Here is a 57,671-nt window from a genome sequence, read left to right as displayed (position 1 = left end):
TGTAGAAATGAACAAGAAACACATTGGAATGAAGCGTATTCTGGCAGGTTTCTTTGGCCTAATCCTTATTATTGGAATGATTCCTGCAATGTCCGCTACTGTAAGCGCTACCACTTCCGGAACGGCAAGTGAACTGACCGTCAACGGTACACCACCTGCGGGTCCCTATACAAGTGTTCCGGTTGGTGCGGCGTGGAATGACACTGCCGGAAATTCTATTCAGGCCCACGGCGGAGGCTTCGTGCAGCAGGGCGGCTGGTATTATTGGGTCGGAGAGAATAAATCCAGCAATTCCCACAATACTACAGGCATTAATCTGTACAGATCGAAGGATCTTCTTAACTGGGAATTTGTGTCTACGATCCTGTCCAATACGACAAACCCTGGATATACCACAGCTACAACACCCGGGCTCATTAGCCCCCAGACCCAGCAGTTCAATATGGAGCGTCCGAAGCTGATTTATGATCAGGCCAGCGGGAAGTTCGTTCTGTTCGCCCACTGGGAAAACGGGACCAGCTATGGGAATTCCCATATTCTGATTGCTTCCGCAGGTTCAGTGGACGGACATTACACCGTACTTCATAATTTCCGTCCGGGTGTTGGCTATGTAGGGGACCCTAATGAAAAAGACGAGTCCTATACGGGAACGGACGGCAAATGGGGTTATGGCTCCCGCGATTTCACCGTCTATCAGGATCCTGGCACCGGCGAAGCTTACCTGATCAGCACTCAGGATTGGCAGAACATGCGCGTGTACAAGCTTACGGAGAACAGCACGAATGTTGACTGGCAAAACTCCTATCTGCTGTTTAGCGGCGGAAGAAGGGAAGCGCCTGCCATGATCAAGGCTAATGGCGTCTACTATATCATTACCTCCAGTCAGTCAGGCTGGTATCCGAATCAGGCCATGTATTCCTTCACCACCGATATCAGTAATTCAAGCGGATGGTCGGCTCTCCAGCCCGTGGGCAACAACACCACCTTCTACAGCCAGCCCACCAACATTATGGAGATTGCTGCGGCAGATGGCAGCAGGCAATATGTATACATGGGCGACCGCTGGAATCCCGAAGCTCTAGGCACTTCCGCTTATGTGTGGCTGCCCTTGAACATCGACAGTGCCACACACACCATGACCATGAGCTATACACCGGGGTGGTCCCTCGACCCTGTGACCGGAGCATTTCATTTCCCGGATGTATCCAATGTTTCGCAAGGCAAACCGGTAGAAGGTGAAGACAATGTCGTTTCCGGCAAATTGCTGAAGTACATCAACGATGGTTCCTACGATGAGGCAGATACATGGTCGGCAGGTACACTATACTATCAGCAAAATAAGGTCCCATACGCAGTAACGATTGATTTGCAGGAGATATTTGATCTTTCCCGCGCGGATATCAGCTTCAAGCAATTCAATGGTTCCGAAGCCTATTACGACTATACGGTACAAGGCAGCAATGACAACAAGAACTGGACAGTCCTGGCGGATGAGACCCAAAATAAAATGACGGGCTTCAAAAGCAATACACTGGGGGGGAAATACCGGTATGTGCGGCTCTATGTTACCTCCGTCATTAATGCACACAATGGCAATTCCACAGCCAGTTGGGAGAACGGCATGCTTGAGGTCCAGGTGTATGCGAACAACCTCACGAGGCCGCTTGCCCCGCTGCCGGCAGCAAGTGAAGAGGGCGGCAGGTACACTTCAGATCAGACCCTAACACTTTCTAGTAAGGCCGACGGAGCCAAGATCTATTACACGACTGATGGTACAGAACCTACAAATCACAGTACGCTCTATACCACTCCGGTCACTTTGACGCTGGGCCACACGATTCTCAAGGCGGTCGCCTACGCAGAGGGCATGGAATCAAGCGGTGTGATGACCCAAGACTTCAATATCATCGACCCGAACATCATTGTCTCCGTGAGTAGTCCTACGGAATATGCGGTGACCACGGGGGAAGGGGCCTCTGGCCTTCCGGCAACACTTCAGGCGGTGAATGCTGCAGGGAATACGGTTACGGTGCCGGTCATCTGGAATACGGCCGGTGTGACCTTTAGTCCTTATACATCTGTGAAGATTACGGGCACATTGCCCGGATATCAAGTGAGTGCCACGGTCGATGTGGTAAATGCGGGACTAACCTACTTCATCAGCGGAGGTTCCCAGGGCAATTCCGCTTTTTATAACGCAGCTAAGGCTAAACTGGGTGGACAGCTGGTAAACGCAGTGTCTGATCAGGCATACAACGGACAATGGGGCTACACTGGTAAAATCGGTACTGACATTGGGTATCACACCAGTACCAGCAGCATTTATGAGAGCGGCTGGTGGGCCTACGCTAATAAGAGCATCAATTACACCGTTCATTTGGACCCTGGAACCTACACATTGATTTCCGGCTATAAGGAATGGTGGGGAGCCACCCGCGGCATGACCTTCTCAGCCAAGGATGCCAACGGCAGCATACTTGCTTCTAAGAGTTTTACCATCAACAAAGCAACCCTAGCCGATCAGGAGAAGATAGAATTTACGCTGGCTAAAGCCCAGAATATACAAATCAGCGTAAGCAAGGTCAGCGGCAGTGATCCTGTACTGGCGTGGCTGGCTGTGGAAAAGAAAACACCGGTCACGACGGCTTCATTCTCACCGGCATTACCGGATGGGGAGCAGGGCTGGTATATTAGCCCGGTATCGTTGACTCTTACTGCCGCTGAAGCAGGAGGAACTGTAACCGGCGCAGTGTACAGCGTTGATAACGGAACGTCGTGGAGCAACTACACCGGTCCGGTTACATTTCATGAGGATGGGCAATATTCCGTAGCCTATTATTCAACGGATGCGGCCGGAGGAGCCGAATATCCAAAGACCCGGACGTTTAAGCTGGATCATACCGCGCCGGTCACCACAGCCAGCTTGGACTCCGCGAGTCCTTTAGAATCCGGATGGTATACATCGGAGGTTAATGTAAGTTTAGCTGCAAGCGACAATGTATCCGGTGTAGCGAAAACGGAGTACCAGATCAATAACGGGGAATGGACCCCGTATACCGGATCTATTCCCGCCTTTGGTGAAGGAATTTATACCGTAGGCTATCGCAGCACGGATCAGGCAGGCAATGTCGAACCCATCAAAACTCTTGAATTGAAGATAGACAAGACGGCGCCAGCGCTAACCGTCCAATTGGATACAACAACCCTATGGCCGGCCAATCATAAAATGGTGACGATTCACGCTGCATTGAATCCGGGTGATGCTACATCTGGGGTTGAATCGGTAATATTAACCTCTATTACGATCAATGAACCGGACAGTGGTCAAGGTGATATTCAAGCCAGTGTAGGAACAGCAGCTACATCCTTTAGTTTACGCGCTGAAAAAGGGAAGGATAAGGCAGTGGGCCGTATCTACACAATTACGTATACAATAACCGACAAGGCAGGGAATAAAGAGACTTCTTCCGTAACCGTCAGAGTACCTCATGATCAATCTGTAAAAAATAACAATCAGCAAGCTGAATAACCAATAAGAAATTCTGCATCCGGTTCAATGTGGAAAAAGCAGGTCTGTCCGTGACCTATGTAAGGTGAAATCTCGTTCTACACAAAAAGGCCGCCGGGAGCTCCCGGCGGCCTGTACAGTCTTCAACTTTTACTTCATGGTCCACTGATGGTCGCCTGACAGATACTTCTCTGTAAGTACGGACAGCAGCTGGATGCCTACTTCATTCTGCCCGCCTTCGGGGATGATCAGGTCGGCGTATTTCTTGGACGGCTCGATAAAGGCTTCGTGCATCGGTTTGACCGTGGTCAGATACTGGGAATGAATGGAACGGATTGTCCGTCCGCGTTCTTCGATATCCCGCAGCACACGGCGGAGGATGCGCACATCCGGGTCGGTATCGACAAAAACCTTAATATTCAGCTGCCCGCGGAGCTTCTCATCGGAGAGCACATGCAGACCCTCTACGATAACGATGTTGTTCGGCAGCAGTTCAACGGTCTTGTCGGTAGAGCGGGCGTGAATCGTAAAATCATACACCGGGGCATAAGCAGCCTGTCCGGATTGGAGGCATTCCAAATGCTCAATCAGCAGCTCGGTATCAAAAGCAAGGGGGTGATCATAATTGATCGCACCGCGTTCCTCGAAGCTGAGGTAAGAATGGTCTTTATAGTAGTTATCCTGAGATATGAACGTCACTTTGTCTGTTCCCAAACGGTCAATGACGGAGCGTGCTACCGTCGTTTTGCCGGAGCCGGTCCCGCCGGCGATACCAATAATGAGCATGGTGTTGTAATAAACCTCCCTAAGCGATTGCCTTTGCAATTCCAATATTGTAGCACAGCGATGCAGTAATTTCACCTGAACAGCGGGGAACAAACCGTGAACTTTTGAAAAAAAGGGGGTTTCCGGCGGGAAATGGTATAATTTTGTCGGATGGGCTAGACCCAAGCAGGCGGAGAGGAGAGTTAGGAGTATGGATATTAGCAAAACCATGAGCGATAACAGCCAAACCTTATTGGAAGCATTTAATGCGGCTCCATTACAGCTGGCAGGCCACGGCAAACGGGAGGTCCGGGTGCTGAAGGAAGCTTTTGCCGGGGTAGAGGATAGTGTGGTCAGTGACATGTACGGTACAGGTGAGCTGATCGAGGGGTTTCAGGCGGAAATGGCAGAGGTGCTGGGTAAGGAAGCGGCTGTATTTTTCCCGAGCGGTACGATGGCACAGCAGATTGCACTTCGGATCTGGAGCGACCGTAAGGGTAGCAAGTCTGTAGCGTACCACCCGCTCTGCCACTTGGAGATACATGAGCAGGATGGGCTAAAAGAGCTGCATCATCTGGAGCCGCTGCTGCTCGCTGACAAGGACCGCCTGATTACACTTGAAGATGTGAAGAACAGGGGTCAGGGAGTAGCCTGTCTCCTGCTGGAGCTGCCGCAGCGCGAGATTGGCGGACAGCTTCCGGAGTATGCAGAGCTTGAAGTCCGCCTATTGCCGTGAGCAGGGGATTATGCTGCATCTGGACGGGGCGCGATTGTTTGAGGTGCTTCCGTATTACGGCAAAACCGCCGCTGAAGTCTGCAGCCTGTTCGACAGCGTATATATCTCCTTTTATAAAGGCATTGGCGGAATTGCCGGGGCCATTCTTGCGGGAAGTGCGGACTTTACCGAAGAATCGAAAATTTGGAAACGGCGGCATGGCGGCGATCTGATCAGCCTGTACCCCTACATTATCCCCTCACGGCATTATTACCGGCAGAGAGTGGACAAGATGGCTCAATATTATGCGGAGGCCAAGGAGCTTGCGGCTCTGTTCAACGGCTGTCATAACGTAAGTACTCTGCCGGAAGTACCGGTGTCGAACATGTTCCATGTGCATTTTGCCCTGTCCAAGGTGAAGGTAGAGCGGATTCTGACCCGGGTCAGCGAAGCAACCGGTGTGGGGTTTACTCCGCGTTTGAGGGAGAGCGACGAGTCGTCGTGTTTTTATGAATTGAGCATTGGAGATATGTACAGCGGCATTCCCAAGGCGAACCTGGAAGCGGCATTCGGGCTGCTGGATCGGCTGCTGGCGGAGGCTTAAGGATCACACTGATCAGGGCTGCCCAACCCCAAAAGGATGGTAGTCTGTGCCCATGCACACTATCATCCTTTTTTATCATCATCGCAGGAAAGTCTACCGGTTCAGCAAAGCCCGGACAAACGACACGCGCAGCAGCTGCTTTTTCATGAGCTTGGTGCGGAACTGGCGCTTTAATTGGCTGTAGGCCTTGGGACAATGTTCGCTGGCCCAGCTGTACATTGACTTGAAATCGGTGTGGCTTTTGGCGGAATTCATCAGGTAATACGAGATGGTGTCATACACATTATGGTTGAACCATTCGTTCATTTCCGTCTTGCTGTAGCCGTAGCGTTCGATGGCCATATTGCGGATCAGCCGTTTTTCCTCCAAATTCTCGATCAGAAAGGACTGGCTGAGGTTAAAAGTAATATTGTTGCCATGAATCCGGTACACTCCGGCAAGGGTGTCGATAAACCCGGCATCCCCGATCAGCAGGGCACGCAGGTAAATCGAAGCGTCGTTGACCATGTTCATGTTCAGAATATCCATTTTCATCAGCGTTTCCCGCTTGAAGACCGCTGTCAAGGTTGAGGCTGGTTTGGGGTACCCCTTTTGTTCGAAATTCTTGAAGTAGGCTTCCTTCGGGGTAATCCGGTTTAGCTGCAAGCTGGAAGGCTTCAGCTGTTCGGTCTTGGAATACTCCAGGAACACATTTGCAGCCACAAAAGCAATCTCCGGTTGCTCCTGATGGAAATGGACAGCGCGGCTGAAATAGCTCCGGTCAATCAGATAGTCGTCGTCATCCAGGAACAGAATATACTCACCGTCACCATGAGCGGCAAGCGCTTTGCGCCGGTTATTCCCCGGGCCTTGATTGGTCTCATTCTGCATGAAGATTACACGCGGATCATCGCCATAATTCCGGCCCATGAGTTCTGCCGTACCGTCGCTGGAGCAGTCGTCAATCACCGTAATCTCCTTATGGGGGTAATCCTGACGCAGGATGCTCTGAATGGCCTGATGCAGGAAGTCTTTTCTATTATAAGTAGTAATAATTACACTGACTTTGGGAAGGGTGTAGGGGTCAGCAGATGAAGGAAAAAGGATCTCCGGCTCTCCGCCGTCCGCTCTTAACCCGGCAAGACCTTTCATCCATTCCAGGATATTCACGGCTTGAATGTTGAATTGCTGGGACAAGTAAAAATCCAGTGCATCCGCTGAGGCGCGCTGCGACAGATAGGCCTCGATCACCCCGGCCAGATTCTCAAGATTCCCCCGTATGCCCGCGTCGGCTTCGCTGCCAATGCTGTCTCTGCATCTTCGTATAAGCTCTTCGCTGGACAGCGCCCCGGCAGGCAGATGCTGTCTAGCTTCGTTGAGCTGGTTTAGCAGGCGGTATCCGGCCTGGTGCAATTCCTCGCTGTGAGCCATAGTTGGACCTCCTCAAAAGTTTTTGAATAATATCCCCCGATTCAGCTGCGAAAAAAACGGCCTCGGAAGCCTATCTTCAAAAGTTTGTTAGCCTCTGCTTCGTTTTGTGGAGCTAGGCCCCCCAAAATTGCTGCTTCAGGCAGCTATGCCGTGGACAAACGCTAATTCAGGTGAGCCATCCGTCAGCCCCGTATATATTTAGTGGGAATTTCTACACTTATTTCCATCGGGCGAAAGTTTCCGGTAGCGGTAGTGGGAAAAAGTAGACTTAAATCAGCGTAAATAAGCGAAATTCGGCCGAATGAGGAGGATTAGGTTTACTTTTTCCACTTAAATGCTCAAAACAAGCCAAATCGAACGAATTAGGTTACTTTTTTCCACTTAGCGCAGGGTCGGGACGGTGCCGGTTCAATGCCGGGATAGCGAGTGAGCTCTGTAGGGGAATGCAGCCCCGGTGCCGCTCTTACGCCGCCTGAATCCACGCAATGCAGCCCCGGTACCGCTCTTACGCCGCCTGAATGCCACGCAATGCAGCCCCGGTGCCGCTCTTACGCCGCCTGAATCCACGCAATGCAGCCCGCGCAGTATTTCCGCCAACACAGCTGAAGAGCTGCCGCCTTACGTCTGGCTGACCGTGACCTTGCTGCGCTTCAGCTTGATCTTGGTTCTGAAGCGTCTGGCGTAGCCCCAGGCGTAGAGGAACACCTCGCGTTCCATCAGGGAACCGGCGATGTAGTAGATGGGCAGGATGACCAGACCGAGTACTACGCCCCATAGGATTACGCTGGTATAGGAGGTCATGCTAAGGTCGAGCTTGGTGGTGATGAAGACAATAGCCACGAACACGCCAACATTGATCAGCCATCTGCGGAAGGTGATCCAAGGGCTGCGCTCCAGCAGTACCCGGTTGGCGTACACTACGATATCGATAGAACGGTACAGCAGTGCGGCGATGGTTCCCATCAGCACACCGTAGATCCCGAAGAACAGGACGCAGATGATCGAAGCGCCCAGGTTGATGGCCGACTCCATAATCGAACGGAACTGGGTGTTGCGGAAATGTCCGGCGATTGTGATCAGATTGTTGGATGAGGTGCGGGCATTGGTCAACAGCTTGATCACCACGAACAGGACCGGCAGCCAGAAGTTGATATAGTTCACATCGTTGACACCAGCCGTATAGAGCCGCATGAACGGCAGAATGAGAATATATACGACGGTCAGGATCGAGAAGATCAGGCCCATGAAGTAGACCTCATACGCATCATAGAATTTGACAAAAGCCTCTTTGCCCTCATGATAGCTCTGTCCCAGCGCTGACTTCACACTTCCGTTGACGGTCTGGACGATGTTGTCGACAATCGTGAAGATCATATTGTACATGACGTAGATGCTGACTACCTTCAGGTTAGTGAAAATCGTCAGGATCAGCACATCGGTGTTGCGGAAGATCATATAGGAAATCTCATGCACCATCACTGAATTTTTCTGCCCGATGGCTTCAAAGTCCGGCTTCTGTCCAAGATCAATCCACTTGTAATAACGCTTGGAATAGATATAGAAGGCAATCATCTGCAGAACGGTCAGCGCGAAGAAGGACGCCTGCACGGCGATAATGTCCACGCCCTGCAGCAGCAGGATGATCCGCACCACGTTGTTCAGAATGTTCGCAATCGTGACGATGGAGGTTTCAATATAGCTTTTGCCCTCGGCGATCAGCAGAACTCTGAATTTCCCCTGGTAGTAATAATTGATTGCTCCGCCCAGTCCCGAGAACAGGATAATCGCCATAATGCTCAGCTTGCTGATCTCCGAATGGATCACCAGCGGGTAGATGACCGCCAGCAGCACGACCGAGATGAAATAATAAATCCCGGTTTTTTTGTAGTAGCTGGAGGTGGCGGCGAGAATGGAATTAATATGGTTGTAGTCATTTTTGGCAACGGGTTTATATAGCGCCTGCAGCGAAGCTGCGCCGACACCGGCTTCGAGCAGGGCGAAATAGCTGATGATCTGCACGATGGACGCGATCAGACCGTTGGCTTCCGATCCATAATTGACCATGATCAGCCGGGGGATGAAGAAGCCGAGAATAATGGTGATGACCTGGCTCGTGAGCCCGAAGCCGAGGTTCAGCATGCTGCGTTTAGCTTTCATAACTTCTTCTCCCTTCCACAAGCGGTGCCGGTGAGAGGTAAGCGTCGAGCTGCTCGAAATGCTTCTCTGCCTGGTTCGCCTGGAGCGTCACATTCAGACTGTTCACAGCCATGCTCTCGAATACCTGCTGCGGAGTCACCTCGGCCAGATGCGCGAAATCCGTGTACAGCCCGCCGAAATGAGCGTCATTCATGACATTGATCATTTTGCCGCTGTACGCTATTGGATACACCGGTTTGCCGAATACCCAGCCGAGAATCATCGCGTGGAAGCGGGAAGCAACGATGAAGCTGGCACCCGCCAGCGCCGCGAGAATCTCATCCATATCCGTTTTGTAAAAGTGAACCTGTGTCTCACGCTGCAGTTCTGCGGGAATGAGGCCCAAAATCTGTCCGATCGCTTCCTGGTCGCCTTCATGCTGGCAGAACGACAGAAAATGCACGGCATAGCCCTGCTGAATGAAATGGATTGCAACATCTTTCATTTTTTCATAATAGAGGTTGTCAAAACCGCTCAGGGCTTTGGAGGAAGGCTTAATCACCGAAATGGCGATATACTGCCCTTCCGGGGCTTTTCCTGCAGCCTGATCATACTGGAGCTGAAAAATAATATCCGGTGCCATTCTGACATTGCCCAAATCCTTGAACAAATCATAGGAGTACTGTTCTCTGAATGAGACGTCGGCATATTCCTGGAAGATCCGCCGGTGCTCCGCATAATAGGCGTTATCGGTAAAAGGACCAAAGTTGGCGCCCATCAGATAATACGGTTTGTTTTTATTGCGGAGGCTCTCGTTATTCGCCACGTATTCGGTCCAGTGTTCGCCCTGCATGAAAATAGACCCGCCGATATGGACTGTGCCATCCCCCTGATCCACCAGCATCTTCTGCATGAAGTTGGGATGCAGCTTCAGCTTGCGGAAGAAGTAGTTGATTCCCCGAAACAGGACAGAGTCCGATGCATAGACCTTGAGATTGTTCAGATCCTTGAACACCACTTTGTACAGCCGCGGGGCAATAAGCATGAACTGGGTGTCGGGATAGCGTTCGCACAGCACCTTGATAAACAGATCATCGCCGAGATTGAATTCCGTGTATGCGTAGATCATCATTTTCTTCTTCATATCTTAATGTCCTTTCTGCTAATCACGGCTTTGAGCTTCTGTTTGAACTGCAGCCAGCTGCGGTCCAGATGAACCAACCGCCCGTACAGGGACGGGGAAATTAAGAAGACCTTGATTTGAAAAGCTAGCTTACGGTCATCCCCCTGATATTTGCGCATGATCGCAAGCATCTCCTGATTCACACCGGGGTAGGCGAGGTCAATATCATGAAGCAGCTTGCGGGTGCTGATGCCGCTTGTGCCGTTCAGGCAGGTCTTGAGATTGTAGAAGTAATTCTCGGTCATCTCGCGGTTCAGCAAGAGGCCGGATATCGTGTGGACCTCACTAAAAGGATGATCGCTGAAATATTCATCCACCCGTTTGAAGGCGGCGACCACATCGAATTTGTTCACATTATACGTCCCCGTGATCGAAGATGTCCGCTGCAGATAATAGGACAGCACGTCGGGGATCGAGATGACCCGTGAGGCCCTGGACAACGCTTTATAGATGAACTCCTGATCCTCTCCGTTCACACAGCGCTCGGTATACGAGATGCCGTTCTCCAGCAGAAAGCTGCGTTTGAAGGCGATGCTGCCGGTCCAGATTCTCAAGGATTTATGCACAAAAATATTCTTCAGCGCTTCGCTTCCCGTAGTGTCCCCAGCGTCTGAAGTGAAGCTCACGATCGTTGACCTGTCCTCGCGGACCAGGTTATAGCCCCAGCAGAGAATATCCGTCTTCCCGTCCGCCGTGCAGGACTCTACACGCTGTACCAGACTGCTGTCCGCATAATCATCGCCGTCCAGGAACAGCACATAGTCTCCGCTTGCTGCGGCCAGCCCTGTATTTCTGGCGGCACTGACCCCGCCATTAGGCGTGCGGATCAGCTTAGCCTGCAGAATGGGATGGCTTGCGAGCATCTCCTGGGCAACCTGAGCCGTACGGTCCCTGGAGCCGTCATCCACCAAAATCAGTTCGAACCGCTTCTCGCTCTGATCCAGGAGTGAGTTCAGCAGGGGCTCAACATAATGTTCTAAATTGTACATGGGAACTACAATGCTTAGGCTCATGCGGCCACTCCCTTCCTGAAGCAGTGATTTTACCTCGCGGTCTGCCTGGAGAAGATTTCCTTCAGCCCTTTTTTGTAGCCGTTAATGGCGGCGACATTCTTCTTAGGTTGCTCCCGGAGAATGAGGTAGAGCGTGGTCCAGACGAGAGCGAGATATCCGACAGGACCTGATTTCTTATCCTTCAGCAGATACACATGGTTCAGTACCCGGGTATAGGCCACATCTTCGAGGTTATCTCTGGAGGCTGGTGACTCATGATGCAGGAGCTTCAGTTCGGGATTGATATATAGGGGGCCGGATTTGCGGGCGATGCGTGACATGAGAATGTCCTCGCCGACGCTGTAGCTTTTGAGCCAGGGCACAGGTCCCAGATCCTTGATGGCCTCCTTCTTGAACGACATGTTGCAGCCATGCTGGAATTCGGTCTTGAAGATCTTCCTCGCCTTATGCCAATTGTACATGGAGCCTGCCTGGCCGCTTAGGGAGAGCTTGCCGCTGGATAAAGATTGCTGAAAAGACAGCAGGCAACGGATCGTGCCAAGGAAGCTGTTGTGCATCCCGATGGCAATGCCGCCAACCCCTGAGCAGTTGGGATAGTCGAGGTAGGTTTGGTTCAGCGTGGACAAGTAATGAGCGGGGATTTCGACGTCATCATCAAGGAACAGGATTTTATCCATAGTGGACAGCTCCACTGCCTTGATCCGGGACAGCCATAGCCCCCGGTCCGTCTTGCTGTGATAGATAAAGGGATAACCGCACGCGGTAAGTAATGTTTCGAACTCGCCCAGGACTTTTTCAGGTATGGCACCGTCATCTATAACGATAACCTCTATGGGGCAGGTCCGGCCTATGTCCTGATTAGTTATAGAATGAATGCACCGTGTCAGGTCCTGTACCCGATTCCTCGTGCAGATAACCACTGACAATCCTTGCATATACTCCACTCCCTTATCCAATTCTCCCATTCTATGTTTGATAATATAACTTGGGATTATAAGCTAACTTAAGCTTACTATTGGCAGAGAAAGGTTGTATATACTACTTTAGTTTACTTATTGAATATCACGGAGCAGGGAATGAAGGGCAAAAAAATGCCCTGATTTCATGTGGTGGTGCTGAATATTTTTGTCAGAGTAATTAGCAAAAATGGACCAGACGCGATGCATAATGAAGGCGGAGAAACGCTTAGTCAATAAAATCATATCAACAGAAAAAGGCCGTAGCACCTGAAAGGTGACCTACGGCCTTTTTTTGGCTTTTTTAATTGATTTCGATCGTTAATGAGCTGGCGAAAGTTGCTCCTGGTTCCAGGGCGATTACGCCTTCTTTGTCCTGCAGTTCGCCGTCGAACGTATCGCGGTCCGCAAATCCCTGCCAAGGTTCGATGCAGAGAAAAGGTGCATTCAGCTTCTGCCAGATGCCGAGATCCGGGAAGCCTTCAAAGGAGACGGCCACGCTTTTTGCGGTAAGCTTGCTCTTCAGCGTGATCTGCCGGGAGGCTACATTCTGGAAGACCAGCGCGTCGTCCTTGAACATCTCATGGGTTAATGGAAGGATGCGCCCGCCCTTCAGCACTGGCTCCGATTGGCCGCTGATCCGCAGGCCCGCACTATTCAGAAATTCCCGCTCCAGCGTCTCGGTCTCGGAGAACTCAAGTACATAGTCGCTGAAGCTTCCATTCTCATCCAGCGGGCAATTGAAAGCAGGGTGGGTGCCAAGCTGGAAGAAGATATCCTGCTGATCAATGTTCTCTACCCGGTAGTCCAGCTTAAGCGTGTTTTCATTCAGCGTGTATGTAATATACAGGTTGAATTGGAACGGATAGCTGGCGAGGGTATGCTCGCTGCTGGTGAGCCGGAATACCGCGCGGGACTCACTTGCTTCAACAACTGTGAACTCGCTGCGTCTGGCGAAGCCGTGATTGGCAAGCTTGTACGCCTGTCCTTGTACCTTGATCTCTCCGCTGCGGACGGCGCCGATGATGGGGAACAGGACCGGAGAACGGCCTGTCCAATAGGCGGCATCCCCGCTCCAGATATATTCGGTGCCTGTGTCCTTTCGGGTGAAGCTGACAAGCTCCGCCCCCAGGGTACTGATCTCAGCCTGTGCTGAGCTGCTGCGCAAAATGGTGTTCAAATGATTACGCCCCTTTCACAATGGTTGGCCAGCCCTGTCTGCTGCTGACTGCTGTTCATATTCTATCAAACTTCTGCCGAACCGATGTAACACATCGTGAACAATTCCAAAAAATAATTATTACAGTGTGTAAAATGACAATCAGGCGGAATGGTATAACATATATAGAAAGCAAAGATTCTGTATAAAACGGCCTTAAAAACGACAAGGTGAAAGTTACGGAGGGGAAGTTTGGAACTGGAGGAGCGGTAGCGTCCGCCTTTGTCTACGGATTTCCACCGCTAATAGCGGTATAAATCAAGAAATCTGTAGACAACAGCGGCCGGAAGTCCAAACATTCACCGTAGTGACGAATAACACCGATCGAACATCTTAAGCTCGTTTTATATAACTAAGCGTTCGAAGCGGAGGGATAGGGCCATGCAGCTGAAGCAAATATTCGTGAACGGTGAGAGATTGAAGAATACGATTGAGGCCTTTGCCGATTATGGGCGTACGGAGAATAATGGAGTGACCCGGCTGTCGCTGTCGGAGCAGGATGTGAAGGTGCGGAATTACTTCGCTGCGTGTTGTGAAGAACTGGGAATGACGGTCAAAGTAGATGATATGGGAACGATGTACGCGACGCTTGAAGGGACGGAAGCAGGTCCGCCCGTAGTGATCGGCTCCCATCTGGATACTGTAAAGAAAGGCGGCAGATTCGACGGGGTGCTCGGTGTTATCGCCGGACTTGAGGTGGTAAGAACCTTGGTTGATCATGGCATTACGCCACGCCTTCCGGTGACGGTCATGAATTTCACCAATGAGGAGGGTGCGCGCTTCGAGCCTTCGATGATGGCTTCCGGCGTGCTCTCCGGCAAGTTCGATAAGGCAGAGATGCTGAAGAAAAAGGACCCGGAAGGGACGACCTTTGAGGAAGCGCTGCTGGCGAGCGGATATGCGGGGGATGCCGCGAACCGGATCAAGGAAGCAACTGCTTATCTGGAGCTGCATATCGAACAAGGACCTGTGCTAGAAAAAGAAAACCTCACCATCGGCCTGGTTGACTGCGTCGTCGGTATGGCCTGTTATGAGATTGAAGTGACGGGCGAATCCGACCATGCCGGGACCACACCGATGGATATGCGCAGGGATGCGCTGTTCGCTGCCACCGACCTGATTACCGAGCTGCGCCGTAAGCTGGGGGTGCTCGATTCCGGGTTGGTCTTCACCATGGGCCGGATGAATGTGCTGCCTAATATCCATACGGTGATCCCGAACCAGGTGATCTTCACCGTTGAAGCCAGACACAAGGACATGGACATTGTCCGCACGGTAGAGGATATCATTGACGGCCTGCCTGAAGTGCTGCTGGGTTGTACGGTCTCGAAGACCAAGCTGTGGGGCCGTGATACCGTGTGGTTCGACCCTGAAATCTGCGCTTTGGTGGAGCAGGCGGCATCGACCCTAGGCTACTCCAGCAAAAAAATGGCCAGTGGTGCAGGGCATGATGCCCAATTCGTGGCCGGTTTCCTTCCGTCAGCCATGATCTTTGTGCCGAGCGTAAACGGAAAAAGTCACTGTGAGGAAGAACTCACCTCCTATGAGGAGTGCGAGCAAGGTGTAAATGTCGTACTGGAAACGGTGCTTTCTGTATTGGCTAAGTAATGAATGTGATGAAACATGACGCGGATATGAAGACGGAATGGAAACCTTATGTGAATAGCGGCACCTGGTTTCTTACCTGCTATATTTAGTTCAGTTCCAAAAGACACCGGCGACGGTGTCTTTTGTTGTCTGTTTGATGATGGTTTTGTCAGTTATACCAATGGTTACGGTGTTCAGGTATAGGGTTTTTACCCCCTGCATTGTGTTAAAACACAATCATGGCAGATAATGTTTTTCTTTTTACCCAAATTACAAAAAGAATTACTATGTTATCATTCTTTACATAAGAGGAATCACAACAGACGGGAGCGATGAACAATGATTATTGGAGTGCCTAAGGAAATTAAAAATAACGAAAATCGTGTCGCTATTACCCCTGCAGGAGTCGTAAGTCTGGTAGGTGACGGGCATCAAGTGCTGGTGGAGGCCGGAGCCGGATTAGGCAGCGGATTCCCGAATGAAGAGTATGCCGCAGCCGGTGCTGAACTGATCGCTGAAGCTGCTGCGGTATGGGCGGCTGCGGAAATGGTCATGAAGGTTAAAGAGCCGCTGGAAAGCGAATATGGCTACTTCCGTCCGGGACTCATCCTCTTCACCTACTTGCACCTGGCTCCAGAGCCGGCTCTGGCTACCGCCCTGAAGGACAAAGGCGTGTTCGCTATCGGATACGAAACGGTTGTCGACGGACGCACATTGCCGCTGCTGACGCCGATGAGTGAGGTAGCCGGGCGGATGTCCGTGCAGCTCGGCGCACAGTTCCTGCAGAAGAACTACGGCGGACAAGGCATTCTGCTCTCCGGGGTTCCCGGTGTCAGCAGAGGCAAGGTCAGTATTATCGGCGGGGGTGTAGTGGGTACCAACGCAGCCAAGATGGCCATCGGCCTCGGCGCCGAAGTGACGATAGTTGACCTCAGCGCAGACAGACTGCGCCAGCTGGATGACATTTTTGGCGCACAGATTCATACGCTGATCTCTAATCCTTACAACATTGCCAAGGCTGTAGCCGAAGCGGACCTGCTGGTAGGTGCAGTGCTGATCCCGGGTGCGAAAGCGCCGAAGCTGGTTACTGAAGAAATGGTCAAGGCGATGAAGCCCGGCTCTGTCATTGTAGACGTAGCGATTGACCAGGGCGGGATCGTAGAAACGATTGACAGGGTAACTACTCATGATAACCCGGTATTTGAGAAATACGGCGTACTACACTACTCGGTAGCCAATATGCCGGGCGCTGTAGCCAAAACTTCGACCATGGCTTTAACCAATGTTACGGTTCCTTATGCGCTGCAAATTGCTAATAAAGGTGTGTTCAAGGCGATTGAAGACAATGCAGGCTTGAAGAGCGGCGTCAATGTAGCCAATGGCAAAATCACCTGCCAGGCCGTCGCAGAGGCTCTTGGGGAAGAGTACTACACGGTAGAGAAAGCAGTAGAGCAAGAGTTCACTCTGATCTAAAGCAAGAGAAGTAGCTATAGACAGAAATCGAGGGGTAACAACCATTCAGCAGTCCGGTGAGCAATCGCCGGGCTTTTTTTTGTTCTTTTATTCACGGGCCAGAAGACGCTTGGGGACCACCTCCCCAAAGCGTTTTTAATTTTGACCCTATTTTCAATATGCTATAATAGCTTCTGTTATTCGAGTTTATTTGTGGGAGGAAAAAGGATGTTAAAGTATGACTGTTTAATCGTTGATGATGAAGAAGCGCTATCAAAAAGCACCTGCAAATACTTTAATATGCTTGGCGTGAAAACCTTCTGGGTAGCTGATGAACAGGCATGCTTTGAGTTTTTTACGCAAAATAAAGCTGATTTGATCCTGCTGGATATTAATTTAGGGCAACAATCATCCGGATTTGAAATATGTAAAAAACTGAGAAGTACTACCAATATCCCGATATTGTTTATAAGTGCACGAACAAGTGATGACGATGTGCTGCTTGCACTGAATATCGGTGGTGACGACTATATCCAAAAACCGTATGCACTCAGTATTATTTTGGCCAAGGTAAAAACGGTATTAAAAAGGTACAGGGGCGATGTTGATGTTTTAAGCTTTGGGAGTTTTACAATGGATCTAATCACGGAAAAGCTTATGAATGATGGTTGCGAAATTAAATTAAAGGCCATGGAATATAAGCTGCTAGCCTATTTAATCCAAAACAAAAATCGCCCGCTTGCTAAAGAAGAATTGTTCTCAAACGTTTGGAACGATGCGTTTACGAGTGACGGAACTTTAAATGTCCACATTCGCAAACTGCGTGAAAAAATTGAAAAGAACCCTAATGAGCCGCATTACATCAAGACGATATGGGGGACCGGCTATGCATTTGAAGCCGACTAGGGGTGGAAGATGAGCATCAAAAAGGTAACGTTTTTGGCTGTAGCCATTCTATTCATGGGCATTGGTGTCATTCTTTTTATTTTTCGCAGCTTAAATGAAGCAGGAATCGATGTTGTTGCTGTGAATGATATTACACAATCGCTTGCTGAACATTGGGGTAGTCAGGAGCAGTCAGAATTACCAAGCCGGCAATACGGACTGGAATATACTGTACTGGATAGCCGCGGCGATCTGGTTGGGGCCACAAGGCGTGGATTAAGTGAGGATATTGACTCTGCAATTCATAACCGGGATACGATTGTGGATATTACGCGAAATGGCACGGTTTTGGGGAAAGTAATTATTTTTAATAATACAAGCGAGCTATGGGAGAAATACAGGAACAACCTGCTTGTTTTTTTTGGAGTGATGATCATGTTTATCACTTTATTTTGTTTGATCTATGCAGTATATATCGACAGATCGATTTTTCGTCCGTTTCGTAAACTGCAGGCCTTTGCGCGTCATGTGGCAGAGGGCAAGCTGGACATGCCGCTCGAAATGGAAGAGGGCAATGGGTTCGGTGCATTCGCAGAAAGCTTTGACCTGATGAGAGAGGAACTTGCGAAAGCGCGTGAGAATGAAAGAATGGCGAATCAGAGCAAAAAGGAGCTGGTAGCGTCACTTAGCCATGATATAAAAACACCAGTCGCCTCGATTAAGGCTGTCTCCGAGGTTATGATTCTGAATTCGGTTATTGAGGATGACATCAATCAGCTGGAAGTGATTAATTCAAAAGCTGACCAGATCAATACACTGATCACGAATTTGTTCAATGCTACATTAGAAGAGTTACAGGAGCTGAATGTTACAGTAACGGAGGAGTCGAGTACAGTACTGGGGGATTTGATCCAAAATGTTGATTATTATAACAGAGCTGTTGTATCGTCTATCCCTGAATGCATTGTGCTTGTAGATCTGCTTCGTCTTCTGCAGGTCGTTGACAATGTGATAAGCAACTCCTATAAATACGCGGGTACATCCATAAGTGTATCGGCAAGCATCAAAGGACAATATCTGGAGATCGAGTTCAAAGACTATGGCCATGGGGTCTCCCCGGAGGAAATCCCACTTTTATTAAATAAATTCTATCGCGCCAAAAATGCGGTGGGCAAAAGCGGAACAGGGCTTGGCTTGTACATTGCAAAATACCTGATGAACAAAATGTCCGGAGATATCAATTGCAGGAATATGGATGGCGGTTTTGTGGTGATCTTAAGATTACATATCGCGTAAAAAGATTTTAGAATTGGTTAAGAACTGTCTAAAGACCCGTTAAGAATTTATACGCTAAGATAAGACTGTAAATAAAACTTTAACTGCTCCACATGCAGTAAGTTTTAACAGTCTTATTTTTATTAGGGGGCCAAATAATGAGTCAAGTAATGATCGCGACCGACAAGCTTAGCAAATCGTTCTCCAGCGGAGGCGTGCAGCAGCATGTTCTTAAAAATCTTGATTTGGAGATACTATCCGGGGATTTCACTGTCATCATGGGTTCATCCGGCGCGGGAAAATCCACGCTCATGTATGCCTTATCAGGTATGGATAAGCCGACGCTCGGCTCCATCACATACTTTGATCAGGAGATCGCAAAGCTGTCCAATGATAAGCTGGCGGTGTTTCGCAGATTAAATTGCGGATTTGTGTTTCAGCAAATGTTCCTGCTCGATAATATGAGTATATTGGATAATATTCTTGCCGCAGGACTGCTTGTCAGTAATGACAGAAAGGCCATTACAGCAAGGGCAAAAGAACTGCTTGCACAGGTTGGATTAACAGAATTGATTTGGAGTAAATTTCCTACCCAATTGTCCGGCGGAGAAGCGCAGCGTGCTGCGATTGTGCGTGCATTAATCAACCAGCCAAAGGTTGTTTTTGCCGATGAACCCACAGGCGCCCTTAATTCCGCGTCTGGTAAGGCAGTACTTGATGTGCTGACCGATCTTAACAGCAGGGGGCAAAGCATTATCATGGTTACCCATGATTTGAAGTCCGCAAGAAGAGGAAACCGGATTTTATATATGCGTGACGGTGTTATTCATGGCATTTGCAACTTAGGCAAATACGTAAGCGGCGACAGGGAGCGGCACGGCAAGCTCCAGGCCTTCCTCACTGAAATGGGGTGGTAACGTTGCGAAAATTAGCTATGCTCAGCTTTGCGAATATACGAAAAACCAAAGGACACACGGTTTCACTATTGCTAATGTTCCTCATTGCCGGATTGCTGTTAAATGCGGGCTCGCTCGTGTTTGTGAATTTTGGCAGTTTTTTTGAAAAAGTCACCAAAGAGCTTAAGACCACTGATGTGTACTATATCATGCCAAGTCATTTATATAACGGAGAGGTAGATAAGTACATCAGAAATAATAAAAATGTATCAAACATGCAAAAAGAGGAAGTAATATGGGCTCAGGCATCCATCCCTTATAATGATGATACACGCGAGATTAGTTTTATTCTAAATGATGCAGATAAAGAACGTGATTTCTCTAAATGGAAATTTGTTGGCGAGCATTTACCACCTGATTCAATGTCGATTTATGTGCCGTATCTATTGAATATTGACGGTGGATACAAGCTGAATGACAAAGTTAAAATGAAATTTGATGATGCAGCCCTTACATTTACAATAAAAGGATTTACAGAAGATGCCTTCTTCAGTTCACTTGATACTATAAATTTAGGAACTTATTTGCCCCATGAAACCTATGAAAAAGTTGTACAAAAGCTGGGTGACAAATATAGTGCAACCCTTATTTTTGCTGATCTTGATAAAGTAAATAATGAAGTTGAAACAGGAATAAGAGAATTAGTACAACCAGATCAAAAGGCTACTCTTTCTATGGTGGAAGATACCAGAACATTGTCCAGCTCGGATATAGAACTGTTGAGAACGTCCCGTACTTTTATGTCAAGTATGGCGTCGGTAATGGCGATGGCTTTCGCTTTTATTATCGCAATCGTATGCCTTATTGTGGTCCGGTTCAGAATTGGGAACAGCATAGAGGAAGATATGAGCAAAATCGGGTCTCTAAGGGCGATCGGGTATACCAGCAGACAAATTATATTGTCAATTGTAATGCAGTACATGCTTATTGCCTTGGTTGGCAGTATAGCAGGCATATCGTTATCCTATTTAACAACGCCAATACTTTCTGATATTTTTGCACATCAATCCGGGCTCATGTGGGTGCAAGGCTTCGATGGAGCAATCAGCAGCATTATTCTAAGTGCAATTTTATTCGTTGTTATCATTGTCTCTTTCATTTCTTCGGGACGAATTCGTAAGCTTAATCCGATTGTAGCCTTAAGAGGCGGAATCACAACCCATAACTTTAGAAAAAATTATTTGCCGCTTCATAAGTCAATAGGCAGTCTGCCGGTTGTTCTCGGGTTTAAATCCATGCTGCAAAGCAGGAAGCACAGCTTCATGATTGGAGTTATCCTTGCTGCTGTATCTTTTGCCAGTACATTTGGTGCTGTGATGTTTTATAACACCGTCATTGATACACAGGCGTTTGCAAAGACTCCCGGAATCGAACTTTCAAATGCGGTGGCTATTTTGAATTCGGATGCGGAACAACCAAAGCTTGTGGATAACATTAAAAACATGAAGAATGTAAGAAAAGTCCAGTATATAGATGAGTCCAAAGTTAAAATAGAGAACTATGATGTAACTGCTTATGTAATGGAGGATTTTTCTACAAAAGAAACGAATACCGTCTTTAAGGGCAGATATCCGCTCCACAGCAATGAAGTTGTACTTGCCGGTATCTTAGCGGATAAGATGGACAAAAAGATCGGTGACCGTGTAATGATAAAAGTCGGCGCTAAGCAGGCCGAATATATGATCACAGGCTTATCTCAAGGTGCAAATATGGGCGGAATGAATGCGTCTATAAGATGGGACGGCATCCTTAAGGTGAACCCGGACTTTAAACAGCAGAGCCTGCAAATCTATTTGAACAAAAATAGTAAAGCTGATGAATTTGTAAACAAGCTTGAAAGCGACTATGGAGATTCAATCGTAACATCAGTAGATATGGATAAAATTATGGACGATGGCATGGGCATGTACATATCGATTGTCTCGAAGCTTGGTATGGGTATGATGGTTATAACCATAGTTGTTGTAATTCTTGTTCTGTATTTTGTTATTATTTCATCGGTTATTCGTAAGAAACGTGAACTGGGTATACAAAAAGCGATTGGTTTTACAACCTTCCAGCTAATGAATCAGCTCTCACTTGGGTTTTTGCCGCCTATCATTATAGGCGTATTGTTCGGAAGCGCAGTTGGAATTACCCTAACCAACCCACTCATGTCAGTGGCGATGCGTGCTATGGGGATTATGAAGGCACAATTTGTTATCGCGACGTCGTGGATTAGTTTGTTTGGAGTGGCACTTGTCGTTGTCTCTTACTGTACTTCGATGCTGATTACTTACCGTATTCGTAAAATATCCGCGTATGCTCTGGTAAGTGAGTAAGATACCCCTGAATATAGCAGTTTGATGAAATAGACGAGAAATACAAAGTTGGAAATACGATTTATGCCAGAAACGGGTGCCGTCCTTTAACGACGGTACCCGTTTCTACTTGACCACCAGGCAACCATCCCCTATAGTCAGCCGCAAAGCTGCGGGATATAATGAAATCACTTATCGTACAAGATTTCGGCTATTCTTCAGGTTGGGGTGGGGACATTGACAGATTCAGAGCCATCATTTGATCGTTTTTTTGACAGTATGGAATCCCTGGCGGATACCCTCAGCGAATCGCTTCAGTCGCAGGTGACGATTGAGGACAGCAATCATCACGTGATCGGATACAGCTCCCACCAGTTCGAGAGCGATCCCGCGCGCATCTCCACTATTATCGGTAAGCGTGTGCCGAATACGGTCATCATCGGCTTGCGCAAAAAAGGCGTGATGCATCAGCTTGAACACACCGCGCATCCGATCCGCATTCCGGCAGTCATGGAGGTAGGGCTTGGGCCAAGGCTGGCGATGTGCATCCGGCATCAACAGGAGATTCTCGGCTATATCTGGGTGGTGGACAGAGGCAATCTGGCCGAGGGGCATGCGGAACGCATTGTGGAGAAAGCTGCCGGGATTGCCGGGCGTTATCTGCTGAAGCAGCGCGGCTGGAAGACTAGGCAGGAGAAGGCGCATGAGGATTTCTTCTGGAAGCTGCTGACCTCGCATTACGAAACGGAATCGCGTATCCGCCAGGAGGCTGAAGGTTCTTCAATCCTGTTGCCGGAGAGCTATTATATCGGGGTGCTGGAGAGTGACAAGACGATCGACGACCGCTTTGTTCAGCGTTTCCGCCAACGGATGGAGGCGGGTGCCAATCAGCGCCTGCTGTTTCTGACTGCCGAGCATAACCGGCTAATTATTCTGTTTTCCTTTCTGTTTCCGGTAGAAGGAACAGAACTGTTATCTTCGTTCGTGCAGCACCTGCTGCAGGAGCTGAGCCGCAGCGAAAGCTGCGTTCTGACAGCAGGCTGCAGTCCGGGCTACCGGGAATATACTTCGGCTGCGGCTGCATACCGGGAAGCACTCACCATCCTGGAGATCAAAAAACTGCTGCCTTATCATGCCCACCACCTGCTGCTGTATGAAGATCTCGGCTTCTGGGCGTATATTCCGGCCATTCTGGAGCAGAAGCGCAGCCGGACGCGCAAGAGCTCGCTGCTCTCGCCACTAAAGGCGCATGACCGTGAGCACAAAAGTGATTTGGTCAAAACCATTGCCGTCTATTTGACGCTGAACGGGAATCTTAAGGAATCTGCATCCTTTCTGCATATCCACACCAACACCCTGATGTACCGGCTGAACCGGATTGCTGAAATTACAGGCCGAAGCCTCAAGGAAACGGATTACCGCACTTCAATCTATCTGGATCTTCTGACGGAGGAGACCGCTCAGGTTAACGCCTGGTTTCAGGAGAGTTAAACTGCCGTGCACCAACCAAAGGCCCGACACGTACAATAACCTATCTATTGTGACAGGAAAGGGGAAATGGATAGTGGCCTTTGGTTATGATAATCCAGGTTCGGGATTCGAACAGAAGATGAGGGAACGCATTATTGAAACAGCCATAGAGATGAATACCGGCGGCACAGACTTTTCCACATTTAAGAATTCCCGCTGCAACCCAAAATATTGGATACGTACGGAGAATGGAGGATTCCAGCTTCGCAGCGATGTCACCCCGTCGGCGGCAATCCAGGATATTTTTAGTAACGGACAGTTGTACGCTTTCGAATGTGCCATGGCGATGGTTATGATTCTCTACAAGGCAACCATTGATATGATCGGGGAAAATGCGTTTAATCAGCATTTTACGGACCTGTTCCTGTGGGATTGGAACTATGACAGCAATCTGCGGATGATCACTACCTTTGATCCGTCAGAAATGCAGCCGGGGGATGTCGTGTATTTCAAGAACCCGGACCATGACCCGGATAAGCCGGAATGGCAGGGGGAAAATACAGTGCTGCTCGGTAATGACAGCTACTATGGACACGGGCTGGGGATTAAAAGTGCGGAAGGCATCATTAGGTCCCTGAACCGCGAAAGAGTCCCGGGCAGCCGGACCTCGGCTTATCTCACGGATGAAGGACTTCACCCGGATTTTGCTTATCTGCAGACCTTGTCCAGCCGGTCGGTGCGGGGTCCGAAGGGCAGCGGCGATGCGCATCACAGGATTTTCTCCAGAATTGGGGTCAAATCGTACATCACTAAATAGAAAGGGACGGGGCATCTGCCCCGCCTCAAAGGTATTTGCAACAGGCAGGCGGGCAGCAGCACCGGTGGCTATGCAATGAACATAACCAGCTTAGTCCCATGAAGGATTACTTGTTCTGCTGCTCCGTATTCGCCAGCTGTTCCTGGGCAAGACGGATCATTTCCCGAACCATGGACCCGCCAATTTTGCCGCCGATCTGACCGGCCGATTCTGTAGTCAGTGCTCCGTTGTTACCGTGCTGCAGAGGGACGCCCAGCTCTTTAGCCACTTCGTACTTCACGTCATCCGGCCGGTCCGGATTCACGGTATAGCCTTCCTGCTTCATCACATTGGCTTTCAAAGTCTGCATTCCCTGTTCCACTCCGGGCACTGCATATCTTCTGTTCCTTCTTGCCATCCTGACTCACTCCCCTGATGTCTTTGCCCTTAATTTGCCCGGAAGGACAACCGTTCATTCTGGCTACTTGTCGGAGCGGTATTTAAGCGGATGTTTTCCGACAATCTTTTTGAATACTGTACTAAAATAATGGGGATTCTCGTAGCCGACCCGTTCAGCAATTTCCATGACCTTGAGATCTGTGGAATGCAGCAGCTCCTTGGCCTTATCGATTCGGATTCTGGTGATGTAGTCCGTAAGGGTCTCGCCGGTTTCTTTTTTGAAGATCAGGCTGATGTAGTTGGGGGTCAGGTAGACCTCCTCGGCAATTCGTGCAATGGACAGCTCATGAGCGTACCCCTCCTGAACAATGGCTCTGATCCGGTTGATGGTTTTGCTGTTTCTGGAGGTGTTTTTCCCTGCCACATAAGTGCTGAGATCATAAAATAGCGAGAGCATATAGGCTTTTAGCCCGGATATATTCTTCTGCTTGTAGAGTGTGTCCATGATGGTCAGCCGGTCCTGCAGCACCTGCTCGATGTCCTCATCCAGCTCATAAAGGGCGCTTGCAGACGTAAAAATCATCTCGGCGCAGATGCTCTGCACATAATCGATTTGCAGCTTGGGGGCGGCCACCCGGTCGAAGAGCTTCTCCAGCAGTTCCATGACTTCTTCGGTATGGCCCGCCTTCAGCTCATTCATCAGCCTCGCATGGAATTTATAAAAAAAGGTACTCTGCAAAGTCTCCGTAGCGGACTGAATATCCTTGATATCCAGAATGGAACCATGGCCAGTATAAAAGGTATGCACCAGCGCGGCCATCGCATCCTTATAGGAGTCCTCAAGCTCACTTGCGGTGGGGCAAGCCCGGCCTATGCCTATGGACGCGTCCAGCCGCAGATATTGCTGAATGCTGCCCATGATTTTTTCACAGAGGCTTGCGATGCCGCCAGTGTGGGAAGAAGTAGACGTATCCGGGCAGAAGATGATGATGAATTCATTTTCGCTGGCGACAAAAGAGATTCCGCCGGGCGGACTCTCCAGACATTCGGTGATGATGTTCTGGATCGCAAAATACAGCAGCTGCTTATTTTCCTCCGAGAATTTGCCGACCGCGGTCTCATAATCATCCAGCTGGAGCACGCCTGCCGTCAGGACATCCCCCTGTTCAAAGGGAAGCCGGAAATCACTGATCTTCTCCCAGAGCTCCCGTTCATCCCGGTATAGTCCCCCCACCCAGTTCCGGAGGAATTTCTCGCGGATCAGCGGCATGTGGTTCTCTACTTGCTTCTTCAACTGCTCGACATTCATCTGGTGGTCTTTCTCCTGACGCAGCCGGTTGACGACTTCATGAAAGACCTCCCGCAGCTCGGGCAATTTGACTGGCTTCAGAATATACCCCTCGGCATTGACCTTCAGGGCAGTTTGGGCATAGGAGAAATCCTGGGCGCCGCTGATAATAATGATTCGGGTCCGGCAATTCCCGGCCTTCAGCTTCTCTGCCACCTCCAGGCCCCCCAGCATGGGCATCATAATATCCGTGAATAAAATATCAGGCTGAAGCTCCATACATAACTCATAAGCCTCCTGCCCGTCTGAGGCCTCACCGATGATCTCGATGCCGAACTCCTCCTGCCAGTTGAATACATGGATCAGACTTCTGCGGATAAAGGGCTCATCATCCGCTACGATCATCGTCAACATCTTCCATCACCTCGTTCCATGTAGTCACAACCGGAAACCGGACTAGAGCCAGGAGGCCGCTCTGGTCTTCGGTATTGGCATAATACCGGATGCCGTAAGATTCGCCGAAAAACTGCTGGATTCGGGTATGCACATTACGGATGCCGTAGGATTGATTCCCCGGATGCTGATCCGTCAGCAGCTGATTCAGCCGCTCTGGATCTGCACCTGCCCCATCGTCAAAGACGGACACACAGAGAAGGTCCCCGGACCGCTCCACCCGGATGCGGATTTTGCCTTTTCCCCGCCGCTTCTGGATTCCATGGATAATGGAGTTCTCTACGAGCGGCTGAAGACTGAGCTTGACTACCAGACATTCCTCCAGCACCCGGGGGTCGGTCTCCTCCAGCTCATACTCCAGCTTATCCTGGAAGCGGAACTGCTGAATCTGCAGGTAGCTGTCCACCTGCCGCAGCTCATCGCGCAGCGGGATAATATTCCGGCCTTTGCTCAGGCTGTAGCGGAAGAAGTCGGACAGCGAGGTTACCATATTGCTGATCTCGGGAATGCCATGATTGATGGCAATCCAGTTGATTGAATCCAGCGTGTTATATAGGAAATGCGGATTGATCTGAGCCTGAAGGGTTTTAAGCTCGGCTTCTTTTTTACGTAATTCGGTCACATAGAGCTTATCGATCAGCGCTTTGATCTGCTGCAGCAGCTTATTGTAGCGGTTGAACAAATAGGAAAATTCGTCTTTGCGCCGGTAGCGGATAATGATATTGAAGTTGCCGCTCTCGGCATGGGACATGGACTGAATGAATTTGCGGATGGGAGCGGAGATATTCTCCGACAACAGCAGAGCCATCATGAGTGAGATCAGCATACAGATACCGATGACGATGTACATGACACGCTGAAAGGAGGCTAGCTCTCCATTAAGCTCGCTCACGGGTGAGAAGGAAAGGATCGTCCAGCCGGTTTCCGGGATTTGGGTATAGGAGACCAGCATCTTCTCCCCCTGGATTACCTGACGGAAGGAATGGAAGGTGCCGCTGCTGCCTTCAGGGAACTTCATGTAGCGGTAATAGTCTTGGGTACTGATGTTCTGTCCAAGGAGTGACGTGTCCGGGCTGACTGCAATTGTTCCGGTCTGGTCGGCGATGTAAATCCGGCTGCCTGCCGTAGGTTTGTAGTGTTCCAGCAGATTATCGAATTCTGTCACGGGAATATCAATGGTAAGGAGGCCTACATAGGGCAGTTGGGCATGCCGGATGCCAAACAGGCGCTTTGCAAATTTAAGGGTGAACTTGGAATCCAGGGAGCTGAGCCCAACCACCGTGAAGTCGGATTTGGCCGGAATGCCCAAATACCACGGCTTCAGTGAAATCTGGTCGATATTAAACACCCGTCTTGAGAAATTATACTGCGTATATTCCGGACGGTTCAGCATATATAGCATAGGGACGAAGCTGCTTCCGGAGGTTCCGCTGCCGGGAAAGCTCTCCAGGATTCTGCTCAGCGCAGCCAGCTCATTAATAATTCCTGTGCTGTCTGTCGGTCGGTTGGCGGAGATCAGGTCGGCGAACTCCGTATTGAGGTATAGAGAAATCATGGATTGATCCGCAGCGGCGAAACGCTGAGCGAGATTATCCTGAACCAGATTCAGGTTGTTTTCGATCGATGTATTGACATTGCGGGTGATAATATCCGCTGATTTGTTATATACCGTAACGGAGATAATGGTGGTCGGTAGAAGGACGAGAAAGAGGAAGTAGAGGATAAGTCTGCTGCGGATGCTGAAGTTGTATAAGAAGAGGGTTTTGGACAGAGTATCGAATAATTTCTTCATCTGAGCCCCCTTCACACTGCGGATAATCTTCGCTTGCCATTTAACGGGTATTAATGGAAAATACCATTCAATAGATGGTATACATTGTAAAACGGGCGCGTTACGCTGTCAACGCAGGAGGTGAGGGATGAAACGGCTGTTATTCTATATCTTCGGCCTGTTGCTATGCGGGCTTATCGTATATGCCATCGCCTATGACCGTCCGCTGCTGGTGGAGTTTAATTCAGAGCCGGTACCTGAGGCGGCTCCCCCGGTTCAAGTACGGATTGCGCTGTACGACTGGACAGAGAATCTGGAGGTGAAGAATGCGATCCGGAAATTTAATCAGAGCAATCCGGACCATATTGAAATTGTAATGATGAATCTGTCCACGGATGCCTACGATGACACGCTCAACATGCTGATGACTTCGGGTCAGGGGCCGGATGTGTTCAGCGTGGATAACAGCTGGCTGGCTACCTATGTGAACAAGGGGTATCTGGCCAACCTGAACTCTTATCTGGACCCTGCGGATCTGAACAGATTTCCAAAGTGGGCTAGAGATTACGCACGCAGCTCTCTGTTTAAGGGAGGGATCTATTTCCTGCCCTCCAGTATTGAGACCGTGCGCCTGATCTATAATAAGCAGCTATTCCAGAGCGCCGGACTGGATGCGGAGCATCCGCCTGTCACTTTCGCTGAAGTGAAGCAGGCTGCGGCCAGGATTAGCCGCGCCGGGGTCGGCGTGAACAAATACGGCTTCGCGCTGGCCGCCGGAGACAGCCAGGACAGTCTGCAGACGGGGCTGGAAATGTCCAATACCTACAGCGGGGTGTATCTCTATAATTACCGGACCGGACGTTATGATCTGAGTGTATATGCTCCCTGGCTGCAAATGCTGCTGGATATGAAAGCAGAGGGCAGCCTCTATCCCGGAGAGACTCTGCTGAAGCGGAACGGTGCGCTCAGGCAGTTCGCCGACGGCAACATCGGCATGATGTATGCAACCAGCAAAGATTATGTGAAATTGCAGGAATATATGCCTAAGGATGATTGGGGGGTGGCTCTGCCGCCTGTAATGACTTCGGCGAAGAAGGGCAGCGGCGCGCTTATGATGATTCCGCATTCGCCGCTGGCGGTAAACAGCAGCGCACCTGACTTGGAAGCGGCGGTGAAGGTATGGAAGTTTCTCCAGTCTGAAGCTTTTCTGACCATTCTGTTCCAGCAGGCCTTGGCCCTGCCGGTGGTAGACGGGATCGCAGATCTTCCGGGCCTGGTTCCGGGGCTGGGCCATTTCAAGGAGTTTTACCCGACGGCTGAGGAGTCCATTTATCCGCTGGCTCCGCAGATTATGGACCAGTACGATCCGAATACCGTCTCGGTGGAACCCCGGGACTCGGGCGACCGGCCCCGTATGCAGCTCTATCTACAGATCCTTTCCGGCGGCATTAGCGTGGGCGAAGGCCTGCGCGCGGAAAGTGACCGGCTGAATCAGATGTTGGATATTGCGGCGACCGGTTATTCTTTTAAACGTGAGGAGTACATGTATCCGAATTTCAATCCCCGCACTCCTTTGCAGGGGGAGAGCCAGTTGAGCGCCGGGAAGGAGTAGGAGGGGAACAACTATTAGTTCTGCTACAGGAAAGGACTGCTTCTAGAGGCCGTATTGATATGGCCCGGAGACAGTCCTCTTTGCTTCGTCCCTAAGAAAATCCGCACCGCCCGATTATTGATACTTGGCCACTTGGAGCCCGTGCTGCTGTCTCTGGTCGCCTAGTGGGATAGACAGGTTGTGCATAAGCTTGCAGTTCTTACGTCCACACCGCATGTAAGCCGTTCGAATATTACTATATAAATCACTTTTTGTGCTGCTAGAGTTCCTGGGAGAATTATTGGAAGCCATTAAGCAGTGCCAGCAGAGATGTGAAATCCAAGGAAAAGGAAAAGGAGAATGAAGAAATGACCTTTTTATCAACGGGCCCCATTGAAAACAATGCGGTCAGTGGTGCAAGACCCACGCAGTCAGTGACAGTCCGGATTGACAACCGGAGTGATTCAGAAGCCTCTATAGTCTCGATTCAAGGCTACTATATGAGTGGTGGTGTACGGAATTTGTATGTCAGCCAATCCTTGAATCTGGCTGCTAATCAAGTAGTAACAAACAGCTATTTTGCTGATTTGGATGCATTTGAGTTTCTCTTCACAACATCAAGTCCAAGCCCGGCAGATGATCCTGTACAGATCTCATTCTGGGGAAAGAGCAGCACGGGGCAATTAGTGGCTGCGCATCGTCTGGTATCCTCTGAATTGCTGGGAGAAGTCACGGGGATCACCGGTGCTACCGGTGCCACTGGAGCGACAGGTGAAACTGGAGCAACTGGGGTTGCAGGAGTAACAGGAGCGACCGGGGTAACGGGAGCCACTGGAGCTACGGGTGTGACAGGAGCGACAGGTGAAACTGGAGCAACTGGGGTTGCAGGTGTGACGGGAGCAACTGGTGTAACGGGAGCCACTGGAGCTACGGGTGCGACAGGATCGACTGGTGAAACTGGAGCAACTGGGGTTGCAGGTGTGACAGGAGCGACCGGGGTAACGGGAGCTACAGGCGTGACAGGAGTGACTGGTGAAACCGGAGCAACTGGGGTTGCAGGTGTGACAGGAGCGACAGGTGAAACTGGAGTCACTGGAGCTACGGGTGTGACAGGAGCGACTGGTGAAACTGGAGCGACTGGGGTTGCAGGTGTGACAGGAGCGACCGGAGAAACGGGAGCCACTGGAGCCACAGGTGTGACAGGAGCGACTGGTGAAACTGGAGCAACTGGGGTTGCAGGTGTGACGGGAGCAACTGGTGTAACGGGAGCCACTGGAGCTACAGGCGTGACAGGAGTGACTGGTGAAACCGGAGCAACTGGAGCTACAGGCGTGACAGGAGCGACGGGAGAAACCGGAGCAACTGGGGTTGCAGGTGTGACAGGAGCGACAGGTGAAACTGGAGCAACAGGAGCTACGGGTGTGACAGGAGCGACTGGTGAAACCGGAGCAACTGGGGTTGCAGGTGTGACAGGAGCGACAGGTGAAACTGGAGCCACTGGAGCAACAGGTGTGACAGGAGCGACTGGTCAAACCGGAGCCACTGGAGCTACAGGTGTGACAGGAGTGACTGGTGAAACCGGAGCAACTGGGGTTGCAGGAGTGACAGGAGCGACCGGAGAAACCGGAGCAACTGGGGTTGCAGGAGTGACAGGAGCGACCGGAGAAACCGGAGCAACTGGGGTTGCAGGCGTGACAGGAGCGACAGGTGAAACTGGAGCAACTGGAGCTACGGGTGTGACAGGAGCGACTGGTGAAACCGGAGCCACTGGAGCTACAGGCGTGACAGGAGAAACCGGAGCCACTGGAGCTACAGGCGTGACAGGAGCGACAGGAGAAACCGGAGCCACTGGGGTTGCAGGTGTGACGGGAGCGACCGGGGTAACGGGAGCCATTGGAGCTACAGGCGTGACAGGAGTGACGGGTGAAACCGGAGCCACTGGAGCTACAGGTGTGACAGGAGCGACCGGGGTAACGGGAGCCACTGGAGCTACAGGCGTGACAGGAGCGACTGGTGAAACCGGAGCAACTGGGGTTGCAGGCGTGACAGGAGCGACCGGGGTAACGGGAGCCACTGGAGCTACAGGCGTGACAGGAGTGACGGGTGAAACCGGAGCCACTGGAGCTACAGGTGTGACAGGAGCGACCGGGGTAACGGGAGCCACTGGAGCTACAGGCGTGACAGGAGCGACTGGTGAAACCGGAGCAACTGGGGTTGCAGGCGTGACAGGAGCGACGGGTGAAACCGGAGCAACTGGGGTTGCAGGCGTGACAGGAGCGACTGGAGAAACGGGAGCCGCTGGAGCAACAGGTGTGACAGGAGCGACAGGTGAAACCGGAGCCACTGGGGTTGCAGGTGTGACAGGAGCGACTGGAGAAACGGGAGCCACTGGAGTTACGGGTGTGACAGGAGCGACTGGAGAAACGGGAGCCGCTGGAGCAACAGGCGAGACGGGAGCGACCGGGGTAACGGGAGCAATTGGAGCTACAGGTGTGACAGGAGCGACAGGTGAAACCGGAGCCACTGGAGCTACAGGCGTGACAGGAGCGACCGGGGTAACGGGAGCCACTGGAGCTACAGGTGTGACAGGAGCGACCGGGGTAACCGGAGCCACTGGAGCTACAGGCGTGACAGGAGCGACCGGGGTAACGGGAGCCACTGGAGCTACAGGCGTGACGGGAGCGACTGGTGAAACCGGAGCAACTGGGGTTGCGGGTGTGACAGGAGCGACCGGGGTAACGGGAGCCACTGGAGCTACGGGTGTGACAGGTGCGACAGGTGAAACCGGAGCCACTGGAGCTACAGGCGTGACAGGAGTGACCGGGGTAACGGGAGCCACTGGAGCTACAGGCGTGACAGGAGCGACCGGGGTAACCGGAGCCACTGGAGCTACGGGTGTGACAGGAGCGACTGGTGTAACGGGAGCCACTGGAGCTACGGGTGTGACTGGAGCCACCGGAGCCACTGGGCCAAATGTTGCAGCGGAAGGGTTCTCTGGGCTTCTGCCAACATTTTCAACCAGTGCAAGTACTCAGCTTGCCGGCTGGACGGTGACGTCACCGTATTACGACAGCGCCTCGTTTAACGAAACAACGGGGAACTACACGGTCCCGGTTACGGGCCGGTACTCTTTTGAAGCTACCATTAACTACTCTACCACTGCAGCCATTTCGGTTGCGTTAGGGGCGGGGATCAACCCGGCATTTGTGATCCGGAGAACTTCTCCTGTGACTACAGATTTGGTAACCGGACTGTTCCCTCTGCTGAATGTAAACATTGCCCTGCTGTTGACCCTGAGAACGATCTTGGGCAACGGGACAGTCACCTTGACGGGTGAGTTTGATCTGACAGCAGGAGATGTGATCGGCCTCTTCTATGAGGCGGATGGTTTAACGGTTCCGCTTAATCTGGGAGGCGCCTCCTCGGGCGTGATCTGGTCCGTCCACAGATTTATCTAATGCTGTCATAAGAAGAACGGAGTTATTAGCTGCAGCCAAAAGGGGCCGACATCCATGGGGTGAAGGCCTCTTTTTTGAAAGATAAGAATGTATATGTTTCTCGCTATAAATTATCCTTCTCTTTCTCGCTGAAACGGATGCCGTCCTTATAAGGACAGCGTAGCCGTCGTTTCCACTTGCCTGGAAGCAGCTATCACCAAACTCTGTAGATTATCGAACTTTTATTATAGATGACCTTATTTAGCATCTGCCGCTCTCCGGGTACACTTGAAACATGGAAGAGAGAGACTGCTGAAGGAATCAGGAGGCGTAAGCGATGATCACTCATGAGAAAAGAAACGCGCTGGACACCGGGCAGCGGTTGCCAGTGCGGATACATGCGAAAAGAAGCTCCATGCTGGGGCATTTGCTGAAGCACAAGGTGCTGCTGCTGATGCTGCTGCCGGGTGTGATTTTCCTGCTCATTAACAACTACCTGCCGATGTTCGGGATCATCATAGCCTTCAAAAATATTAACTACGTAGACGGGATACTCGGAAGCCCATGGGTGGGGATGGATAATTTCAAGTTTCTGTTCGCCACATCGGATGCCTGGATCATCACCCGCAATACGGTGCTGTACAATTTCGTGTTCATCATTCTCAACCTAGTGATAGCGGTATCCATCGCGATTGCCCTGAATGAGCTGAAGAATAAGCTGGCCGCCAAATTTTATCAGAGCATTATGTTCTTTCCGTATTTCCTGTCGATGGTGGTGGTGAGCTACCTCGTGTTCGCTTTTCTGAATGTTGAATACGGTTTCATGAACAAAGGCATTCTGGCGATGTTTGGGCTGAATGAGCTGAACTGGTATTCCGAGCCAAAGTATTGGCCGTTTATTCTGCCGCTGATCAACCTCTGGAAAGGCGTGGGGTATGGCTGCGTCATTTACCTTGCGGCGATTATCGGCATTGACAACGAATATTATGAAGCCGCGCTGATCGACGGGGCCGGCAAATGGAAGCAGATCCTCCATATAACGATCCCGCTCATCCGCCCGGTCATCATCATCACCACTATTCTGGCCATCGGCGGGATTTTCCGCTCCGACTTCGGGCTCTTCTACCAGACCACACTGAACTCCGGGGCGCTGTATCCGACGACACTCGTCATTGATACCTACGTCTATAACGCATTGATCAATATGGGCAACCTGGGCATGTCCGCCGCAGCGGGTCTATACCAATCCATCGTCGGCTTCTTCCTGGTCCTGGGCTCGAACTGGATCGTACGCAAGGTCGACAAGGACCAGGCTGTTTTTTAACACTATGAAAGGTGAGAGTACGGAGGTGAAGTTTGAAACTGCAGGAGCGATAGCGACCGCCTGCAAGCTTTCCGTAGGAAAGCTGGCTTCGTAAGCATAAGCAAGGTTTGGATTTCTACCTCAGGCAGCGGTTTCAAATCAGAGAAAACCAAACATAACAGCGGCCGGAAGTCCAAACATTCACCGCAGTTACGAACAACACCTTTGGAGAGGGATTTTGAAGAAAAGGGGGATGGAACCGGTGACCAATAATGAAATATCCCGGCCGACGAATGTGATACTCCATATAATTTTTATCATCCTGTCGATCACCTGTCTGCTGCCGATTGTGCTGGTGTTCATGATCTCAATTACCGACTACGATTCCATTGTGCTGAACGGGTATCAATTTTTCCCCGAGAAGTTCAGTCTGGAGGCATATGCTTATATCTTTAAGGACTATACCGTCATTGTAAAAGCCTACGGCGTGTCGTTCTTCGTAACCATTGCCGGCACGCTGCTCAGCGTATTTATCTCTTCGTTGTATGCCTATCCGCTCTCGCGGACGGACTTCCGGTACAGAGGGTTCTTCGCCTTCCTGATCTTCTTCACCATGCTGTTCGGCGGCGGGCTGGTGCCCTGGTATATGGTCTACACCCAGGTGCTGGATCTGAAGAACTCCATCTGGTCCCTGGTTATTCCGATGCTGCTGTCCCCGTTCAATGTGCTGATTATGAAGACCTATTTCCAGATGAGTGTCCCGCCCGCGCTGATTGAGGCCTCCAAGATTGACGGTGCCGGTGAGCTGCGGACGTTCTTCCAGATTGTGTTCCCGCTGTCACTGCCGGTGTTCGCTACGATCGGTCTGTTCAACACCCTGCATTACTGGAATGACTGGTTCAACAGCATGATCTTCATTACGGACACAGACCTCTATTCCCTGCAGTACCTGATGTACAAAATGATCTCCCAGGCGGACTACCTGAGCCGTAACGGGGCTTTGATTCAAGGCTCGGCGACGGAGCTGGCGAAACTGCCGGGTGAAACCATCCGCATGGCTATGGCACTGATCGGCATTGGCCCGATTGTGCTGGCCTATCCATTCTTCCAGCGGTATTTTATCAAAGGGTTGACGCTGGGCTCCATTAAAGGCTAACCTCGGATTCATCCGATTAGCATATATTGACCATCAAGGGGAGGAAACAAGCTATGGCAGGAAAAAAGGGCACGGGCCTACTGCTTTCACTTGTACTGCTGATAGGACTTTCACTAAGCGGATGCGGAGGCAATAACAGCAACAGCGGAGCTGAGCCGACCGGGACAAAGGTGGATAGCACCACCGCACCAGCCGCCTCGGATACAGCTACAGCCACAGCCACTGAAAAGACAAATGGGCTGGAGCAAGTGGAGCTATCGCTCTATCTGCCTGGCGGGCCGGATAAGGATGTAGCCTCCGTAGAACAGGCGATCAATGATTATTTGAAGGATAAGATTAACGCCACGATCAAGATCAATCAGCTTAGCTGGGATAAACCGGCAGACAAGGTGAATCTGATGATCCAGTCCGGCGAAGTGTTCGACATGGTCTATACCTGGAACTTCATGACCAATGCCGCCAAGGGCGCTTATCTGCCGCTCGAAGAGCTGCTGGACACCTACGCTAAGGAGACCAAAGCACAGATTAATCCGGCTTACCTGCAGGCCGCTACCGTCAACGGACATTTGTATGCGATTCCAACCGAGAAGGAACTGGGCCAGTCAGTAGGCTTTGCTTTTGACAAGGCGATTGTCGACAAGTACGGGTTCGATGTGAACAGCATCGCGAAGCTTGAGGATATTGAACCGATGCTGAAGACGATTAAGGAGAAAGAACCGGGCATCACACCTTTGTTCATGAACCATACCGACAGCCTGAACTGGTTCACTGTGTACCCCGAAAGTGAGGATCTCGATGGCAGTAATGAAATTCCGACACTGCTCGATTACAAGACGATGAAGGTTTTTAACGAATACGATACTCCGGAGATACTCGCACGGCTAAAGCTGATCCGGGAATGGTACAAAGCGGGCTATATCAACAAGAATGGCGCTACTGACAAAACAGAGCTGAAGGATGCCGTGAAAAGCGGCAAGGCCTGGTTCACCTACGGCAATATGAATCCAACGTCCACCAATGACTGGACCCGTCTCGCGGAGAAACCGATGATCATCAAAACCCTCCTGCCGGTACAGGTCAGCACGAAAAGCCTGCAGGGCTCCATGCTCGCCATCTCCAGAACCTCCAAAAACCCGGAGCGGGCCATGATGTTCATGAACCTGATTCATACCGATCCCGTCCTGTATAACCTGTTAACCTTCGGGATTGAAGGCAAGCATTATAAGAAGGTAGGCGACAACACGGTTGAATTTATTCCGGACAGCGGCTACAACTCTGTATCCTCGTGGATGATCGGGAATGTGCTGCTGAACTACCTGAACAAGGATGAAGATCCCAAACGCGTACAGCTCTATACCGACTGGAATAAAAACTCCAAGGTATCCCCGGTGATCGGATTTGTCTTTGACTCAACCAAGGTACAGTCGCAGATCGGAGCGCTGATCAACATTACGAAGCAATATAAGAATACCCTGTATTCCGGGGAAAAAGATCCTGAGCCGATCCTGAAGGAAATGAACAGCAAGCTGAAGGCCGCTGGACTGGATGCCGTGATAAGCGAAATTCAGTCGCAAATGGATGCATTTTTGGCCGCCAAATAAGATGTTGAATGATTAGCAGACCCGATATCCGGTAAAGTTCGGCCGCCTCCCTGATTCTTACTGTCAGCTTGCAGCGGCCGCTTACCAGGATGTCGGGTATTCCTATTCGCAAAAGTTAGCAGTTGGGGGCCCTGTTTCTATTCTGAATAGAAGAGGGTGTTAATGTGCGAATGTATAAAAATATAGCGTTACTGTCTCTTGTGTTCTGTGTGCTGACGACGGTTTTGATGCCAAATGATCATAGCGTTTCCGCTGATCCTCCAGGGATAGCAGCGATAGAACAGCAAATTTCGGGTCCTGTGGTGAAAGTAAAACAAGAGTCTGGCTCAAGTAGAGCCTCCAAGGCTTCGCTGCCGGTGACCGCCACAACCGCCACCTATAATCCATCGGGCTTGCTGTGGCAGGTAGGCGAGCCGGACGACAGCTCTGCCGAATTTACAGTTTACAATAATGTGTATAACGATTTTGCCCTGCCTCTTCCAGCTTGCAGCTATAATACGATCCCCAAAGGAATGAAGGCCGATGTCAATGGAACGATGAATTTTACGTTTGAATTGGCGGCCGTTCCCCAGTATGGAGCCGAGCTCAGCTTCAAGGTGATTGATGCAAGCACCGCGATTCCCCAGCTTGCCGTATTCACAAATGGCCTCATGAGCGGATTGATTCAAATCACAGGTCTGAATAACGGCGAAACCTCTCTGGAGCATACCTGGAAACAAACCTACAGACTGTATATTCCCAAAGAGCAGCTTCATATTGGCTCAAACGTGCTTAAGCTGGTGGTCGACCGCGGACTGTATGCGGACCCCCAGGCTCCCGGTTATAACGGAGACTCCTATTTATGGTTCGAATGGGATTATATCAAGCTGAAATCCCGGCCTCAGCAGGCGGATGAACCGATACATGGGCGGTATGTACATCTGGGGACTACGCTTGCCGCAAATACCTTCAAATATGATGAGAACGCGATCCGCCATCTGGCGCCCATGACCAAATGGATGGGCATCGCCTACAGCGGCAATTGGATGCGCGCCTCCTTCTGGTCGGATACGAGCGCAGGCTGGGACCCGCAGGGGCGGAACTATCTGGCGACGATGCGTGATCTGAACCTTACGCCAATGGTCAATATTATCGGAGGCAACTGGAAGAACAATGCGGATCTGGCGGGCGGTACGATCAGCACGGCTTTGAGGAGTTATTATGCCGCTTTTGTCAGTAAATTCGGGGATTTGTACCAATACGCAGAGACGGGCAATGAACCCGGATTGTTCGGCTGGTCCCGGGCATCGATATTGGCCATTCATGAGCTGATGGATGAGGAGCGCCAGACCAACAGCCAGCCCTATCTGAAAATTGTGGCGCCCGGCTGGGCCTATTGGCCATATAACGGAATTCCTGACGGGTGGGAGCGGGACGCTGCCCAACGCGAAGAAATTGAAGCGCTTTCAGATGTGACGAACGGCCACAGCTATGGCGGAACCGGTGTCCAGCCGCTGCCGGGCGGCAGCTTGTATGAGAATCTGCAGGTGTATCATGAAGCAGATGAGGGCTTTGGCAAAGAGATGGCTATGAGTGAAACCGGCAGCAATGACAATCATTCCGACAGTACGAAATACGGCACCTATGCGTACAGGTTCGCTTCCGCCTTTGACCGGGAGCTTCGCGGAGATATCGGCTATGTCGATCATATCATGCAGCATGCGGCCTTCTTCAATGACGGGACCGAGTTCGGATTATTTGATTCCGCGATCAACTGGAATACACACCGCTTCGAGGATACGGTAGCTGTAGCCGCGAACAGTAATGAGCTTGGTGAAACGCGGCTGAAGACGTTCCGCAGGCTGGCCGCCGCGTATGCCACCCACGGGCGCCCGCTCAGCTACGAGATCCTGAATCCATCTGAACTGAATGAGAAAAAAGCGTATTTCCGCGCGGTTGATACCTCAGCACTGGGCACGTCGGCCATAGGGGCTTCTGCAGACAAAATTCTGCTGAATTTCGTGAACTTTGAGACGCAGCCCGTGACGATGCAGGTGAGGGTCACCATGCCCGGCAGCGGGCAGTATGCCGGAGAACGGTTTGGACCGGGCGATACCTATGCCGCCGCCCACTCCAATGTTCAGCTTACGGCAGCGCCGGACCTTACGCTCTCGGTTACCCTGGGCGCTGGTGAAACCGTCCAGTATATTCTCGATGAGCTGGAGACCACTTCGCCAACGGCTCCAACCAGTCCGGCCGCGGTGGCAGTAAGCCATGAGCAGGTGAAGGTGACCTGGAATGCCTCGACCGACAACGACAGGGTTGTCAGCTACAATGTGTACCGGGATGATAGAGCAGAACCGGTGATGACCGTTCCGGGCCGGATTACGTTTTACAATGACTACACGGTAGCTCCTGAGACCGTATATAGCTACAGGGTTCAGGCCGTGGATGATTTCGGCAACGTCTCGCCGTTGACCACAGCCGTATCCGCAACCACACTGCCGATGCCGATTACGCCGCATGTGGCTGGAGATCCAACCAAATTCGAGGCCGAAGCCACGTCCTTTGCCCCGCCGCTCAAAATCGGCTACTACAGCAGCGCTTCTGGAGGAAGGGTTGTGGAGCAGACCCATGCCGGCGGATTGACGGTTCAGGGATTCTATTCCGAGAGCGGCGGAAGCTACACTTTAACTATTGCATACGCTTCCAATCAGGAGTCGAAGAAAAATATCCTCATCAACGGACAAAAACAAACGACCGTGACGCTGCCGTCCACCGGAAGCTGGAACAGCAACTTTACCGTGAGGCAATATGGCATTACGCTCCAGCCGGGGTATAACATGATCAGCTTTACCTCCGCTGGAAACGGCGCTAACCTCGATTATTTCAAGCTTGAGGAAGGCGCATATGTTCCGGTCTCGGCCTGGTATACCGCAGAGCATAATCATCCTTATATCGACTATACCGGATTTACGACCGCTTCCAACGGTGTCTCTCACGTGACCTATGCACCTGACGCCACAGCAACGTTCAATTTCAGGGGCATCGGGGTCCGCTGGAGATCGGATATCAAAAGCGATATGGGCAGCGCTGATGTCTATGTCGATGGGCAATATATGCAGACCGTAGTCATTCCCCAGGCTGGCATTGAGGGAGAGAACCGGATCGTCTATGAGCTTGCCGGTCTGGAGTACGGGCTGCACCGGATCGAGATCAAGGGGACCAACGGGCTGGTGATGGTCCATGGGTTCGAGTTCGAGAGCTACGAGGCCACCCTTCCGGCACCGCTTGCGGACCTGATCGTTACAGATATCGGCTGGAATATCGTGAACAGCGATGGCACTCCATCCTCCCATACCACGCCGCAACTCGGGGATTCCTTAATCTTCTGGGCCAAGGTGAAAAATATCGGAGTGCGCCCGACCCCGCTGAACACCTCCACGGGATTGGGTCAAATTACGGGCGGTGCCTTCTCCGTCAACGGCGGTGTCGTATCCTGGTCGGACACGAACAATACAGTGATCCAGCCTGGAGAAGAGGTTACCCTGACCGCCAACAGCAGCGCCCAAGGCACGCCCAAATGGACCGTTCCGACCATAGGCGGCTTCACCATCACCTTCTTCGTGAATGATATCTGGAGGTATGAGGAGATGAACAAGGAGAATAACAAATTGAGCGAGACACTAAGTATTAGTCTGGATTGAAAGCTGATGAAGACGCTATAGAGCTATTTATATGGACTGATATCTGATAAGACGCTGTAAAGCTATTAATATGGTCTGATATCTGATGAGACGCTGTAAAGCTTAGCTTCTGCCTCCCTGCAGAAGCTAAGCTGGTTCAAATAGAAGTTAGCGGGTTGAGCGGAAGTTACGCGAGTTGAGGTGGACGTTAACCTGGTTGAGTGGAAGGACGGAAGATAAGCTGGTTTAGGCATAATGTACCTGAATGTACTCGCTAGTGGAGGTTACTCCCAGGGGAAAATGAATTTAGGTGGAATTAGGAAAACTAGTTTATGGAAACTTGTGCTGCTGCGAGTTCTAGGTGGAATTAGTATAACTAATTATGCCGAAAACGCCTCGGTTTGCTATTAGAACCATTATTAAGTAAACAAACTCCAACTAAACCTCGACTGCAGACCAGAAATCGAGAATTAGTGATACTTTTTCCACCTTGTTGAGGTGCTGCTCTACCATTGAGATGGTTGAGTATTGCATTTATTAGATGTTATTCCCTTTGAGACTCTGTAGGATTTCGAACTTTTTTTATAGATGACCTTATTTAGTCTCCGCCGTTCCCCGGCTACACTTAAGGTAGTGATGAAATTATACAGGGTTAGAACGATCTGACGGTTTGGGGGGAGCGGAGCGTCCCCTTGCAGTTACGGTTTGGGGGGAGCGGAGCGTCCCCTTGCAGTTACGGTTTGGGGGGGAGCGGAGCGTCCCCTTGCAGTTAACGGTTTGGGGGGAGCGGAGCGTCCCCTTGCAGTTACGCAGGTGAAATGCAGCCAAAGCGTCCCCGCAGGGGGAAAGCGCTCTCCGCACATTGCAGCCCAGGAGCACAATCCCTCCGCCCACGCCAGCCATCCGGGTGTCCAGAGGGCCGGGGCCCTTGGGGTCCCCCTTGGCTAAGGGGGATTTAGGGGGATCGAAATCAGTTAGGAGGAAGTGCGACCATGCCAAGGCCTCTAACAAGGGAGGAGCAGGAATGGGTAGAGCGGATGCTCGCGTCCATGAGCCTGCGGGAAAAGATTGGGCAGACGATGCAGGATCATGCAGGACGGCTGCCGTTTAAGGGAAACGATACTGAGGCGCTTGCGGCCTATTTGAAGACGTATCCGGTGGGCAGTTTTTTTATCGGCGGTGAGGTGATTCAGAAGGCGTCGGGCAAGGCGGCGGAGTACCGGGAGTGGACGGAGCAGCTGCAGCGGATCAGCAAATATCCGCTGCTGTTCTCCGGTGATTTGGAATTCGGCGCGGGATCGGCAGTCAAAAGCTTAACCGCGTTCCCGCCGCTCCTCGCGCTGGCCGCAGTGGACGATGAGGCCTTGGCCTATGAATACGGTAAATTTACGGCACTGGAAGGGCGGGCGGCGGGCTTTACCTGGGCGCTGGCACCTGGCACAGATCTTTTGCTGAACTGGATGAATCCGGTCATTACAACGCGCTGCCTGGGGGATGATCCCAAGCGGGCGGCAAGGCTAGCGGGTGCAGTCATGCGGGGGATGCAGGACCATGGCCTGGCAGCATGTGCGAAGCATTTTCCGGGGGACGGGGTGGATTACCGCGATCAGCATATTGTGACCACCATTAACGGCTTGACCGAGGATGAGTGGGTTGCCACCTACGGGCAGGTGTCCCAATCTATGATTGATCAGGGCGTACTGTCGTACATGACCGGGCATATTGCTCTTCCATGGATGGAGGGGGAGCAGGGGGAGAAGCCAGTACCGGCAACGGTATCGGAGCGGATCACAACGGAACTGCTGCGGGAACGTATGGGGTTTGAAGGTGTGGTGCTGTCGGATGCGCTGGATATGGGCGGATTTCTGGCCTGGGGCAGTTATGAGAAACGGATGATCGACTGCTTCAACTGTGGAACGGATGTGCTGCTGTGGCCGGGTGTGGATTATTTCGGGGTGATGGAGCGGGCCGTCAGGGAGGGCACCGTCCGCATGGAGCGGCTGGATGCGAGTGTCCGCCGCATTCTGCAGCTCAAGGCCAGGCTGGGTATGTATGGCCTTGATGAGGAAGGCCGGGACCCGCGGGCACTTTCGCTGCTGAACGACAAGTTGCCGCCGGAGCTGGATCTGGAAGCAAGGGGCCTGAGCCAGTCCCTCGCGGAGCGTTGTATTACACTTGTCCGCAACCGTGGCCATATTCTGCCGCTTGATCCGCAGACTACCCGCCGGGTGCTAGTGATCTTGCTGAACAAAGTGACGGAAGGCCGCAAGTATGAGCGGATGAATGTTTTTGTAGATCTTTTACGGGCGAGGGGGCTTCAGGTAGATATACTGGATGAATTTGAGCCGCTGGGCACGATCCGGAAATGGGAGTTGTCGGGGATTCGCTGGGATGCTGCTTTTGCACCTTACTTTCTGCCCTTGCACGGCATGATGAATACGGCCCGTCCGGTAGGCGAGGCGGCCAAAGCGATATGGGCAATGCAGCATGCAGAGACCATCCGGCCCATCGGGATTTCTTTTGCCACCCCATATTTGCTGCAGGATATGCCGTTTCTGGATGCGCTGGTCAATGCCTATTCGCTGCATGAGGAGACCGTGGAGCTTACGGTCAAAGCGCTGTTCGGGGAGCTGCCTTTTCAGGGACGGTCTCCGGTGAAGACAGACCCGCAGGGTGGTTCACTTGATCTAAGGGGGATGCATCATTTTGAGCACTGAGCGGAAGCCTGCGGAGGCGCTGGACCGTTTGTTTCAATACATGATCTCGGAGGCGCACCGGGGTGACTGGGGAATGGACATTGACCACTGGGATTGGGTGCCGGGGGTGGGTGTGATTTCGCTCATGGAGTACGCCACAGTAGGCGGGCAGGAAAAGGTAATAGAGTATCTGCTGCAGTGGGTGAACCGGAACAAGCACAAGGCCGATGGGGTCAAAGTCATCAATGCGCTCGCTCCGTTCGCGATTTTTCCTGAGCTGTACCGCCAGACCGGTGACCCGTGGTTTCTGCAAAAAGCGATGTCCACCGCGGATTGGATGCTCAACACTGCGCCGGTCACGCGGGAAGGGGCACTGGAGCATACCGTCACGGAAAATGTGGATTTCCCGGAACAGGTATGGGCAGATACGGTATTTATGGCTGTCTTGTTCCTGGCGCGTATGGGCGGGCTAACGGGAGAATCCCGGCTGGCCGATGCCGCACTGCGGCAGACGCTGCTTCATCTGCAGCTGCTGCAGGACCCGGCTACGGGACTGCTCTACCACGGCTGGAACAGCCGTGAGGGCAATCATATGTCTGCGGTCCGCTGGGCGCGGGCCAATGCATGGATTACCCTGGCGGTTCCGCAGATTGTGATGGAAGTTCAAGGCGTGGCTGACATACCGGAAGAGCTGCACAGCCGGTACTCATCGCTTGCGGCAGCCTTGCGGTCCTGTCAAGCCGGAAACGGACTATGGCATACGGTCCTGAACAGACCGGATTACGTTCAGGAGACTTCAGGCAGTGCGGGCATTGCTTGCGGATTCTTCAAGGGGGTGAAGAATGGCCTGCTGGATTCCTCTTTTCTGGACTCTGCCAGGCTTGCGGTGAGCGGCATTCTTCCGCTAATCGCGGAGAATGGTCAAGTGCAGGGAGTCTCAGGCGGTACGCCCGTCATGCCTTCGGAAGAAGCTTACAATACAATTGAAGTGTACCCTTCGCTCTACGGGCAGGGGCTGGTGATGCAGTTGCTTGCGCAGGAACTGGAGCTGGAAGATCGCCAACTGTAGACCGGAACCGCGGCTGCATAATGAGCCCTCCCCAGAGGGAGCGGTTAACAGGAAAGTGTGGTTAGGATTCTCCTACCTAAAGGAAAGGAAGATCATTGTGAAGAAAACCGCAGAGGGAAGCAAGGCTCCTGAAACACCGGGTAGGGAGGAAACGGCCTATAGGCATGAGGGCATCGATCATCGGCGGATGCTGATCCGTAAAATGCAAATGCTGGAGCCCCGGTATGACCCGGAGCTTCACCTGCTCTGGTCCCCGTTCAGCAGCCCGGGCTATCATACCACGCTGCGTGAGGCTGAGGTCATCCATTCTACGCGGGACTCGCTGTCTTATGCGCTGGGGCTGCTGGATACGGAGCTGCCAGCGTATGAACAGCGGGCCTTCGATATTATCGCCCAGGTAGTGTCCCTTCAGGATACCGACCGCAGCCATGATACCTTCGGCATCTGGTCCTGGTTCTACGAAGAACCGCTGGCACAGATGGCGCCGCCGGACTGGAACTGGGCTGATTTCTGCGGCAGCCGGCTGGTCCAGGCTCTCTCGCGCCACGGCCGCAGGTTGCCCGAGTCGCTGCGGATGGCGGTTGCCCAATCCATTGAGTATGCCTGTGAGGCAATTATCAAACGGAATGTCGGGCCGGACTATACGAACATCGCGATACTGGGGGCCTTCGTCACCAGAATCGCGGGGGAACAGCTGGGCCGCAGAGATTACGCAGAATATGGACTGAAGCGTCTGCAGAAGCTGTACGACTATACGATGGAACGCGGTGCTTTTCAGGAATACAACAGCCCGGTCTATACGTACATTGCCATCCTGGAGCTGTCCAAGCTTCATGCCGAAACCATAGATGACCAGGTGAGGATGCTTAGCCGCGGTCTGATTGATCTGAGCTGGAGGACGGTGGCCGGGTATTATCACCCTGCTACTGCGCAGTGGTCCGGGCCGCATTCCCGTTGTTATCAGACGCTGATCAATGATCAGAGCAAGGCGTTTTTGCAACTGGCAACTAAGGGGAGGGTGATGTTTTTTGACTGGGAAGAGCTGCCGTACGAAGAGGAATGGTATAAGAGCGGCTTCGAGTGTACGGCTGCTTTTCTGGAGGCCTTCAGCGTTCCGCGCACACAGGAAATCAGACAGCTCTATGAAGGGAATGCAGAGGATGGCAGCGGCAGATGGGCGGTTACCTATATGACCCCGCAGGTGAGTGTAGGATCTTTTACCGCCAGTGATTTATGGAATCAGAGAAGACCGCTGCTGGCGTACGTGGATAATAACGGCTTGCCGGCCTATATTCAGCTTCGCTGTCTGCATGACGGGTATGACTACTGCTCGGCCCGCTTCAAATCGAAGCAGGATCAAGGTCAGGTGCTGTTCGGCATTGATTTTATCACCGATGGCGGGGACACCCATCCCAATCTGGACCCTACCGGGGGCGTCATCGAGGCTGATGATTTACGGCTGCGGCTGGAGATTGGCGGCCATTTGGATGGGGTCTCTGCCGTGTCCACCAGGGAAGGGGCGATCCTCCGAATCGGAGAGACCGAGTGTATGCTGACGACATGGTTTGCAGCATTTACAGGGCATTCAGGGGCGCAGCGCGACTGGACATGGGAGATTCAAAAGACTGCGGATTTACTCTTGGTGGAGCTGATCCTCTATTCGGGACCACGGCGGACCATTGATTTCAAGGCATTGCAGCAAGCGGCCATGGTATTCTCGCTGGATATCCAGCAGGTACCGGATGAATCCGGGCCGGAGCTGGAGCTGACAGATGACGGAAACCTGTGGGTAAGCTGCAGCGGAGAGGAGACGGAAGCGTTCACGCTCCATCTGCGTCCTGGTCCGGCGGAGTAGAGCTTGCAGGGAGCGGTCCGTTAAGCTGCTCAAAAGCACAAAGAAGAAGACAGGAGCCTTCCTGTCTTCTTCTTTGTGTCCATGATAAAGCGAAATCAATAGAATTCCATTTGAAGTCTTTGGATGAACCTTTTTGATACCTGGGAAGGATGTTTTCCCTTATGGAGAACCCATCCATATTGTACAGGGGTTAAGCTTGGCATATCAAACGCTATAGGGACAATCTCAGGCAGGATATCTGTGAAGGAGTACTCCAGTCCGATGGTAATAGCGAGCCCGCGATTCACTGCATTTTGAATGGCCTTCGTATTATTTGTTGTAAAAAGGATGTTTGCTTGGCCAAACCTGGAGATTAATGCTTTGGTATGGTCCCATAGATCCTCATCATCATACAAGACCAACGGTTGTCCAACTAATTGCTCGGGCGTTATTTTCTTTTCAAAGGCCAGCGGCGAATCTTTACTTACGCCTACAACCATTCTCCCTTCTAACAGCTTCTCAAAGGTCAAATGCTCGCTTCTTTCGATAAAATCCTCCGCCAACACGATTAATCCAATATCAATGTTGCTGTGCTCCAGATCATATAATATCTCCCTTGGCCCTTTTTCAAAAATTTCTATTCTGACCTGGGGGTAGTCTTCCTTGAATGTGGAAACAACATCTACGAGTAAATGCATAGGACCTGGTATGGTAGCTATCTTCAATTCCCCGCTCAAGGTATTGCTGCAGCTTTTAGCCTCTTCTTTTAGCTCGTTCACTTTTAGCAGGACTTCACTTGCCTTTTGGATGATTTGATTTCCTTCAATCGTGGGTACAGCGCCTAAACCACGGGAACGGGTGAATAAGGTCATGCCTAATTCGGTTTCCAGTAACGAGATGGATTGGCTGATTGCCGATAAAGTGACATGCAGATCCTGAGCAGCTTTTGTAAAAGACCCCTTTTTCGCAACCTCTACAATGTATTCAATCTGTTCAAGATTCATCGTCAGCTCTCCTTATTAAGCTCTGATTAACTATAAGTAAATATAATTAAATTTTATTTAAATTTAGGGAGAGTTACACTGTATATGAAAGTACTTTCAATGGAAGATAACTCTTATGGTTCCCATTACTATTTTAGTCTATTACATCACCGTAGAGGAGGAGAAGTTGATGAGCAGTACAAGAGTAGCAGTGATCACAGGTGGTGCAAGCGGAATAGGGAGAGCCACAGCCTTGAAATTTGCAAGTAAAGGCGATCGGGTGGTTGTCGCTGATTTTAATGAAGCGGGCGGCGAGAAGACGGTTGAATTCATTAAGCAAGCGGGCGGCGAAGCTATTTTTGTCCGGACGGATGTGTCAAAATATGAAGAGGTCGAGGCGCTTATTGGACAAGCAGTTGCTGCTTTTGGCAGAATCGATGTAATGTTTAACAATGCGGGCATCGGGCGTAATACGCCTGTTCTGGATCAGAACCTGAATGACTATCACAGTGTAATCAATGTCAATCAGCATGGTGTTGCCTATGGCATTATTGCCGCCGGCAAAAAAATGAGAGAGCTCGGAATTAAAGGTGTGATTATCAATGCAGCCTCTGTTTTCGGTTTTCTGGCATCCCCCGGTACCTTTGCCTATCATGCTTCCAAAGGCGCTGTCATTATGATGACTAAATCAGCTGCATTAGAATTGTCCCCATATGGAATACGGGTAGTTGCGGTTGCACCGGGTGCGGTGGATACACCTATTATTCAGGGATATAAAGATCAGGGCTTGGTCGAATCCATGAAAGCCAAGGTCATCGGAAATAAATTGACAACACCCGAACAGGTAGCCGATTCCGTCTATTTGCTTACCTTGGATGAGGCCAGTGCAATCAACGGCAGCGTTGTTATGGCTGATGAAGGCTATGCTTCGTTTAAATAAATGATGGATCTGCTAAAACTAAAATAAAAAGACTCCGCAGTAGCCAAGTGAGGCTGGTGCGGAGTCTTTGGTCTGCTTAACCTGTCATTTGAGAGCTATATCTGCTTCTACTGCGGAATTGCAATAAAATCGTCCTTAAACCGTTCGTAATCGGCAATCCGGCATTCCAGCTTCAGGCGTGTGCCCTCCTCCTCATAGCTGACCGACTGTACATCAGCATGCTCATTGAAGTAGGAGACCACGCTGCCGCGGCCGAACGGAACGAGAATTTCACACTGGATATAATCATTGAACACATGCCCGCGGATCAGCCCGATCAGCTCGGCGATTCCGCTATTTTGCTTAGCGGAAAGGGTAACGGAATTCTCAGTCACCACGGGATAAGGCAGATCCGTCAGGTCGGCTTTGTTATAAGCGATAACGGTCGGGATTCCATCTGCACCCAGTGCCTTCAGGGTCTCCTCCGTAACGGTCATATGCTGGCTGACCTGCGGATCGGAAATGTCGGCTACATGAATCAGCAGGTCAGCTTCGGTCACTTCTTCGAGCGTGGAGCGGAAGGCCTTGACCAGATGATGGGGCAGCTGGCTGACAAAACCGACTGTGTCGGTCAGCAGGAGGGTCTTGTGGTCCGGCAGCTCAATACTGCGTACCGAGGTCTCCAGTGTGGCGAACAGCATATCCTTGGCCAAGACCCCTTTTTCCGAACCGGGGTGGAAGGTATCTACCAGTGTATTCATCAGACTGGATTTACCGGTATTGGTATAACCGACAAGACAGACCACGGGCACCTCGTTTTTGCGCCGCTGCTTCCGCTGGATCTGCCGCCGCGCTACCTGAGTCTGCAGCTCCAGCTGCAGCGCCGTGATTCGCTCCTCAATTCTGCGCCGGTCCAGCTCAAGCTTGGTTTCCCCGGCACCGCGGTTCTTCAGTCCTGCGCCGCCGCCTTGTCTGCCGAGGGACTCACGCATCCCGGTCAGCCGGGGAAGCATATACTGCAGCTGTGCCACCTCCACCTGGAGCTGGGCTTCCTTTGTCTTGGCACGCTCGGCAAAAATATTCAGGATCAGCACGGTCCGGTCGATGACCTGGCGATCCAGCGCCGACTCCAGATTACGGATCTGGGAAGGCGACAACTCATCATTAAAGATAACCACCGGAGCATCGTGCGCCTCCATAAGGGCACTCAGTTCGGTGATTTTACCTGTCCCGATATAATGCGACGGGTTAATCCGGCTGGATTTCTGGCTCAGCTCGCCAACCACCTCCAGCTCACAGGCAGCGGCCAGATTGCGCAGCTCCTCCATGGAATATGCGAAATCCTTGTCATTCTGCAGCTGAACACCGACGATCACTGCCTTTTGCTGTACAGTTTCAGTTTCCATATATGGTTACAACCTCCACGAGTAAATGTGATGAATTATTCTTCTAATCCATAAAAAAAGCACAGGCAGCCGTCTGCCTGTGCTTAACAGTATTCATAGAGGACAACAGAATAGGATGGAGGAGAGGGATTCGCTCCCAGTCTCTTCCGTCAGCATCTTCCCACAGCAAACAATGAATGTACTGAAAATGCTGCCGCCAGGCGGAACAGCAAGCTGCTCCACCCGAATGCCGCGGCGGTTCATTGATATGGTGTATGGAGATGCAAGGATTCCTAAAGGCATATGCCGGCTTCCGTTCCTGTCTGCCGGACAAAAGTTCAAGCTGCGGGTTGCCTTCAAAAATGGATAGACCTATCCTGAGTCCTCTGCACGGGGCAGAGCTTTCGCGCTATACAATTAGCTTAGCCGCGTAAAGTACGAATCCGGATATAGTCTATCACACGCAACCCTCCGTTCTAAAAAGTTACGTTGATTTTAGCACATTTGCCGGGAACTGGCAACTTGCACCAATTCAGGAAGTGCCCGAATATGCGATCAACATGCACGTCTGCCGTTTTATCTAGAAACTTCCAAATTCCACTGCATACCCTATAAGAACGACGTTACTAGAAGGAGGATGGCCTGTGCCTTATCTAACAACCAACACATTAACGAGCAGACCTACCAGAGGGCTTGGAACCATCAGCCAGGTAGTAGTAAAAGTGGTTAACAACGGATCATCCAAAGCTGTGGTGTATATAACAGGCCTCAATAATGATGTAACCCCGGAAACGTTGTTTGCCCAGGAGTTATTTGAGGTGAATTACCGGGAAGTGGTGACCAAAACCTATAATATCACCCAAATTTATTTTCAATTCAATGCAGTCTATTCCCAGGAACTGATGCAGATCCAGATTTTCCTTGTAGACAGTTCAGGTATCTTGGCGCCTGTTCCGCTGGAACAGCTGGAAGTCAGCCGGATCACCTCGGAATTCCGGGAAAATATCGCTGTGACTACGTCCGACTTCGCGCTGATCAGCTTCCGCAGAAATACAGCGGTTGTGATTCCGGAGGCGGTTGCCGCTGAAATCAAACCGGACAGTCTGGACATTCTGGCCTCTACACCTGTCCGGTACAAAATCGTGGCCGGCGGCACCGTCAACGGAACCTTCGTCAGTTATCCTACACCCACTACGGCCATACCGGTCACGGAAACAGCGCTGCAAGTGAATTATACCTGCACCACGGTGACGGGCGGAAGAGTCATCACCCAGGGTATCGGCTCAGGGATAGCCGGGGCCTATCAGAATGTAGCAGTGGAGCTGGCGGATCAGCAGCTCCAATATGATCTGACGGACGAGATCATTACACTTGTAGCCAGTTCGCTTGCCGGTTCAGACAACCTGGCAGCAGTGTTCAGAATGTCCGAACAGTGGTAAGTCCAAGGCGCATCAGGCCTAGTCTGGTCAGCCGACCCATTCCCGGCGCAGCGTGAACAGATCCTTCAGCGCATCGGTGGACAGCTCGGTAATCCAGCCTTCGGAGCTTGCGATTACATCATCGCTGAGCTGCTGCTTACTCTCCAGCATTTCATCTATTTTCTCTTCCAATGTTCCCAGCGAGATGAATTTATGCACTTGCACATCCTTGGTCTGGCCCATGCGGTATGCACGGTCCGTGGCCTGATTCTCGACAGCCGGATTCCACCAGCGGTCGAAATGGAAGACATGATTGGCTGCGGTCAGGTTCAGGCCCACGCCTCCCGCCTTCAGCGAGAGGATGAATATATTCGGCTGGTCAGACTGCTGCTTCCCCCCTGCTTCTGAGGCTTCCCCCTCTTGCGGCGGGGGTGCTTGAAACCGTTCAATCATGCGGTCGCGGGCACTTTTGGGCGTACTCCCGTTCAGATACAGCACGGGCTCCTGCAGCTCCTGCGACAGCACAGCCTGCAGCATTTTGCCCATGCCTACATACTGGGTGAAGATCAGACAGCGCTCATTCTCCTCGCGCAGTTCCCGCACCATGGCCAGCAGCCGCTCCAGCTTCGCTGACCGCTCAATCAAGGGAGCCGTTTCGATGCGGCCCTCTGGATCTGCCTCAGGCAAGGCCTCTTTGCTCAGCAGCATCGGATGATCGCATAGCTGCTTAAGGCTGGTCAGTGCTGACAGAATAGCCCCTTTGCGCTCAATGCCTTCCAGCTTTTGCATCCGTTCCAGGAGCCCATTGACGTTCTGGTCATACAGGGCTGCCTGTTCGGCAGTGAGGTGAACATAGGTTTTCATCTCGTTTTTATCAGGAAGGTCAAGCTGAATGGCCGGATCTTTTTTCTTGCGGCGGAGCATGAACGGCTTGACCATCCGCTGCAGATCCGCTGTCCGCTTCGGATCGCGTTCCTTTTCTATAGCGTTTGCGAACCGGTCCTGGAAGGATTTTGCGCTGCCCAGGTATCCCGGTGTGATGAAGTCGTAGATCGACCATAGTTCAGAGAGCCTGTTCTCGATAGGTGTTCCCGTTAGCGCAATCCGGTGCAGTGCGGGAAAGCTTCGTACAGCTGCGGATTGCTTGGTCCCGGCATTTTTGATGTTCTGCGCTTCATCCAGGCAGACTGCAGCCCAGGTGAATTGCTTCAGCAGCTCCTGGTCGAGTGCAGCCGTGGCATAAGAAGTCAGAACCACATCGGCCTGCGAAGCGGCGCCGTAGAAGTAGCCTGCATCCAGGCGTTTGCCTCCATAATGCAGCATTACGTTCAGGGAAGGGGCGAAGCGCTGCAGCTCCTTCTGCCAGTTGCCGAGCACGGATGTCGGGCAGATAATCAGGGCGGGCCAGCCGGGCGGGTCGGTCTGCCGCAGCCGTCCCGCAGCAGGGTCCGCTTCAGCCGCTTCCTGCTGATCCTTCAGATGGAGCAGATAGGCAATCAGCTGCACGGTTTTGCCGAGGCCCATGTCATCCGCCAGAACGGCTCCGAGGCCAAAGCGGCGCAGGAAAGCCAGCCAGGCATACCCCTCCTGCTGGTAGCTTCGAAGCTCCGCGTGAAGTCCGGCAGGCACCGCGGGCTGCGGCCACTGTTCGCGCTGCCCGAGCTGACCGATCAGCTGTACCAGATGCGCGTTCAGCTCGACCTCCAGCCGGAAGCGTGCAGCCTCCTCCTCGGCCTGTTCAGCAGCGGCCTCGGCCGCCTCCTCTTCGCTGCTGCCGAGCAGATGCAGCTGCAATACATCCTGGAAGGACAAGCCCTGCGACTTGTCCATTCCAGCCATGGCCCGCTGAATCTGGGCCAGCAGGGCCGGGTCCAGGGGAATCCACTGGCCCCTGAACTTCACGAGCCGTTCGCCGCGCGCGACCAGCTCCGCGAACTCCGCCTCGGAGAGGTCGGCGTCGCCGATGGAGATGCGCCAGTCGAAGTCGACCAGCGCATCCAGCCCAAAGAGCGACCCGCCGCCGCGGCTGCCCTCGCCGGAGCTGATCTTGGCGCGCAGGCGCGGCTTCTTCCGGCTGGCGGCCTCCCACCACGCCGGCAGCAGCACCTGCCAGCCGGCCTCCAGCAGGCGCCGGCTGTCTACCGTCAGGAACCGCCACGCGACCTCGTCGCTAAGCGGTTCCCCAAGCACATCGCGCCCGCGGCCGATGTGCTCGCCGGGCAGGCTGTCCCGCAGGCGCGACAGCCACCCGGCCGCCCGCTCGTGGACGTGCTCCGTCCACGGCGCGGGCCAGCGGCCATGCGGCTCTCCGTCATCGGAGAGCCGCAGCGGCACAAGCGCGGATTCGTCGCGCTTGTCCTGGAGCAGCAGCTGCAGCCGCCAAGAGGACGAGTCCTCGTCCGGCTCCAGCAGCTGCAGCGCAGGGCGGAACGGCGCGCTGTCCGCCTTCCAGCCGATGGACATCAGCCAGCTGTCCGCGTCCATCCCGGCGGCCTGGGGCCCGCTGCGGCTGAACAGCAGCGGGAATTCGCTCCGCAGGTCGCCGGCTTCGGCTTCCGTGCGGTAATACCGCTGAAAGACCGCCGCCGAGAAGGCGGCCTGCAGCCCTTCCGCAAGAGCGCTGCGCTCCTGCAGCCCGCGCAGCGCTTCCGCAGCGGCGGGACTGCCGGCGGCCGAGCGCGCAAGCGCCTGGCCGTCCCAGTCCCAGCGCAGCTGGCCTTCGCGGAAGGCGGAGAAGCTGGGGACGTACTGCTTGTCGTCCAGCAGTGCAGCCAGAACCGGGGCTAGTTCGGTCAGCAGCGCAGCGTTGCCTTCCCAGCTCCAGCCGATATGCCGGAGCACCTGAAGTTCCGCGAAGAACGGGACCACCTGCTCGGCGGGAAGGATGACAAGCTCGACGCCGTCGGCGCTCTGGGTTGTCAATTCCGTTCCATAGAAGGAGTCCTCGTGCCAGGCGAACAATTGCTGTTTGAGCAGCAGACCGGGAACATAGTCATCCCTCTCATTAATGCCGTAGATCAGGGCATCGCCATACTGGCTCAAGGCCAGCTGAACGGAAATATTTTGCGTGTGCATACTCATGGGATCAGCTTTCCTTTCCGCAGCTCCTCCTGCAGTGCGCGCAGCCGGCTGTGCCTGGCGGTGAAGGCATCCAGGAATTCCTCCCACCGTGCCTCGCGCTTCATCTTCTTGTACAGCTTGGCGAGCCGCTTCAATAGCTTCACGGCAGCCTTATAACTGTGCCGGTTCTTCTCCAGCACGAACCGTTCCGCCGCCTGATGGTAGAACGGCAGCAGCAGCTCCGGCGCGTTCTTCTCCACCGGCTGCAGGTCGCTGACCCGGAAATCGGAAGGCTCTTTGCCGGCGGCCAGCTGATAGTCCATCCATTCCCGCCATTTGCCGGCAGCCAGCAGCTTCTCTTCGTAGATATCCTGTGAGAGCGGCAGCATCCCGGATAGAGTGTTCCACATTTGGGGCTCTGCTTCCGGCAGATGACGCACGGCGTCCTCCCAGTAAGCGGCATAGCCTTGCAGATTATAGAGGCGGCTGTTCAGCAGCGGGCCTGTAGCTTCAAGCCAGGCGGCAAGGCGGGACCAGTGCCCGGCTTCGGCGAGCGGCGGGAGGAAGCCCATCAGCTCGTCCGGATGAAGGCCGGGACGCTCCGATGCGGCAGCCAGCCGTTCCCAGGCCGCTTTATCGTCGTTTAGGTAGAAGTACATCCGGCTCTCCGCCAGCAGCAGTGCGGAGCGGTTCGCTGCGGCGCCGAGCCCGCTTGCGCGTTCCCGCAGCGCATCAAGCTCCTCCAGATACAGCTCCGAGCCGCTGGTGTTCGGGGCAATCCAGTGATTCCAGAGCCGGTCGTAGCAGAAAGAGAAATAGGGCTGCTCCCGCAGTCGGTCGCGTGATTCCGTCAGCATTTCAAGCTGGACGTAATCCAGGGTTTCTCTAACCCGGGGCCATTCCTCCGGCTCTGAAGCCAGCGGCAGGCCCGACTTCATAAGGCGCGTAACCGCCTCTTTAAGCTCAGAGACCGCAATAGACGTGTAATATCCGAGCGAATAGCTTGAAGAAGAGAGGGTTCCTGCATGATTGGGAGGGAGGGGCTGAATCAGGCTCTCCAGAATGAACAGGTGGGCATTAAGCTGGAACAGCAGCGCAGCAGCCGGGGCCAGATCTGCTTGTACCTCCATGATGGCGGACAGCGCTCTGCCGGAATACTGCGGATTGCGTACGGACTGTGCCATCGGTGCGGTAAGTAGTGCCATGTATTCGCGCCACTGCGCAACCGTTGCTCCTGGGATTAGCCCGGCGAGTTTCTGCGCCTGTTCCCGCCGGCTGCCGGAGACACCGGCAGCGGCGGAAGCCTCTAAGACCTCTGTCTTCTTCCGGTCGATGACGGCCTTGGCATTGGCGAGCATGTTCACAGACCGCTCCTGCGACTCGGCGACATTCATCAGCACCGCCGCCATATGCTTGCAGGGCCCCTGAACCGGGCAATCACAATGACTTTCCGTCAAGTGGTCCAGCTCGAGGCTGACGGCATAATCCTCTCTGCCCTCGACTACCGCCATAATTCTCCGCGATGAGATCATCCGGAGAGACTTTACGCGTTTTTGCTTATAATATTGAAATCCCCGCTTGAGAGTCAGATCCTCAAAATAAAAAGCCACATCCGAGATGAGCTTGTCCCATTCGGCATCGTTGATCATCAAATTAGGCTGCATTTGGGTTAATCTCCTGTACAAAAGTCTGTGTGAATCCGGTTGCTTCATACGGATATCTGTGAGCGGTACGTAGCATCGCTGCTTCATAAGCTTATAAAAGGATGGCGAAGCCGTTTCCGCTTGCTTCTACTATTATATCATTTATCATGTTCTTCACTCCAAACGTTTAAAATCTTAAAGAATATGATATGCTCCATATTGAATTACAGAAAAAACATGCTACTCTATGGTCTGGACTATGAGACCCGCGGAAGGATGAAGCAACGCCAATGCTGCGATTTAAGTTAAAATATTTGCTGAACAACAAACAAAACCGGCTGATCCTGATGTTGACCGTCAGTGTGTCGCTGCTGATTATACTAATCGGCCTGTTCTCCTACAGGGAATACCGGAACGCACTGGATACGGAGCTGAACACGCCGAATATCGAGTTGCTGCAGATCAATCTGGATGTCACCAACCGGGCGTTCCGGGAGTCGGACAATAAGGCGGTAGATCTGTCGTTTCATCCGGTTATACTGAAATACATTAACTCAGCCTCAGCAGAGAATGCAGGCATCGCTGCCGAGCCGCAGGATTATCTGACAACGCTCGCAACAGAGCCGGACATTCACGCGATCAGCGTCATCAAATTCAAGGATCATTCCGTGATTTCCAGCGGCTACGGCTATAAGAGCTCATGGGATGAGGCGCCGGAGCATGCCTGGACCTCGTGGATTGAGGAGATTAAGGAGAAACCGCTGCTGATCAAGAGAAGGGTGTACACCGGCACCGATCCCCAGCTCAGCCACACGGAGCTGCTGTCCTTAGCCCGTCCGATTGTCCAGGAGGGTGAAGTTACAGGAGCTGTGCTGATTGATCTGGATTACGACATGCTGTTCTCCAAAATGTACAGTCATCTGTCGAGCTATCAATTGGTGTATGACCTTGAAGGCGACCTGATCTATCCGAAGCTGAACCTGCCGTTCCCCCTTGCGGAAATGAACGAGATGCTGAAAGACATCGATGTAAGCCCGTTCGCCCATGTGAAGATCGAGGGCAAGGCCTATATGGCGAACCAGACCTTCTCCAATGTGACCGGCTGGCGGCTGATTTCACTCGTTCCTATGGAGCAGCTGCTCAAAAATGTGACAACCGCACGCAATATGATGATCATGCTGTCACTGATCTCCATCGCTGTAGGCTGCTGCGCGATCTACTATTATAATTTCGCAGCCTTCCGGCCTTTGAAACGGATCAATAAGCTGCTGGCTCCGGATACAGCAGCAGCCGGACATGGCAATCTGTACGACCTGGAGCCGGTAATCGGCAAGCTGGTCGGTGATTTTCAGAGCAAATCGCTCGTAGCGGAGTGGAGCCTGCCGGAGCTGCGGTCCAAATATGTGAATGATCTGATTACCCGCAGTATCGGCACGCAGGAAATACAGACGAAATGGGAGCATTATTTTGCAGATTGGCAGGAGGGGCCTTTTGAGCTGCTGCTGATATCGGTCGACCGCCATGCACAATGGGCAGCGGCATTTATGGAAGAGGACCAGATGCTGTTGAAATACGCCATGAATAACATTGTCCTGGAATACTTCGAACCCTTCTGGAGAGCAGTAACCACAGCTCCGCAGAAGGATAGTCTAGCTGTGCTGCTTCAGGCCCGGACGCCGGAAGAACGCGATCTTCAGGCGGAAGCAATCAGACTGGTTAGCCTTCTGGAGGAAGTCCTGAAAATATCTGTATCCATCGGGATCGGCAGCA

At 52.0% G+C, this 57,671-nt stretch carries 36 protein-coding genes and 1 pseudogene (1 of these 37 only partly in view); 23 read left to right on the top strand and 14 right to left on the bottom strand.

Annotated features, from left to right (window positions below; translation table 11 throughout):
- Positions 1-7 precede the first annotated feature (7 nt).
- Positions 8-3,529: an OmpL47-type beta-barrel domain-containing protein gene (locus tag A3844_RS22540; protein ID WP_074108523.1), complete on the top strand. Its 3,522-nt coding sequence runs from the start codon at positions 8-10 to the stop codon at positions 3,527-3,529.
- A gap of 129 nt (positions 3,530-3,658) precedes the next feature.
- Here A3844_RS22540 and udk read toward each other — a convergent pair whose 3' ends face one another.
- Complete coding sequence (udk, locus tag A3844_RS22535) at positions 3,659-4,294, bottom strand: uridine kinase (protein ID WP_074088808.1); 636 nt, start codon at positions 4,292-4,294, stop codon at positions 3,659-3,661.
- Positions 4,295-4,502: 208 nt separating this feature from the next.
- Between udk and A3844_RS22530 the strand changes: the two are divergent.
- Positions 4,503-5,592 (top strand): annotated as a pseudogene (locus A3844_RS22530) (threonine aldolase family protein).
- Positions 5,593-5,685: 93 nt separating this feature from the next.
- Here the strand turns inward: A3844_RS22530 and A3844_RS22525 are convergent.
- From A3844_RS22525 to A3844_RS22500, 6 genes are all read right to left on the bottom strand, one after another.
- A complete protein-coding gene (locus A3844_RS22525) occupies positions 5,686-7,002 on the bottom strand; it encodes a glycosyltransferase family 2 protein (protein ID WP_074108522.1) in 1,317 nt (438 codons plus the stop codon).
- A 618-nt stretch (positions 7,003-7,620) separates the two neighbouring features.
- On the bottom strand, positions 7,621-9,159 hold the full coding sequence (locus A3844_RS22520; protein ID WP_074108521.1) for a lipopolysaccharide biosynthesis protein: 1,539 nt from the start codon (positions 9,157-9,159) through the stop codon (positions 7,621-7,623).
- Positions 9,149-10,282 carry a polysaccharide pyruvyl transferase family protein gene (locus A3844_RS22515; RefSeq protein WP_074108520.1) on the bottom strand — a complete coding sequence of 378 codons (1,134 nt, stop codon included), beginning with the start codon at positions 10,280-10,282 and terminating at the stop codon, positions 9,149-9,151. The genes A3844_RS22520 and A3844_RS22515 overlap by 11 nt, the downstream gene beginning before the upstream one ends.
- Positions 10,279-11,334: a glycosyltransferase family 2 protein gene (locus A3844_RS22510; RefSeq protein ID WP_074088812.1), complete on the bottom strand. Its 1,056-nt coding sequence runs from the start codon at positions 11,332-11,334 to the stop codon at positions 10,279-10,281. The genes A3844_RS22515 and A3844_RS22510 overlap by 4 nt, the downstream gene beginning before the upstream one ends.
- 29 nt (positions 11,335-11,363) lie before the next feature.
- Positions 11,364-12,269 (bottom strand): glycosyltransferase family A protein, encoded by a 906-nt coding sequence (locus A3844_RS22505; RefSeq protein ID WP_074088813.1) that lies wholly within the window; start codon positions 12,267-12,269, stop codon positions 11,364-11,366.
- A gap of 325 nt (positions 12,270-12,594) precedes the next feature.
- Positions 12,595-13,470, bottom strand: coding sequence for an aldose 1-epimerase family protein (locus A3844_RS22500; protein WP_074088814.1), 876 nt, complete (start codon positions 13,468-13,470; stop codon positions 12,595-12,597).
- Positions 13,471-13,890: 420 nt separating this feature from the next.
- Here A3844_RS22500 and A3844_RS22495 point away from each other — a divergent pair, with 420 nt between their 5' ends.
- From A3844_RS22495 to A3844_RS22460, 8 genes are all read left to right on the top strand, one after another.
- Positions 13,891-15,117 (top strand): Zn-dependent hydrolase, encoded by a 1,227-nt coding sequence (locus A3844_RS22495; protein ID WP_074108519.1) that lies wholly within the window; start codon positions 13,891-13,893, stop codon positions 15,115-15,117.
- A gap of 318 nt (positions 15,118-15,435) precedes the next feature.
- Positions 15,436-16,569 (top strand): alanine dehydrogenase, encoded by a 1,134-nt coding sequence (gene ald / locus A3844_RS22490; protein WP_074101458.1) that lies wholly within the window; start codon positions 15,436-15,438, stop codon positions 16,567-16,569.
- Positions 16,570-16,776: 207 nt separating this feature from the next.
- Entirely contained in the window at positions 16,777-17,454 is a 678-nt protein-coding gene (locus A3844_RS22485; RefSeq protein WP_074108518.1) for a response regulator transcription factor, read from the top strand.
- A gap of 9 nt (positions 17,455-17,463) precedes the next feature.
- A complete protein-coding gene (locus A3844_RS22480; RefSeq protein ID WP_083606972.1) occupies positions 17,464-18,729 on the top strand; it encodes a HAMP domain-containing sensor histidine kinase in 1,266 nt (421 codons plus the stop codon).
- Positions 18,730-18,866: 137 nt separating this feature from the next.
- The gene (locus A3844_RS22475; RefSeq protein WP_074108517.1) at positions 18,867-19,625 is read left to right on the top strand and encodes an ABC transporter ATP-binding protein; all 759 of its coding nucleotides are present in this window, start codon (positions 18,867-18,869) and stop codon (positions 19,623-19,625) included.
- Positions 19,626-19,627: 2 nt separating this feature from the next.
- Positions 19,628-21,985: an ABC transporter permease gene (locus tag A3844_RS22470; RefSeq protein ID WP_074108516.1), complete on the top strand. Its 2,358-nt coding sequence runs from the start codon at positions 19,628-19,630 to the stop codon at positions 21,983-21,985.
- A 216-nt stretch (positions 21,986-22,201) separates the two neighbouring features.
- On the top strand, positions 22,202-23,455 hold the full coding sequence (locus A3844_RS22465) for a PucR family transcriptional regulator (RefSeq protein WP_083606971.1): 1,254 nt from the start codon (positions 22,202-22,204) through the stop codon (positions 23,453-23,455).
- Between the two features lie 49 nt (positions 23,456-23,504).
- The gene (locus A3844_RS22460) at positions 23,505-24,251 is read left to right on the top strand and encodes a protein-glutamine gamma-glutamyltransferase (protein WP_279629283.1); all 747 of its coding nucleotides are present in this window, start codon (positions 23,505-23,507) and stop codon (positions 24,249-24,251) included.
- A gap of 106 nt (positions 24,252-24,357) precedes the next feature.
- Here A3844_RS22460 and A3844_RS22455 read toward each other — a convergent pair whose 3' ends face one another.
- The 3 genes from A3844_RS22455 to A3844_RS22445 all read right to left on the bottom strand — a co-directional run bounded on the left by A3844_RS22455 (position 24,358) and on the right by A3844_RS22445 (position 28,162).
- Positions 24,358-24,648, bottom strand: coding sequence for an alpha/beta-type small acid-soluble spore protein (locus tag A3844_RS22455; protein ID WP_074088821.1), 291 nt, complete (start codon positions 24,646-24,648; stop codon positions 24,358-24,360).
- Between the two features lie 63 nt (positions 24,649-24,711).
- Entirely contained in the window at positions 24,712-26,331 is a 1,620-nt protein-coding gene (locus A3844_RS22450) for a response regulator (protein ID WP_083606970.1), read from the bottom strand.
- Positions 26,306-28,162, bottom strand: a complete 1,857-nt coding sequence (locus A3844_RS22445; protein WP_074101453.1) for a cache domain-containing sensor histidine kinase — start codon at positions 28,160-28,162, stop codon at positions 26,306-26,308. Before A3844_RS22445 ends, A3844_RS22450 begins: the two co-directional genes overlap by 26 nt.
- A 127-nt stretch (positions 28,163-28,289) precedes the next feature.
- On the opposite strand from A3844_RS22445, the gene A3844_RS22440 reads away from it, so the two are divergent.
- From A3844_RS22440 to A3844_RS22395, 9 genes are all read left to right on the top strand, one after another.
- Positions 28,290-29,753 carry an ABC transporter substrate-binding protein gene (locus tag A3844_RS22440; protein WP_074101452.1) on the top strand — a complete coding sequence of 488 codons (1,464 nt, stop codon included), beginning with the start codon at positions 28,290-28,292 and terminating at the stop codon, positions 29,751-29,753.
- Positions 29,754-30,100: 347 nt separating this feature from the next.
- Complete coding sequence (locus A3844_RS22435) at positions 30,101-33,190, top strand: beta strand repeat-containing protein (RefSeq protein ID WP_083606969.1); 3,090 nt, start codon at positions 30,101-30,103, stop codon at positions 33,188-33,190.
- A gap of 316 nt (positions 33,191-33,506) precedes the next feature.
- Positions 33,507-34,493 (top strand): ABC transporter permease, encoded by a 987-nt coding sequence (locus A3844_RS22430; RefSeq protein WP_208619448.1) that lies wholly within the window; start codon positions 33,507-33,509, stop codon positions 34,491-34,493.
- Between the two features lie 232 nt (positions 34,494-34,725).
- Positions 34,726-35,628 (top strand): carbohydrate ABC transporter permease, encoded by a 903-nt coding sequence (locus tag A3844_RS22425; protein WP_074088825.1) that lies wholly within the window; start codon positions 34,726-34,728, stop codon positions 35,626-35,628.
- A 53-nt stretch (positions 35,629-35,681) separates the two neighbouring features.
- Positions 35,682-37,229 carry an ABC transporter substrate-binding protein gene (locus A3844_RS22420; RefSeq protein ID WP_074108514.1) on the top strand — a complete coding sequence of 516 codons (1,548 nt, stop codon included), beginning with the start codon at positions 35,682-35,684 and terminating at the stop codon, positions 37,227-37,229.
- Positions 37,230-37,399: 170 nt separating this feature from the next.
- Positions 37,400-40,915 carry a carbohydrate-binding domain-containing protein gene (locus tag A3844_RS22415; protein WP_074108513.1) on the top strand — a complete coding sequence of 1,172 codons (3,516 nt, stop codon included), beginning with the start codon at positions 37,400-37,402 and terminating at the stop codon, positions 40,913-40,915.
- Positions 40,916-41,886: 971 nt separating this feature from the next.
- Positions 41,887-43,611 (top strand): glycoside hydrolase family 3 protein, encoded by a 1,725-nt coding sequence (locus tag A3844_RS22405; protein WP_074108511.1) that lies wholly within the window; start codon positions 41,887-41,889, stop codon positions 43,609-43,611.
- Positions 43,601-44,659, top strand: coding sequence for a glycoside hydrolase family 88/105 protein (locus A3844_RS22400; protein ID WP_244169828.1), 1,059 nt, complete (start codon positions 43,601-43,603; stop codon positions 44,657-44,659). The genes A3844_RS22405 and A3844_RS22400 overlap by 11 nt, the downstream gene beginning before the upstream one ends.
- A 97-nt stretch (positions 44,660-44,756) precedes the next feature.
- Entirely contained in the window at positions 44,757-46,514 is a 1,758-nt protein-coding gene (locus A3844_RS22395; protein ID WP_074108510.1) for a hypothetical protein, read from the top strand.
- A 95-nt stretch (positions 46,515-46,609) separates the two neighbouring features.
- Here the strand turns inward: A3844_RS22395 and A3844_RS22390 are convergent, their stop codons facing one another.
- Complete coding sequence (locus A3844_RS22390) at positions 46,610-47,497, bottom strand: LysR family transcriptional regulator (protein ID WP_074108509.1); 888 nt, start codon at positions 47,495-47,497, stop codon at positions 46,610-46,612.
- A gap of 169 nt (positions 47,498-47,666) precedes the next feature.
- Here A3844_RS22390 and A3844_RS22385 point away from each other — a divergent pair, with 169 nt between their 5' ends.
- Positions 47,667-48,416: an SDR family NAD(P)-dependent oxidoreductase gene (locus tag A3844_RS22385; protein WP_074088831.1), complete on the top strand. Its 750-nt coding sequence runs from the start codon at positions 47,667-47,669 to the stop codon at positions 48,414-48,416.
- Positions 48,417-48,523: 107 nt separating this feature from the next.
- Here the strand turns inward: A3844_RS22385 and hflX are convergent, their stop codons facing one another.
- Positions 48,524-49,801 carry a GTPase HflX gene (gene hflX / locus A3844_RS22380; RefSeq protein ID WP_074108508.1) on the bottom strand — a complete coding sequence of 426 codons (1,278 nt, stop codon included), beginning with the start codon at positions 49,799-49,801 and terminating at the stop codon, positions 48,524-48,526.
- 115 nt (positions 49,802-49,916) lie between these two features.
- Between hflX and A3844_RS32855 the strand changes: the two genes are divergently transcribed.
- Together A3844_RS32855 and A3844_RS22370 are read left to right on the top strand one after the other, a co-directional pair.
- Positions 49,917-50,150: a hypothetical protein gene (locus tag A3844_RS32855; RefSeq protein ID WP_074088833.1), complete on the top strand. Its 234-nt coding sequence runs from the start codon at positions 49,917-49,919 to the stop codon at positions 50,148-50,150.
- A gap of 274 nt (positions 50,151-50,424) precedes the next feature.
- Positions 50,425-51,219, top strand: a complete 795-nt coding sequence (locus A3844_RS22370) for a hypothetical protein (RefSeq protein ID WP_074108507.1) — start codon at positions 50,425-50,427, stop codon at positions 51,217-51,219.
- A gap of 27 nt (positions 51,220-51,246) precedes the next feature.
- Here A3844_RS22370 and A3844_RS22365 read toward each other — a convergent pair whose 3' ends face one another.
- Positions 51,247-54,279, bottom strand: a complete 3,033-nt coding sequence (locus tag A3844_RS22365) for a DEAD/DEAH box helicase (RefSeq protein WP_074108506.1) — start codon at positions 54,277-54,279, stop codon at positions 51,247-51,249.
- Positions 54,276-55,922: an SWIM zinc finger family protein gene (locus A3844_RS22360; protein ID WP_074108505.1), complete on the bottom strand. Its 1,647-nt coding sequence runs from the start codon at positions 55,920-55,922 to the stop codon at positions 54,276-54,278. Before A3844_RS22360 ends, A3844_RS22365 begins: the two co-directional genes overlap by 4 nt.
- A gap of 269 nt (positions 55,923-56,191) precedes the next feature.
- Between A3844_RS22360 and A3844_RS22355 the strand changes: the two genes are divergently transcribed.
- Positions 56,192-57,671 carry the 5' portion of a helix-turn-helix domain-containing protein gene (locus tag A3844_RS22355; RefSeq protein WP_074108504.1) on the top strand. The gene runs 839 nt beyond the window's last position, so only the first 1,480 of its 2,319 coding nucleotides appear in the window; the start codon lies at positions 56,192-56,194; the stop codon falls past the right edge of the window.

The sequence above is a fragment of the Paenibacillus helianthi genome, from assembly GCF_001909055.1.
Classification (GTDB): Bacteria; Bacillota; Bacilli; order Paenibacillales; family Paenibacillaceae; genus Paenibacillus_AQ; species Paenibacillus_AQ helianthi.
This window is presented reverse-complemented; position numbering and strand designations above follow the sequence as displayed.

Coding starts and splice junctions, on each gene's coding strand:
- A3844_RS22440 (WP_074101452.1), top strand. CDS start 28,290: ATGAAACGGCTGTTATTCTATATCTTCGGCCTGTTGCTATGCGGGCTT.
- A3844_RS22405 (WP_074108511.1), top strand. CDS start 41,887: ATGCCAAGGCCTCTAACAAGGGAGGAGCAGGAATGGGTAGAGCGGATG.
- A3844_RS22420 (WP_074108514.1), top strand. CDS start 35,682: ATGGCAGGAAAAAAGGGCACGGGCCTACTGCTTTCACTTGTACTGCTG.
- A3844_RS22360 (WP_074108505.1), bottom strand. CDS start 55,922: ATGCAGCCTAATTTGATGATCAACGATGCCGAATGGGACAAGCTCATC.
- A3844_RS22390 (WP_074108509.1), bottom strand. CDS start 47,497: ATGAATCTTGAACAGATTGAATACATTGTAGAGGTTGCGAAAAAGGGG.
- A3844_RS22365 (WP_074108506.1), bottom strand. CDS start 54,279: ATGAGTATGCACACGCAAAATATTTCCGTTCAGCTGGCCTTGAGCCAG.
- A3844_RS22475 (WP_074108517.1), top strand. CDS start 18,867: ATGAGTCAAGTAATGATCGCGACCGACAAGCTTAGCAAATCGTTCTCC.
- A3844_RS22445 (WP_074101453.1), bottom strand. CDS start 28,162: ATGAAGAAATTATTCGATACTCTGTCCAAAACCCTCTTCTTATACAAC.
- A3844_RS22450 (WP_083606970.1), bottom strand. CDS start 26,331: ATGTTGACGATGATCGTAGCGGATGATGAGCCCTTTATCCGCAGAAGT.
- A3844_RS22510 (WP_074088812.1), bottom strand. CDS start 11,334: ATGAGCCTAAGCATTGTAGTTCCCATGTACAATTTAGAACATTATGTT.
- hflX (WP_074108508.1), bottom strand. CDS start 49,801: ATGGAAACTGAAACTGTACAGCAAAAGGCAGTGATCGTCGGTGTTCAG.
- A3844_RS22415 (WP_074108513.1), top strand. CDS start 37,400: ATGTATAAAAATATAGCGTTACTGTCTCTTGTGTTCTGTGTGCTGACG.
- A3844_RS22520 (WP_074108521.1), bottom strand. CDS start 9,159: ATGAAAGCTAAACGCAGCATGCTGAACCTCGGCTTCGGGCTCACGAGC.
- A3844_RS32855 (WP_074088833.1), top strand. CDS start 49,917: ATGGAGGAGAGGGATTCGCTCCCAGTCTCTTCCGTCAGCATCTTCCCA.
- A3844_RS22425 (WP_074088825.1), top strand. CDS start 34,726: ATGGAACCGGTGACCAATAATGAAATATCCCGGCCGACGAATGTGATA.
- A3844_RS22540 (WP_074108523.1), top strand. CDS start 8: ATGAACAAGAAACACATTGGAATGAAGCGTATTCTGGCAGGTTTCTTT.
- A3844_RS22525 (WP_074108522.1), bottom strand. CDS start 7,002: ATGGCTCACAGCGAGGAATTGCACCAGGCCGGATACCGCCTGCTAAAC.
- A3844_RS22505 (WP_074088813.1), bottom strand. CDS start 12,269: ATGCAAGGATTGTCAGTGGTTATCTGCACGAGGAATCGGGTACAGGAC.
- A3844_RS22480 (WP_083606972.1), top strand. CDS start 17,464: ATGAGCATCAAAAAGGTAACGTTTTTGGCTGTAGCCATTCTATTCATG.
- A3844_RS22495 (WP_074108519.1), top strand. CDS start 13,891: ATGCAGCTGAAGCAAATATTCGTGAACGGTGAGAGATTGAAGAATACG.
- A3844_RS22515 (WP_074108520.1), bottom strand. CDS start 10,282: ATGAAGAAGAAAATGATGATCTACGCATACACGGAATTCAATCTCGGC.
- A3844_RS22485 (WP_074108518.1), top strand. CDS start 16,777: ATGTTAAAGTATGACTGTTTAATCGTTGATGATGAAGAAGCGCTATCA.
- A3844_RS22385 (WP_074088831.1), top strand. CDS start 47,667: ATGAGCAGTACAAGAGTAGCAGTGATCACAGGTGGTGCAAGCGGAATA.
- ald (WP_074101458.1), top strand. CDS start 15,436: ATGATTATTGGAGTGCCTAAGGAAATTAAAAATAACGAAAATCGTGTC.
- udk (WP_074088808.1), bottom strand. CDS start 4,294: ATGCTCATTATTGGTATCGCCGGCGGGACCGGCTCCGGCAAAACGACG.
- A3844_RS22430 (WP_208619448.1), top strand. CDS start 33,507: ATGATCACTCATGAGAAAAGAAACGCGCTGGACACCGGGCAGCGGTTG.
- A3844_RS22455 (WP_074088821.1), bottom strand. CDS start 24,648: ATGGCAAGAAGGAACAGAAGATATGCAGTGCCCGGAGTGGAACAGGGA.
- A3844_RS22435 (WP_083606969.1), top strand. CDS start 30,101: ATGACCTTTTTATCAACGGGCCCCATTGAAAACAATGCGGTCAGTGGT.